Genomic DNA, 57671 nt, shown 5'->3' on the forward strand with positions numbered 1-57671 from the left:
AAATTTAGCTGTTTTGATAATTTCAGACCGATTAAGATATTTTCTTCAATCGTTTTCCAAGGAAACAAATAGTCTTGCTGAAGCATGTAGCCAATGGTATTTTTTGTAGTAAAAACCGGTTTATTCTCTAAGATTACAGTCCCTTGTGTTGGTTTGATCAAGTTGGCAATGATGGAAAGTAAAGTTGTTTTTCCACAACCACTTGGGCCAAGGAAGGAAACAAATTCTCCTTCCTCAACCTGTAGTGAAATATCAGAGAGTGCCGTGGTGGCAGAAGCTTTTGTAAAATAGGTATGATGAATATCCTGAATCATCAAGAAGCTCATAATGACGGCCTCCCTTTTCGTTTATTTTTTAATGACTTTTTCTGCAATAGCAGTATTTACAATTGTCTTATGGTCAACTTCCTTTGGAAGTACTCCCGCCTCTTTCATGATATTCTGAAGATTGTTCCATTCTTCCTTATCAAGGATTGGATCAGTTGCGTAGGATCCTTGGCTTTTATAACGTTCGACAACCGTTTTAATAATTTCAAAATCTGTATCAGGAAAATAGGATTGAACCGCTTTTGCAATCTCTTCTGCACTATGTGTAGCAACCCATTGTTGTGCCTTATAAATCGCTGCGGTAAAACTTTCAACAGTTCCTTTGTGATTTTTTATATAGCTTTGTTTTGTCATAAAAGTCGTATAAGGGACATGACCTGACTCCGTTCCAAAGGAAGCGACAATATACCCTTTTCCTTCTTTTTCAAAAATACTGGCAGTTGGTTCGAATAATTGAACGAAATCACCGGTTCCGGAAGCAAAAGCGTTCGCGATATTGGCGAAATCGATATTCTGGATTAAATTTAAATCTTTATGGGGATCTATTCCATGGTTCTTTAAAACAAATTCGCCAACCATCTGCGGCATCCCGCCTTTTCGTTGACCTAAGAAGGTGGCCCCTTTTAATTGATCCCAAGTGAAATGATCGATTTTTTTTCTGGAAACAAGAAATGTCCCATCTGTTTGTGTCAATTGGGCAAAATTGATGACCGGGTCATTCGCCCCTTGGGAATAAACATAAATGGAGGTTTCAGAACCGACCAATGCAACGTCAGCACCGCCTGAAAGCAATGCTGTCATCGTTTTGTCCCCGCCTGCGGTTGTGGTTAATTGAACATCTAAACCTTCATCCTTGAAAAACCCCTTTGCTAAGGCTACATATTCAGGGGCATAGAAGATGGAACGGGTAACTTCAGCAAGCCGAACCTTTTCCAGTTTCTTCGTTTTCGGATTGTTATTATTATTGGTATTGCAAGCGGCTAAGGAAAACATAAGAATAGCAATGAGAAGAATGGAAAAACTGAATTTTAACCATTTTTTCATGAATGATACCTCCTTAAAACAATTAAATCTGGGCTTCTTTTGCCTAGAATATCGTATGAAAGGGATAAAAATGTGTGAATGCCCAGTTACAAAAAAATTACAAAATATGGATAGGGGAGATTGATGCTGGACGAATACAACGGACAAATCGTGGAGATAAACAGGTTCCCTTCTCCAAACCCGAAGGTTGAATTAAAGGTGATCACATACATATCGAATGGACTACGGGTAAAAGGTATGCTTGCTGAACCGAAATATAAGGATAACTGTGATGGTTTTTTGTATTTGCGGGGCGGAATAAAAAACGTAGGTAAAGTCAGACCCGGAAGGATTGCTCAATTTGCTTCCGAGGGCTTCATAGTCTTTGCCCCCTATTATCGCGGAAATCAAGGGGGCGAGGGAAATGAAGATTTTGCAGGGGATGACAGGGAGGATGCTTTTGCAGCTTACCTGCTATTACAATCACTTCCGGGGGTGAGGAATATTCATGTTTTTGGATTTTCACGAGGAGGTGTGATGGCATTGTTGACAGGGATTCAATTTCCTGAGGCTGCGTCCATTGTTACATGGGGAGGTGTCAGTGATATGTCCTTAACATATATGGAACGAAAAGATTTACGCAAGATGATGAAAAGAGTGATTGGCGGTACACCGGAAAAATATCCGGATAGGTATCAAATGCGCACACCGTTATACGAACTGGAAAAGCTATCTGCACCGGTTTTAATAATTCATGGTGTAAATGATCATAATGTTTCTGTGGAACACGCCTATCGGCTTGAACGAAGACTAAAGTCACTGAATAAATCGGTGGAATCCCGGTATTTTGAAAAGTATACACACTATTTTCCTCCTGCTGTAAACAGAAAAATAGTTGAGGACCTAACTAAGTGGATGAAAAGTCAAATCAAAAGATGATAAAATAAAAGAAATAAACAAGCAGAGGAGTGTTTAAGAATGGGTATGCCCCTTGAGTTAAATACAATGATTGTGACAAAGGGAAGAGAAAAAAGAGTTGAAGAAAATCTGTTCCTTCTTGAAAAAGAGGGATATAGACTTTATCCGATTGAGATTCCTATTGATGTAAGAAAAACGATGGACAGTGATTCGAATGGAACAGCATTAATCAAAAAAGTGGAGTGGCAAAAGAACAGCACGACCCTGACATATCAATTAATTTCATTGAATTCAACCAATTAAGCAGGGCCCTTATGCCTCTGCGTTATTAGAAAAACCCCCATCATTGTCATTGATGGGGGTTTTAAGTCATTAAAACTCTACTTAGGCAATTGGACCGCCTTTTTCTTCAATATCCGCTGAAACGTTTGTGAACTTTTTAAAGTTTTCACGGAATTTTTCGGCAAGCTCTTTGGCTTTCTTTTCATATGTTTCAGCATCTGCCCAGGTTTTAATCGGCTGAAGCACTTCATCAGGAACACCGGCAATGTGCAGCGGGATATTTAAACCGAAAATATCGTCTCTTACTGTTTCAACATTGTTGAGTTCCCCTTCAAGTGCGGCTTGGACCATTGCTCTTGTAAAGGAGAGCTTCATGCGGTTACCGACACCATATTCTCCCCCGGTCCATCCTGTATTAACGAGGAAGACATTGGCATTATGTTCGAGAATTTTTTCACCAAGCATTTCCGCATACCGTGTCGCAGGCAAAGGTAAGAACGGAGCACCAAAGCAGGTTGAGAAGGTTGCCTGTGGTGAAGTAATTCCACGTTCTGTCCCGGCAAGCTTGGATGTATAACCACTTAAGAAGTGATACATCGCTTGTTCCTTGGTTAATTTAGCAATTGGCGGCAACACTCCGAATGCGTCAGCTGTTAAAAAGACGATTGTGTTTGGATGGCCCGCAATACTTGGCAGCACAATATTATCAATTGCATCAATTGGGTAAGCTGCACGAGTATTTTCTGTTAATGTGCCATCATCATAATCAGCAATTCTTGATTCTTGATTAATAGTTACATTTTCTAAAACTGTACCGAAGCGAATTGCGTCAAAAATTTGCGGCTCTTTCTCACGGGAAAGATTAATGCATTTTGCATAGCATCCGCCTTCAATGTTAAAAACGCCGTTTGACGACCAACCGTGCTCGTCATCGCCAATTAGCCGGCGATTAGGATCGGCAGATAATGTTGTTTTTCCTGTACCTGAAAGACCAAAGAACAGGGCTACATCACCTTCTTGACCTACATTGGCAGAACAGTGCATCGATAAAATATTATTTTCAGGTAACAAATAATTCATCACGGAAAAAATTGATTTTTTCATTTCACCAGCATATTCTGTGCCGCCAATTAACACAGTCCTGCGTTCAAAGGAAATAATAATAAACGTTTCTGAGTTGGTGCCGTCTACAGCAGGATTTGCTTTAAAGTTTGGAGCGGAAATAACAGTGAATCCAGCGTTATGTGCCAATAATTCGTCTTCGTTTGGGCGAATAAACAATTGATGGACGAATAAATTATGCCATGCGAACTCATTAATCACCTGAATTGGCAATTGTGATTTTTTATCGGCGCCTGCAAAGCCTTTAAAAACAAAAATTTCGTTTTTCTGTTTTAAATAGTCTACTACCTTATTATAGAGGTTGTTGAATGCTTCTTCTGATATCGGCTGATTTGCTCCCCAGGCAATTTTATCTTTTGTGGAATCTTCCGCCACAATAAATTTGTCTTGAGGAGATCTTCCTGTGTATTTACCTGTGGCTACACGAATGGCTCCTGTAGAGGTTAATGTGCCTTCATTGCGACTTAAAATTTTTTCAACTAATTGCGGTACAGATAATTGCACTTGAACATGATTTTCTTTTAATAATTCATTTAATTCATTCGGAGTGTGAACAGAATTCATCTGAGGGAACCTTCCTTTACCATTTTTTTAAATGTGATAACACTTCGAAAATAGTATAACACATTTAATTTAATAGTCTATACTAATTAATGAAATTAGATTGTATTTTATACTATATTCGTAAAAGGGATGAATAGTTAATAAAAATAATTATTTTAAAAAAATGTTCAATAATGAAATTTCCTTTAATGTTTTTTTTTCGGCATCACTAAAAATTAATCTTTTTTAAAGGCTATTTTCGCATAGATTGTTGTTTTTCGTATAAGTTTATCAACCCGTATAATTAGAAGCTTCGTGGCATCTTTTCGTAAGAACATTTGTGAAAATTGCCTAGAAACTTAGTAAATGAACTTTATTAAGTTTCAAAAGCAACAAAGTTTACGAAAAGAGCCTTTTTAAAAGAAGGATAAAATTGTATTTCGAAAACGGTGTTATATCCCATTTTTCCTTAAATTTTATAAAAAAATTCATTGACATTGTTCGATAATGTGCGGTATGATTATTCATTGAACGGATACTCTCTTATCCCGAGCTGGTGGAGGGACAGGCCCTATGAAACCCAGCAACCTGCTACATGAGAAAATGACCTCTTTTCAGGTCTTTTTCCTAGCGAAGGTGCTAATCTGACGCAAGGCTTTGACCTTGAACGATAAGAGTGAAAGGCCCGGAACAACCTTTCCTCACAATGGTAAGGTTTTTTGTTTTGTATAAGTCCTTTTATGATAAGAGTTAGGAATAAGGTTTTAGTTTATTCCCTTCTAATAAAAATCCTTTGTTTATTTCATACTATAAAGGGAATGAGTTCCGTATCAAAGTACGAGGTTCAAGAAGTATTCCTGTAACCTTTTAAAACCTCGATAATCTCATAATATAGGAGGAATTCAGTTGTCAACAAAACGTCGTTTGTTCACTTCTGAATCAGTAACTGAAGGTCATCCTGATAAAATCTGTGACCAAATTTCTGATTCCATTTTAGACGCAATTTTAGCGAAGGATGCTAATGCTCGTGTTGCCGCAGAAACTTCAGTAACTACAGGACTTGTTCTTGTAGCGGGTGAAATCACTACTTCTACTTACGTGGATATTCCAAAAATTGTTCGTGAAACGATTAAAAGTATCGGTTACAATCGTGCTAAATATGGCTTTGACTCCGAGACGTGTGCCGTTTTAACATCTATTGATGAACAGTCTCCGGATATTGCCATGGGTGTTGATCAGGCACTTGAAGCCCGTGAAGGTCAAATGTCTGATGAACAAATCGAAGCAATTGGGGCAGGAGACCAAGGTTTAATGTTTGGTTTCGCTTGTAATGAAACAAAAGAGCTAATGCCTTTACCAATTTCCTTAGCACACAAGCTTGCTCGCCGTTTAACAGAGGTTCGCAAAGAAGAGATTCTTCCTTATCTCCGTCCGGATGGAAAAACGCAAGTAACAGTTGAATATGATGAAAACGACAAACCTGTTCGTATTGATACGATTGTTATTTCAACCCAGCATCATCCTGAAATCACATTAGAGCAAATTCAACGTAATTTAAAAGAATATGTTATCAATCCGGTTGTTCCACAGGAACTAATCGATGAAAACACAAAATATTTTATTAATCCAACAGGTCGATTTGTAATTGGTGGACCTCAAGGGGATGCAGGCTTAACAGGCCGTAAAATCATCGTTGATACGTACGGTGGTTATGCACGTCATGGCGGAGGTGCGTTCTCCGGTAAGGATCCAACGAAAGTTGACCGTTCTGCAGCCTATGCAGCACGTTATGTAGCTAAAAATATTGTAGCAGCAGGGCTTGCTGAGAAATGTGAAGTACAGCTTGCATATGCAATCGGGGTAGCACGTCCGGTTTCTATTTCTGTTGATACTTTCGGTACAGGCAAAGTTAGCGAAGATGTTTTGGTTGATCTAGTAAGTGAAAACTTTGACCTTCGCCCGGCAGGAATCATTAATATGTTGAACCTTCGCCGTCCAATTTATAAACAAACAGCAGCGTACGGACACTTTGGACGTACAGATGTTGATCTGCCTTGGGAACGTACTGATAAAGCAAATCAATTGCGTGAACAAGCAGAAAATCGCTAAATAAAACTCGCGACTGACAATATAATTAGTAGTATATTTAAAGAGTGAAATCGCAAAGATTTCACTCTTTTATTTTTGTTGATTACCAGTTGAAGAATATTTCCCTAACTATTGACAAACAAACTACATGTAACTATAATGAATACATGTAATCGTTATAGTTACATTTAGTTAACGCCGTTACATTAATATGAATTATATAGGAGGACTCTAAATGAAAATTGGAATTATTGGTGCCAGTGGTAAGGCAGGAAAGCTTATTCTAAAAGAAGCGATAGAAAGAGGGCATAAAGTTACAGCAATTGTTAGAGATTCATCAAAGGTTCAAAATGAACATGTTGCAGTTCTGGAAAAAAACGTTTTTGACTTAAAATCAGAGGATTTAAAAAGTTTTGATGTAGTCGTAAATGCATTTAATGCACGTGGGCAAGAACACCAGCATGTAGAGGCTGGTAAAGTATTAATTGAAGCACTTAAAGGTGCTCCACAGACAAGATTAGTCGTTGTTGGCGGAGCAGGAAGTTTATTTGTAGATGAGGAAAAAACAGTACGGCTATTAGAAACTCCGGATTTTCCTGCTGTCTATTTTCCTACTGCGTCAAACATGATGAAAAACCTTGAAGAACTACAAAACACAAGCGGAATTCAATGGACGTATATTAGCCCTGCAGCATTCTTTAATCCGGAAGGTAAACGAACAGGTAGTTACCAAAAAGGAAAAGACCAATTAATCTTAAATTCAAAAGGTGAAAGCTATATCAGCTACGCCGATTATGCAATCGCCTTTTTAGATGAAATTGAAAATCCACAACATAAAAACGAACGTTTTTCTGTCGTTGGCGAAGCAGAGTAAAAAAAGTATCTTAATGTATTTGAATAGCTTACCAGTAGATCATTTACTATTTGGGAGTATTGGTTCACTCGATGAAGAAGCATATAAAGGTATGTTAAAGAAAGTTGAAGATACAATTAATTCCCATTTCTGATAAACGTAAACAAGTATTAGAAAAGACTACTCCTAATCGAGTAGTCTTTTTTTAGAATGGTTCTTATGTCACTGTCAGGGGGCATGTTAGTAGAAGTAGAATTAAGTGATTTTAACTAAAGCTATATTTCGTTATTCCATTTTTTATTTTAGCGGTTATAGGACAGATTACTCTTGAAAGTTATTGTTGTTTAAGCCAACCTATATAAGTGAATACTGAATGGTACCTGAATTTTCCTAACCTTCACAGTGCCATTTTTGTGAAAATAGTGGTAGTATTAGAGAGTATGTTTTTTTAAGAACATCCTGTTTAGGATATTTAGAATGGAGTAGGTGACGTACATAATGTGTGGCTTTATTGGTTGTGTACACGACAAAACACAAAACTATAGTGATGACCAAAAACAACAATTTAAAAATATGAACGATATTATTACCCATCGCGGTCCTGATGATGATGGTTTTTATTATGATGACCATATTCAATTTGGTTTCAGACGCTTAAGTATCATTGATATTGAGAGCGGCCATCAACCGCTAACCTATGAAAATGAGCGCTACTGGATTATTTTTAACGGTGAAGTTTATAACTATGTAGAGCTTCGTGAAGAACTTCTCAAAGAAGGATTAACGTTTGCAACAAGCTCTGATACAGAGGTCATCATTGCCCTCTACAGTCATTTAAAAGAAAAAGCCGTGGAAAAACTTCGCGGGATGTTTGCGTTTGTTATTTGGGATAAACAAGAACAAACCCTTTATGGTGCACGGGATCCATTTGGGATTAAACCATTTTTCTTTGTAGAAGAAGGCGAAAAGACTTTCTTCGCTTCTGAGAAGAAAAGTATCCTACTTGCCCTTGAAAACGATTCTTTAAATTATGATTCCCTGCAGCATTATTTAACCTATCAATTTGTTCCTGAACCAAACACGCTGTCAGAAGGAATTAAAAAATTAGAACCCGGTCATTATTTTACGAAGAAAATCGGCTCTCCGATGAAAATTAAACGCTATTGGAAGGCTCATTTTCAACCTGTCCACAATTCAGAATCTGATTATATTAAAGAAATTAAAGATGTGTTAATTGACTCTGTTAAAATGCATATGCGAAGTGATGTGCCAGTTGGATCATTTCTCTCCGGCGGTATTGATTCCTCCATCATTGCTTCCATTGCCAAAGAGTTTCATCCGTCCATCAAAACGTTTTCTGTCGGCTTTGAACACAATGGTTTTAGCGAAATTGATGTTGCCAAAGAAACAGCTGAGAAGCTTGGTGTTGAAAACATTAGCTATGTGATTTCACCTCAGGAATATATGAATGAGCTTCCAAAAATCATGTGGCATATGGATGACCCGCTTGCAGACCCTGCTTGTGTACCACTATATTTCGTTGCCCGCGAGGCCAGGAAGCATGTAACAGTTGTCCTATCAGGTGAAGGCGCTGATGAACTGTTTGGCGGCTATAATATTTACCGTGAGCCTCAATCATTGGATGTATTTAATAAAATCCCTCGTGTTGGAAAGGTTCTCTTAAAAGGGATTGCTAATATGATGCCGGAGGGTGCAAAAGGTAAGAGCTTCATTGAGCGCGGTGTTACCCCAATGGAAGAACGCTACATCGGTAATGCGAAAATGTTTACGGAAGAAGAAAAACGGGAGCTGTTAACAGTTTACCGTGAGGGATTAAATTATACTGATATTACAAAGCCGCTTTATCAAGAATCCAGAGGCTACGATCCTGTCGATCGGATGCAATACATTGATATCCATACATGGATGCGCGGTGATATTTTACTCAAGGCAGATAAAATGACGATGGCACATTCGTTAGAGCTGCGGGTTCCTTTCCTTGATAAAGAAGTATTTGCAACAGCATCTAAAATACCGACAAGCTTAAAAACAGCTAATGGTACAACTAAGTATATTTTGCGAAAAGCAGCCGAAGGAATTGTTCCTGACCATGTACTTAACCGCAAAAAGCTTGGGTTCCCGGTCCCGATCCGTCATTGGTTAAAGGATGAAATGAATGAATGGGCGAAAACGATAATCCGTGAAAGCAACACGGATCATTTAATCAATAAAACGTACGTATTAAGATTACTTGAGGACCATTGTCAAGGCAAAGCAGACAACAGCAGGAAAATTTGGACTGTTTTGATGTTCATGATTTGGCACCAAGTATATGTTGAAGAAAAGTATTCCTTTGCTCAGAAAAGGGTACTTGAGACTGTTAATAACTAATGATAATAAAAACGAGGCTGACTTATTTCATAGTCAGCCTCGTTTTTATTGGGATTGAATTGACTTATAATACTGAGCTTTTTCTGCATATTCCCGAACGATTCTTTCCATATCCTTAATATCCTCAGAATTTAATTCTCTAATAACTTTAGCGGGTCTGCCAAATGCTAAGGTATTAGGAGGAATTTTCTTTCCTTGCGGAACAAGGCTTCCGGCACCAATGAAAGCTCCTTCACCGATTTCAGCGTTGTCAAGGACAATGGAGCCCATCCCAATTAACGCCTTTTTCCTAATAATACAGCTATGAAGAATCACTTGATGACCAACCGTTACCTCGTCCTCTAAAATGAGCGGGTTATTGGGGCTCTGGTGTAAAATGGAGTTGTCCTGGATATTCACTTTTTTTCCAATAATGGTGGGAGCTACATCTCCTCTAATGACCGAGTTGAACCAGACACTCGACTCATCACCAATTTCAACATCACCGGTAATGGTTACAAAATCTGCTATATAGGCAGATTCAGCTATTAATGGGTATTTGTCATTAAATGGATAAATCATTATTTTCTCTCCTTTTTTGGGATGATAGAGGAATCGTTCTTACTGAAATGGGGTAAATCATTAAAAATCAGTAAGAAAACTTTTCCTTTCTATGGTAAAGTACTTTCATCGGTACATGCAAATATTTAGCAGCCTGACACCGGTTAATTCTTGCCGTTATACGTTCAAAGTGTAATAATGTTAAAATAAAAAAATACGGAGCTAAGTTTTAGGAGGAAAAGAATAATGTGGAAGTGGGAAGCGGAAGGGGAAGCGAAAGCAGTCATTGTGATGGTACATGGGGCGATGGAACACCACAGACGGTATGGCTGGCTCATTGAAATGTGGCGAACATCCGGTTTTCATGTGATAATGGCTGATCTTCCCGGACAAGGTATGACAACAAGATCCCGCAGGGGCCATATAGATTCCTTTGATGAATACATATTTGAAGTAAAAGACTGGGTACAGGCAGCCTATCGTTATGATTTACCTGTTTTTCTGCTTGGACACAGTATGGGAGGCTTAATCTCGATTCGCCTTCTTCAGGAGGAAAGGTTAAATATCGCAGGTGTCATTCTTTCTTCACCATGCCTTGGGCTTATAAAATCTCCTTCCAAATTTTTAAATATCTTATCATTTGGGTTAAACATGGTTATTCCATCTTTAAGGATGAATTCCGGTTTAACCGTTCAAATGGCGACAAGAAACAAAGATGTTTGTGAAGCAGATTCGAACGATACCTTATATGTAACAAAGGTGTCGATTAGATGGTATCGTGAACTAGTTGCTGCAATAAAACAGGCCTTCATTAATATTGGAAAAATCCAAGATGTCCCAATGCTTGTTATGCAAGGCGGGGATGACAAAATTGTCAATAAAGTATTGGTAAAGGATTGGTTTAATCAGGTACCTCTCTCGGAAAAAAGATTTAAAGAATGGCAAAAATGCTACCATGAAATATTTAATGAACCTGAACGTGATGAGGTATTTGAATATGCCAAGGATTTTGTCAACAGCCAATTAAAATCAATAGGTTATATTATTTAAAGGGGTGAAGGGATGACGTTTTCCATGATGCCAATTAGCCTGATGTCTCAGGTATACCGCAAAATTATTCCTGCCGTCCATCAAGAACTGGGTTACTGGAAAAGCCGCGCGGAAAAAATTCCGAACCCGGAGCTACGAAATCAGGCTCTTGCCAGTATTGAGCATAAAACGTTCCATTGTGAAGGAGGGGCAATTCTCGCTTTAATGGCAGAGGAGCATTACCAAAAAGCGGTAAAGTTTATTGTAGCCTATCAGACTATCAGTGACTACTTAGATAATCTTTGTGACCGAAGTACTTCCCTTGACCCTAATGATTTTGCAGCACTCCATGAATCGATGGCTGAGGCATTAACATTGGAGGCAAGTGATAAGAACTATTACCGGCTTCGTGCAGATCAAGAAGATGGCAGCTATTTACATGATCTTTCAGAAACATGCCGCTCTATTTTACGGGAATTGAAGCATTATGATTTAATCAAGGATTATCTCCTTGAGCTTTGCGACTATTATTGTGCCTTGCAAATTCACAAACATGTTGCCCATGAAGAGCGTGTGCCACGGTTGGAAAAATGGTTTCATGTTTATCAAAATAAACTGCCTGAGATGGAATGGTATGAGTTTTCAGCATGCTCCGGATCTACATTGGGAATTTTTTGTTTAATTTCTTATGCGATGCGAGGGGATTTTAAGGCACGCGATGCTGAAAATATTCGCAAGGGATATTTTCCTTATATTCAAGGTTTGCATATCTTATTGGATTATTTCATCGACCAGGAGGAAGATTTGGCTGGCGGTGATTTGAATTTTTGTTTTTTTTACGAAAATCAAGAAAAGCTTTTTAATCGCTTAAAGCACTTTGTTAAGGAAGCAGACCGCCATACGGAGTTTCTTCCGCATAAAAAATTTCATCAGCTCATTAATCGGGGCTTATTAGGGATTTACTTATCGGATAGTAAAGTTCGAAAGCAGAAAAATGTTCGCAAGCTTGCAAAAGGGATTATTAAGACTGGCGGAATTATTAGTTATTTCTTTTATATAAATGGCGTAGCTTACCGTTCATTTCAAAAATTCGTGCCATCATTTGTGACGAGGCTGATTTTAAAATAAAAAAATAAACAAAAAACCAGGCTGTTATCAGTCTGGTTTTACCTTTTTTCAATTGCGACAATAAAAGGCGGATTATTTTTTTGATTAATAAATTGATACTGTAAAACATGTGCAGCTTTTTGATCTATTTGTTGGCAATAGTCGAGCAGGATATCCCGTTCGATAGTACCTTCATCGTGACCATGATAAATGACAATGATGATAATTCCTTCAGGCGACATAATTTCTAAGAGCTGTTCAATCGCTGAAATTGTGGTTTCAGGTCTTGTCACAATTGTTTTATCACTGCCGGGCAGGTAGCCCAAATTAAAAATTGCGCCGGTTACATTTCCATGATGAATGGAAGGGATTTTTTCCAAAAGATTTTCATGACCTTCATGAAAAAGTGTCACCCGCTCTGACAAACTGTGTTGATTTAAGCGTTCCCCGGTTGCGACAATCGCATCTTCTTGAACATCAAATCCCAATACTTTACCATTCTCACCAACAAGTTCAGCTAAAAATAAAGTATCATGACCGTTCCCTACTGTTGCATCAACCACGATATCGCCATTTTTAACCGTTTGCCCGAGCAATTTTTTTGCAAAGGGAAGAATTCGCTCCAATTTCATGTTTTTACTTCCCTTCCTGAGAAAATTTACCCTGCCAGCTGTCTCTACGCTTGAGTTCCGCATCAATGGCATTTAATACTTCCCATTTGTTTACACTCCACATCGGACCTACCATTAGGTCAATCGGTCCATCACCGGTAATTCGATGAACAATCATTTCCGGCGGTAAAATTTCCAATTGGTCACATACTAAGTTTACATAGTTCTCTTTTGAAAGGAAATCAAGCATTCCTTTTTCATATTGCTTCACCATTGGTGTGCCCTTTAAAAGATGCAGCAAGTGAATTTTAATTCCTTGTACATCCAATTTCGCTACTTCACGTGCTGTTTCCATCATCATCTCGTTTGATTCAAGCGGCAGGCCATTAATAATATGGGAGCAAATGCGGATTCCATGTTTTCTCAGTTTATTCACGCCGTCAATGTAGCATTGAAAATCATGAGCCCGATTGATTAGTAAGGCTGTACGTTCATGGACAGTCTGTAAACCAAGTTCCACCCATAAATAGGTTCGCTCGTTTAGTTCCGCTAAATATTCAACGACATCATCGGGCAAACAATCCGGACGTGTGGCAATCGACAGCCCAACTACCCCTTCCTGATCGAGGACCTTCTCAAATTTTTCACGGAGAACCTCAACAGGGGCATGTGTATTCGTGTAAGCCTGAAAATAGGCCATGTATTTGCCGTCTTTCCATTTTGTATGCATCTTTTCCTTTATTTCACGAAATTGTGTTTCCAGGGTTTCAGTCCGGTCACCGGCAAAATCCCCTGAACCCGCAGCACTGCAAAAGGTGCAGCCGCCGTGAGCGACGGTACCATCACGGTTCGGGCAGTCAAAGCCGCCATCGAGTGCCACTTTAAAAACCTTATGGCCAAATTGCCGGCGTAGGTGGTAATTCCAGGTGTGATAACGTTTATCGTCGGAAGCATATGGAAAAGGTTTGGTCTGAAGCATGTCAGAAACCTCCTTTTTTTGAAAAGAATTTTATTCACATAAATTCCATTTTAACATGAAGTCATAGGCATATCCAATTGTACAAATTGGCAGCATTTATCAATCTTCCGATGTAATAGGAAAAAGAATGGAGAACACAATAAGAAATGAAGCAGTATGCTTCAAAGAAGGTTATTCTTGGTGCCACACATTTAAGGGGGTTCTTAGATGGCTACTCGTGAATCAATGGAAAGTCTAATGCAAAAATGTGAGGATACTCTTCGATTTGCTCAAAATCAATATAAAGAAAGCAGCCTTCAGCAGCATTATAACAATGATGATTATCAAAAAGCCCTGCAGCAGCTCGAAGAAACGTATCAAGATATTTGTACGATGGCTCATAGTGCAAATTCACAGCAGCGGGAACAGCTTCATAGAATGAGGCTGCAGCTGCAGCAGATTCAAAATACGATGATTTTACAAGGGTATTAAGAGGAGGAGAGCAGTTGAAAAAGCGTTCTAAACAACAAAACCCCGAACAAAAAACACGAAATGGCAGTAACAATCAAGATATAGAACTAGGGCAGGATTACGATTTAGTGAAGCAATCTAAAAAGAATTATGAAAAAACAGGCGGTCAGCCAGTTAAATCGAAATTTCATCAGGAAAATGGACAATCATCCTAATAAAGCAATCAAGTTTCCCTCAACGGTTCTAGTTGAGGGTTATTTTTTTTCCGAGTCATGCTTTAAAAATCTCTGATTAATGTTTTTGCGGAAATATGATAGGTATTTGCGGGAAAAGGCGAAACTTCTGCGGAATAACCACTGTAACTCGCGGAATTATCCCTAATACCCGCGGAATCATTTTTTATTAAGGTCTTTTCGTAAACTTTGTTGCTTTTGAAACTTAATAAAGTTCATTTACTAAGTTTCTAGGCAATTTTCGCAAATGTTCTTACGAAAAGATGCCACGAAGCTTCTAATTATACGGGTTGATAAACTTATACGAAGAACAACAATCTATGCGAAAATAGCCTTTATTAAACCTTCTCTAACGAAAAAGGATTGCGCCTAATCTGAAAACAGTCTAAAATTACTTGGGGAATCGAAATAATTTTAGATTAAGGAGCGTTTTTCATGCCACGTGCCTTATGGCTTTTGATTGTTGGGATGGCAGTGAATGTAACAGGCTCTTCTTTTTTATGGCCTTTGAATTCAATCTATATTCACGAACATCTAGGAAAATCACTATCGGTTGCCGGGGTTGTTTTAATGTTAAACTCCGGGGCAAGCGTTATTGGTAATTTATATGGAGGAAGATTATTTGATAAATTAGGAGGGTACAAATCTGTACTTCTAGGTATCGGCATTACCTTTTTAGCCCTCGTTGGATTATCTGTCCGGCATGACTGGCCGGAATATATCGTTTTTTTAACAATTATTGGTTTTGGAGCAGGAATCGTTTTTCCATCCATGTATGCCATGGCAGGGTCCGTTTGGAAGGAAGGCGGCCGTAAAGCTTTTAATGCTATGTATGTGGCTCAAAACCTGGGCGTTGCAGTTGGAGCCGCGCTCGGGGGAATTGTGGCTGATTACTCATTTCAATTAATTTTCCTTGCCAATACATTTATGTATTTCATCTTTTTACTGATTGCTATTTTTGGCTATAGAGGAATCACTTCAGATTCGGCTAAACAGGCTAATGATCAAAAAGATAAAACCCAAGTAAAAGGAAGAAAAAATCTTCAAGCATTATTGATTCTTTGCTCAGGCTATTTATTATGCTGGGTTGCCTATGTCCAATGGCCAACGACGATTGCTTCCTACACACAGCAAATTCATATATCATTAGCTCAATATAGCTTATTATGGACAATAAACGGAGCCTTAATTGTTCTGGGTCAGCCCTTATTAACGGTTATTTTGAAACATCTTGCAGCCTCGCTAAAGCTACAAATGCTAATCGGTATCGCTATTTTTATTATTTCTTTTATTGTAGCAGGGAAAGCAAACGCCTTTGCAGGTTTTCTAGTTGCTATGATCATTTTAACCATTGGTGAAATGTTTATCTGGCCGGCTGTGCCAACGGTAGCTTTCAGTTTAGCGCCAAAGGGACGGGAAGGTTTTTATCAGGGAATTGTCAATAGTACGGCAACAGGGGGAAGAATGCTCGGTCCATTGCTGGGGGGCATGCTGGCGGACTTATATAGTATGTCCACATTGTTTTTGGTACTGATAGCTTTATTCCTCATTTCAATTGTATCAACGTTATTCTATGATCGTGGTTTAAAAACGAAAAAGCATTTTACAGCAAAAGTAATGTAGACGGTTCTGATTAGGACCGTTTTTTTTATTAGTTTAAAAATAATTCATCCGGTTCATACTGTTTTTAGGCGTTCGTTTGCTTGCAACATGTTAGAAAATTTAATACAATAACCGTATACTTTTATATTGAAAAAACAGTGATGAGGAATAGTAGTGGTTAATATCCGTATTTAGAGAGTTGACGGCTGGTGGGAGTCAACCGGGTACATCATGAACTCGCCTAAGAGTTGCAAGCGTGAATAATAGTAATGTTTGCCGTTTTCCGCGTTAAGGATGAATGAAGCGAGTGTTGACAACACTAATGTGGGTGGTACCGCGGGAAGATACATACAATCCTCTCGTCCCGTTTTTGGGATGAGAGGTTTTTTTATTTTAAGATTTATTAGAAAAATAATTTTATGACTTAGAAGACTGTCTAGCTCCAGCGCCTAGGGGATCGAGATCATAAGCCCATCCGTCAAGAAGGTTAAAGAACAACCTTCTCGCCGGCTCGTCTTATGCTTGTCGCCCCTGGGCAAGGTGCTTCCGCTTTTCTGGTTAGGAGGAAAACTTATGAGTTTCGATCATCAAGAAATCGAAAAGAAGTGGCAAAAGAAATGGGAAACAGAAAAAACATTTAAAACAAACGAAGAATTTGGCAAAAGAAAATTCTACGCTTTAGATATGTTTCCATATCCATCGGGTGCGGGATTACATGTTGGACACCCTGAAGGCTATACGGCAACTGATATCCTTTCCCGCTTAAAACGGATGCAGGGATACAATGTTCTTCATCCAATGGGCTGGGACGCTTTTGGTTTACCGGCGGAGCAATATGCATTGGATACCGGAAATGACCCTGCAGATTTCACTAAGCAAAATATTGATACGTTCCGCAGACAAATTAAATCTCTTGGCTTCTCTTATGATTGGGACCGGGAAGTAAATACCACCGACCCTGAATATTACAAATGGACGCAGTGGATTTTCTTAAAACTATTTGAAAAAGGTCTTGCCTATATAGATGAAGTAGCGGTTAACTGGTGCCCGGCACTTGGAACCGTTTTGGCAAACGAAGAAGTCATTGATGGAAAAAGTGAACGCGGCGGCCACCCGGTGGAACGCCGTCCAATGAAGCAATGGATGTTAAAAATTACTGCCTACGGGGATCGTTTGCTTGAAGATCTTGAGGAGCTTGATTGGCCGGAAAGTCTGAAAGAAATGCAGCGCAATTGGATCGGCCGTTCTGAAGGTGCTGAAGTTACTTTTAACATTGACGGTCACGAAGAAACCTTCACCGTATTTACTACACGCCCTGATACATTATTTGGCGCTACCTATGCGGTGCTTGCTCCGGAGCATTCATTTGTAAATAAAATTACGACTCCTGAACAGCGTGCTGCAGTTGATGCTTATTTAGAGAAGGTAAAGAGCAAGAGCGATCTTGAGCGAACTGACCTAGCGAAGGAAAAAACCGGAGTATTTACCGGTGCATATGCGATCAATCCTGCAAATGGCGAGAAAATGCCAATCTGGATTGCCGATTATGTATTGGTAAGCTACGGAACGGGTGCGATCATGGCTGTACCTGCACACGATGAGCGTGACTATGAATTTGCTAAACAGTTTGATTTACCGATTAAGCAGGTTGTTGCCGGGGGAGATATTGAAGAAGAGGCCTACACAGGCGATGGTGACCATATTAATTCCGATTTCTTAAATGGTTTGGATAAGCTTGAGGCCATTCAAAAAATGATTTCATGGCTTGAAGAAAAAGGTATTGGTACAAAAAAAGTAACGTTTCGTTTACGTGATTGGCTGTTTAGCCGCCAGCGTTACTGGGGAGAGCCGATTCCGGTTATCCATTGGGAAGATGGTACAATGACTGCTGTACCGGAAGAGCAGCTTCCATTAACATTACCGAAAACGAAAGAAATCAGACCATCCGGAACGGGTGAATCACCTCTTGCTGTGATAGAGGATTGGGTAAATGTGGTTGACCCGCAGACAGGTAAAAAGGGCCGCCGTGAAACCAATACAATGCCGCAATGGGCAGGCAGCTGCTGGTATTATTTACGTTATATTGACCCGAAAAATGATCAGGCACTTGCTGCTGAGGAAAAATTAAAGCATTGGCTTCCCGTTGACACTTATATTGGCGGGGCAGAACATGCGGTGCTGCACTTACTTTACGCTCGCTTCTGGCATAAATTCTTGTATGATATCGGAGTTGTGCCGACAAAAGAACCATTCCAAAAACTATTTAACCAAGGAATGATCTTAGGGGAAAACAATGAAAAAATGAGTAAATCAAAAGGGAATGTTGTCAATCCTGATGATATTGTAGCCAGTCATGGTGCCGATACTTTGCGCTTGTATGAAATGTTTATGGGACCGCTTGATGCCTCGATTGCCTGGTCAACGAATGGTCTTGATGGCTCACGCCGTTTCTTAGATCGGGTTTGGCGCTTAATGGTAGAAGAGGATGGAGAGGTAAATCCGAAAATCCAGCCAAATGAAGAAGCTGTTAATTTGGAAAAAATTTATCATCAAACAGTGAAAAAAGTAACCGAGGATTACGAAGGCTTGAGATTCAATACGGCCATTTCACAAATGATGGTATTTATAAATGAAGCCTATAAGTCAACCGTTCTACCAAAGGATTATATGGAAGGCTTCGTAAAATTACTGTCACCTGTTTGTCCTCATATCTCCGAGGAGCTATGGGTAAAGTTAGGACATAGTGAAACAATTTCCTACGAAGCTTGGCCTGCATATGATGAAGCAAAGCTCGTGGATGAAGAAATTGAAATTGTCATTCAAGTGAATGGTAAAGTTAAAACAAAGCTAATGGTCCCAACTGACGCCAGCAAGGAATCGTTAGAAGAAATTGCCATGGATGACGATAGGGTAAAAGAACAAATTGAAGGAAAAACCATTCGTAAAGTCATCACGGTGCCAGGTAAATTAGTAAATATTGTAGCAAATTAAAACGAAGAAAGAGGCTGAGATGCCTCTTTCTTTTAAGGGGATGTTAAGGATGGAAGAATTACAAATCATTACACCGGAAGAATTGCAAAAAAAGCTTGAGAATGGGGAAAAGCTTGAGCTCGTAGATGTCAGGGAAGATGAAGAAGTGGCAGCGGGTATAATTCCCGGGGCAAAGCATATTCGCATGGGTGATATCCCGATGAACCTTGACTATTTTGATAAAGATAAAGAATATATTTTTATTTGCCGCTCCAGCCACCGCAGTGGAAATGTATGCTACTATCTTCAAGAACAAGGCTATAAAGTCCGTAATATGATTGGCGGCATGCTGGCATGGACCGGTGAGACGAAATAAAGAAAAAACCAATTCCAAAATTTGGAATTGGTTTTTTTATTCACAATAATTAATGAGCTTTTTCCGATCTTTTAAAAGCAATCCACCCATAATCATTAATGGAACAATGTTGACGACTGCCAGTACTGTTCCTTGGAAGTCGGAACCAATGAATAAACCGTGTAATGTAACTAAGGCATAAAGAATTGGATTCAATGCATGTAATTTCCGCCATTTTTGATAACCGATTTTTTTGCGGGCTTTTGAGGTAACAATGGTCATAAGTAAAAAATACAGCGAGATGATCCCCATGGCCATTGGCAAGGGTTTATAGGTCGTATTAAATGGAATTAGTACCTCAGCCCATTTAAAAGAGATATATGAATCAATCAGCAAAAAACCGAGATGCCCGCATACCATAAAAAACGCCCAATTTGAAAGTGTTTCATGAAAATGAAGGGTAATCGTAACTTTTTGTTTGCGCATTTTTTGGACCTGTGAGTAAAGCCCAATAATGACAGATAAATATAATAAAAGATAGGCTACCGTACCTGTTGCCCGAATCATATACCATTCAAACATCTCCATCTTATGCTCCCCCTTTCCAAATTTGCCCGGATTTATATATTAAAACAGAGCGATTTCCATTATTATTTACCCACTTTTGTCCCTTTTCTTCCCCTAATAAAAGAACTGTTTTCGCCAATACGTCCGCTTCTAATGCGGTCGGTGCTGTAACGGTTGCAGAAACGATGGTGCTTTCAGTTGGTTCTCCTGTTTGCGGGTCAATCAGGTGATGCATCCATTTTTCGTTAACTTGCCATCTTCTTTTCAGGATGTCGACGTAGCAACGGCACCTGTTGCTACTTGGATGGAAGAAATCATTAAACTTTGGTCAAATGGACTTTCAATCCCAATGTTTAATAGACGCGGTAATTCTCCAAAAATACGAATATCTCCGCCAACATTGATAAAACCATAGCCTGTTTTCTCTAAAACTTCTGCAGCCCGATCAATAACCCATCCTTTCGCAATGCCGCCGAGATCAATTTTTGAAAAGAGAGTAACGGCTTGTTTGTGCTCATTTAAATAAAATGGATCGGAGGTTGTTGCAATAGGTGATGAAAGGGTTGATGCTGCTACTTTCTGCCCTCTAATAAATTCAATAGATTTGGAATAACCGCAATTTTCAATCGCGGATAAAATTCCCGGATTAAAGAGTCTGTCGGTTTCATGATAAAAACGTTCCGCTTCTTTCATTATTGAAAATAATTCACCGGAGACAGTGATTTCTTTATCGATTTGTTGGTTTAAAAGGGTGAGCTCACTATCTTCCCGGAACCTGCTGCATTTGTTTTCAGTCTGTTCAAAAAGCTTATAAATAGGCATCAGATCATTTGCGAACATTTCATGACTAATCGATATTTGTACCAAGGTACTCATGGAATTGAAACGATAGTTATACATCAGGTTCCACCTGTTGTTGTATCAAAGCCGCCCCGCTGCCGTGAATGGCCGCTGAATGAATCCTGATTTTGCGAGAATGAACCATTATTGAACGAACTATTACCATTATCCATGGAATTACCATTGCTACCGGAAGAGACATCGCTATTAGTAGAATTATCATCAAATAAGCTCTGATTTGAGTCATTTGTGTTTGATTGTTGTTGATTTGTATTATTACTGGAAGAGAAGTTCTGTCTAGCTGATTGAGTGTTAGTTTGATCCCCGGTTGAAAGTCCGAGATAGGAAACCATTCCTGCAACCAAGGCTAAACTGCCAAAGCTAACTCCCCAAGAAATTCGTTGTTTTTTATCCAATTGAAGGACTCCTTTCATTTTTACTGCTTACCTTCTAAACGCAGTTTACAAGTTAATTCTTAATATAAACTTAAAATATACTAGGGGTTTATTTTTAAAATTCAGATAATGGGGTAATAATGATAGAAAAAAGGAAAGGGAGAGGAAATTGATACAGGTAAAGCTGTTTGATCGGGAACACGAGAAGGATTTAGAAAAAGAAATGAATCACTTTTTAAAGGGTTTGGATGAAAAGAAATTGTTGGATATTAAATATAATGTGGCTGCTATGCCGGAGGAAGAAGAGGAGGAACAAATTTATTGTTTTTCTGCCATGATCATTTATCGGGCCTGACAATTGTCAGGCCTGAATAACGTTTTCCCGGGCAAAATGGGCAGCGTTTGTTCCTGCCAGCCTGCCTGTTACAAGTGCCGAGGTGATATTATATCCGCCTGTATACCCATGAACATCAAGGATTTCACCACAGAAGTATAAGCCATTCATTAATTTCGAACCCATTGTTTGCGGTTCCACTTCTTTGACAGAAATCCCTCCGCCTGTCACAAAAGCTTTTTCAAGTGGAAGTGTGCCATTCACTTTAATGGTAAATTGCTTGCAGCTTTTTGAAAAACTGCGGATCTTTTCATTGGAAATCGTGCCTCCCTGTTCGGATGGATCAATCTCATTTTGTTCTAATAGAAATAGTAGATACCGTTCAGGGAGAATTCCTTTTAGCGTATTCTTTATACTTTTTTTCGGCTCATTTTTCACAAGCTTAACAATTTCTTGAAAGAGTTCTTCCTCTTTTTTATCAGGTAAAGCATCAAGACTCATCGTTACTTCTTTTAAATTCCATTTCTTCATCGCTTTGATAACAAACTGACTGCAACGGAGTACGGCGGGGCCGCTGATTCCGAAATGGGTAAAAATCATATCCATACGGTGTGTTATGATGGGCTTCCCCTTTGGATTCAGGACGCTTAAATCAATATCTCTTAACGAAAGGCCTTGGAGCGTTTTATTTTGAATAAAAGGTTCCTTAGATGTTATCGGCACCTCGGTTGGAAAAAGTTCTGTTACTGTATGCCCGGCTTTTTCCGCCCAGGAGTAACCATCGCCCGTCGACCCGGTATGTGGAACAGATTTACCGCCCACCGCAATAACAATGGATTTTGCTTTGATTTTTGAACCATCCTTTAATAATACGGCGGCTGCCTGCCCGTTTTCATAAGCAACATCATCTACAGGGCAATTCTTGAATACCCGTACATGTAATTGTTCCAGTTTATTCAACAGCGCATCCACTACTGATTGCGCTCTATTTGAAACCGGGAACATCCGGCCATGATCTTCTTCCTTTAGTTCGATACCTAATTTTTCAAAGAATCGAATAATATCTTCATTACTAAAGATTGAAAAAGCACTGTATAGAAACTTACCGTTTCCCGGCAAATGCTTGATAATTTCTTCAATCGGAAGCCTATTTGTGACGTTACAGCGGCCGCCGCCGGAAATGGCCAGCTTTCTGCCAAGCTTGTCACCTTTATCGATTAATAGTACTTTCGCACCCTTTTCCCCTGCAGCAATGGCGGCCATTAACCCGGAAGGGCCTCCGCCAATAACAATGACATCGAATTCCATATTCCACCAACTTTATTTATTTTCATTTTTTTACGGATAAACTATAGTATAAACATTACCAGTCTTACCGAAAAGAAAAAGATAAGTCAATGATTTTTAATAAATTTAACAGGATTGTTAGTAGCGTCATAGAGAAAAGAGTTGTACACTACAATAGTGTGCAAAAAGAGTCGAATATTACATTGTGATGAAATGCACTTATTTTTCTTAAATAGGAAGGGATTTTATGGGGTCTAAGCTTTTAAGGGGAACGTTTATATTAACCGTAGGTACGATACTTTCCAAGGTTCTCGGCTTAATTTATGTTATTCCGTTCTATCAAATTGTAGGAAAACAAGGGACGGCACTATATAATTTTGGCTATGTTCCCTATACCATATTTATCAGTATCGCAACGGCAGGCGTACCGTTAGCTGTCTCGAAATTTATTTCAAAGTATAATGCTTTGGAAGAATATGCGGTCGGAAGGAAATTATTTAAATCCGGATTAGTCATCATGTTGACAACGGGAGTTGCAGCCTTCCTAATTATGTACTTTATAGCACCGATGTTGGCTGAAATGAGTATAAGCGGAAAAAAACAATCGATAAGTGTGGATGATGTAACAACGGTCATCCGTGCCGTTAGCTGGGCTTTAATCGTCGTTCCGTTTATGAGCTTAATTAGGGGATACTTTCAAGGGCATCAGTCAATGGGCCCATCAGCTGTTTCCCAAGTCGTTGAACAAATTGTTAGGGTTGCTTTTACACTTATCGGCGCATATGTTGTCTTAAAGTTTATGAGTGGAAGTATGGTCTCGGCAGTTAGTGTGGCAACTTTTGCAGCGTTTATTGGAGCAATTGGCAGTTTATTTATTTTGTTTTGGTATTGGTACAAAAGAAAACCATATTTGAATGAGCTTCTTGAACAGGATAAAGGCACGCTAAATATCTCACTAAGGGAAATCTATAAAGAGATTTTTATTTACGCCGCTCCGTTTGTATTTGTTGGGATTGCGAATCCTTTATTCCAATCAATCGACCAATTTACTTTTAGCAAGGCAATGGCTGAGATTGGGAAATCGGGACCCTACGCAACAGCCGCTTTTTCGATGTTGAATTTTGAGTCCCATAAGATTGTCATAATCCCAGTCTCCCTGGCAACAGCTTTTTCCTTAACGCTTGTGCCGAGTATTACGCAGGCATTTGTAAATCAAGATCAAAAAAGTATGAATCACCAGATAAATCAGACCTTTCAGGTTATGTTATTTTTAACCCTGCCTGCGGCAATCGGGCTTTCTTTATTGGCTGAGCCTGTTTATACCGTGTTTTATGAGCATGAAGCCCTTGGTACGCAAGTGTTAGCTGCATATGCACCTGTCGCAATCTTATTTTCCCTTTATTCGGTTACAGCTGCTATACTGCAGGGAATCAATGAACAGCGCTACACGATTTTAAGTTTGCTGGTGGGCCTTTTAATAAAATTAGCCCTCAATATTCCGCTCATTAAAATGATGGATACGAGGGGGGCCGTTCTTGCTACAGCACTAGGTTATACTGCATCGATTGTCATTAATTTGATCGTGATTAAAATTTACTCCCGCTATCAATTTCGTCTCGTTTGGCGCAGAAGCTTACTGATTTTTATTTTTGCAGGCTTAATGTGGCTGGGCACGGAGATTGTATATAAATTTTTGGCGATATTCTTATCTCCTGCATCAAGGATGCAATCGTTAATCCTTATCTTACTAAGTGCAGGAGCGGGGGCTGCTATTTATTTTTACTTAGGGCTGAAATCAGGACTTGCAGACAGGTTATTCGGTCATCGAATCGTGCGCATCAAACAAAAATTGAGATTGCCTGTTTGAATTTGTAAAATGATATCTTCTTAACTTGAAGGAGTATAATAAAATGAGAATTGATAAAATGCTTGCCAATCTTGGGTTTGGAAGCCGAAAGGAAGTTAAACAGCTTCTGAAAAGCGGTTCTGTGAAAGTGAATGATGTGGTTGTGAAGGATGCAAAACAACATGTCGACCCTAACAAAGAAACCGTCACCTTAAATGGAGAAGTTATTGAATATAAAGAATTTATCTACCTAATGATGAACAAGCCTCAAGGAGTACTTTCAGCCACTGAAGATACTGCCTGCGAAACGGTCATTGACCTATTGGAGCTTGAAGATCAGGTGTATGAACCGTTTCCTGTCGGGAGATTGGATAAGGATACGGAAGGGCTGCTGCTGATCACAAATGACGGTCAGCTGGCCCATCGATTACTTTCACCAAAAAAGCATGTACCGAAAACCTATTTTGCTGTTATTGACCGTGAAGTGACGGAGGAAGACGTGAAGGCATTTGCCCAAGGAGTTACACTGGATGACGGCTATGAAACAAAACCCGGCGAATTAAAAATCTTAAAATCCGGGATTCGTTCTGATATCGAGCTAACCATTACAGAAGGTAAATTTCATCAAGTGAAAAGAATGTTCGAAGCCGTCGGAAAAAGCGTGGTTTACCTGCAGCGAATATCGATGGGACCATTAGCCTTGGATGAGACGCTGGAGCTTGGTGAATATCGTGAATTAACTGAGGAAGAAGTAGAGTTATTGCGGGATTATCAAGTAAAATAAGCAAAAAGAAGCCTGACTTTAGGAAAGTCAGGTTTCTTTTTTATTAAGCTCCTAAAAATGCTTTAAGCATCCAGTTATGCTTGCTCAGTTTGCCGATTAATTCCAAGAACATATCACTGCTTACTTCATCATTACTTTGTTCAGCTGCTTCCATACCGGCTTTTAATTCATCAATAAGTTGAGAATAGTCCTTAACAATATCTTGTACCATTTCTTCTGCTGTTAAAACTTCAGTTGTTTCTTTAATCGTTGCAATCTGAAGATAATCTTTTAACGTTGAAATTGGTTTGCCGCCGATTATTAATAACTGTTCCGCTAATTCATCAATAGTGGTTGCTGCTTCATTGTATAACTCTTCAAATTTAGCGTGTAAGGTAAAGAATTGAGGGCCTTTCACATACCAATGAAACTGATGTAATTTTGTATATAAGACATTCCAGTTTGCGATTTGTTGATTAAATACTTGTTCTAATGTCATGTATGATTCCTCCTCTTTTCTATCTGAATTAATTATAACATATATTATTTAAAAGTAAATATTAAATAATAATTATTATAAATAAAATGAAATCCTTTTACTCACATCAATTACTTTCTCCAAAAAAATAAAAAACAGTCTAAATTCACAGGGGGGATTTAGACTGCCTTTCTAGGTAATATCATACAAGGTTATAACAAATTCTGTAGCTCTTCAGTCATATTCTCTACTAAATCCGGTCTGCCGTGAAACTGGGCAGGGGTATTTTGAAAAAGTTCAATCAGCCACTTTCCGTCTTTTTTAACAGCAACGAGAGTATGATGAGAATTCACATTAGGGTTAATTTCTGACTTCCCGGGTGGTACCATTCCGGCTATTGCTCGTAAAACAGCCCCCTCAGATCCCAAGGAGCGAACCGCGGTCACTTTTACTACATATGGGGCAGTTGGATGATGGGCAAAGATTTGCTGAAGATTGGAAAACATCTCTTCACGTCCTATGTACTGGCTTCCATCAAATCCGATCATTTCTCCCTCTTCAACAAATGGTTCCGTCATTGCATCGGCGCTGCGATTATTCCAGCCTTCTATAAACCGTTGATAAAGTTCTCTTATTTGAGTCTCATCAGATTTGAAATTTGTGTACATTTAGTGAAACCTCTCCTTAGAAAAATCTTTATTTTAATAAGTTTAAAATAGCACTAATTACAAGCAACACACAAGAATATTTAATAACCATGCATATCAATGGGTATCCTAAAAAATATTTAAGCGCGAGATAACTGTAATTAGGGGGAGCAGTCATGAAGCTAACACATGAGCAGCATATCGAATTACATGGCTTTAATAACCTGACGAAATCACTGAGTTTTAATATGTATGATGTTTGTTTCACTAGAAATAGGGAAGAGCGTGAAGCATATCTCAAGTATATTGATGAGCAATACAGTGCAGACAGATTAACCAAAATCTTAAAACATGTATCGGATATTATTGGAGCGCATGTATTAAATATCGCGAGTCAGGATTTTGAGCCGCAAGGGGCGAGCGTGACTCTTTTGGTTTCCGAAGGTCCGGTGGAAAATGCGCCATCAGAATCTTTCGAGGAATCACCGGGTCCTCTTCCGGAATCGGTTGTCATGCAATTAGATAAAAGCCATATCACTGTTCATACATATCCTGAATTCCATCCCAATGAAGGAATCAGTACCTTTAGAGCAGATATTGATGTATCAACATGCGGAGAAATTTCTCCGCTGAAGGCACTTCATTATTTAATCCGCTCGTTTGAGACAGATGTAATGACCATCGATTACAGGGTCCGTGGTTTTACAAGGGATAAATACGGTCATAAGCTATTTATTGATCACGAAATCAGCTCAATTCAAAATTACATTCCTGAGGATGTAGGAGAATTATTTGACATGATTGATGTGAATGTCTATCAAGAAAATATTTTTCACACAAAATGCAAACTCCGGGAATTTGATTTAAATAACTATTTATTTGGCTATACAAAAGAAAAATTAGATCCCGATGAATTAATTGAAATAACGGAGCGGTTAAAAATCGAAATGGATGAAATCTTTTATGGGAAAAACATTGTTCAATAGCGATCAAGAAAAAGAGCCCAAGGAAATTTGAGCTCTTTTTGTGTGTGAAAATTATTCGTTTACAAAGTAGATTTCCCCTACCGTTTTCTCCATCTAAGCAATATCCCAATGTAAAATTTCAGCAGGTTCAGAAACGTACCTCATGGATTTTTTAACTCGAAAATATTGCAAATATTTTTAATTTTCATATAATATAGAAAGAATTAAAAAAAACGTATTGGAGGGTGATGGGGATGAATAAAAGAACACCGTATCAAATCACTCCTCCGTTCACTTATTTTTTTTAGGATCAAAGCAATTTGCTTTGGTCCTTTTATTTTGAAAGGGGAATAAGATGAAAAAATATAAACGTATTTTAATAAAGCTTAGTGGAGGCGCATTGGCTGACCAGGAAGGAAATAGTTTTGGTGTGGACAATTTGGAGCATATTACGGATGAAATTATCTCATTAGTTGATTTGGGTATTGAGGCTTCGGTTGTAATCGGCGGCGGAAATATTTTTCGCGGAAACCTGGCGGAACAATGGGGAATAGACAGGGTAGAGGCAGATAATATCGGTACACTTGGAACGATTATAAATAGTTTGATGCTGCGAGGTGTATTAAAAGCTAAATTAGACAAGGAAGTTAGAGTCATGACTTCTGTTCCTGCTCCGACCGTTGCAGAACCTTATATCCGGCTAAGAGCAATCCACCATCTGGAAAAAGGGTATATCGTCATTTTTGGCGGTGGGAATGGCCAGCCGTTTGTCACAACGGATTATCCAAGTGTGCAAAGAGCGATTGAAGTGAATTGTGATGCCCTTTTTGTAGCGAAACAAGGGGTAGATGGTGTCTTTACATCTGATCCAAGAACGAATCGGAACGCAAAAATGTATAAAAATTTGCATTATAACGACGTCGTACAAAATAATATTAAAGTGATGGACCAATCAGCCTTATTACTTGCCCGGGACTATGAATTACCGGTACATGTTTTTAACTTTAATCATGTTGGGGCTATGAAGGCGATTTGTTCAGGAGAACGAATTGGGACGTTAATTAATAATGGTGCAACAGAATTGCTTATATAAGCTATGAAATAATTATTCAGCATTGGAAATAATAAAAGTCAGCTAAGCATTGCTGACTTTTTTAGTTTGACATGAAACCAAATGGTGTTATATAGTGTTATTATGAAACCAAATGGTTTCGTATATTTGAATTTAAAGAATCGAGGAGATATTCTAATGGGAAATGAAACACAGCAATTATTAGACATTAAACATACAGTAGTCGTTAATGCACCAATTACAAAAGCTTGGAATGCAGTTGCAACAGCAGAAGGGCTTTCTACCTGGTTCATGCCAAATGACTTACAGCCAATTGAAGGGCATGAGTTTCATTTAAATGCAGGGCAGTTCGGCATGTCTCCTTGTAAAGTAACCAAAGTAGATCCTCCTAACAGCCTTTCTTTTAACTGGGGAAAAGATTGGACGCTTACTTTTGAGTTAACAGAGCTTGAAGATAAAACAGAAATTACCTTGATCCATTCCGGCTGGGATGCGGACAAGGTTACCGAATTCGGTGCACCGCATACAGTGGTACGGGGTAATATGGACCAAGGATGGGCAGGTCTTGTCATAAAGTTAAAGGGATATGTTGAGGCGTAAATGGCATTATCCGCAAAGCATGATGTATTTCAAGCAATTGCTGACCCCACAAGACGTAAATTATTGAAACTTTTAAGCAATCAGGAGCTCCCTGTTACTGTTATTAGTGAGAACTTTCCGATTAGCCGGACCGCGGTTTCTAAGCACCTTCATGTGTTAGCAGATGCAGGATTGGTAAAAGAAAGGAAAGTCGGCCGAGAAACACGATACAGGCTCGAGCCGGAGCCGTTGCTGGAATTAAAAGATTGGCTGCAATTTTTTGAACTATTCTGGGAAAATAAGATGGCGGCTCTTAAACTTTTTGTTGAGTCCGATACAGTAGAGGGTTCCAATCCTCAACATCCCCTGGGAATAGTTGATCAAAAGAATACCAAATAAAAAAGCAAAAGGGAGGTTGGTTGCCTCCCTTTTGCTTTTTAAAGGATAAAGAATTCCCCTAATGAATTTTTTTTGGTTGAAGGAAACTTTTTTAGAATGGTCGAATATTATATTATTAAAATTGGGGGATGATTAAGATGAGTACGACACCTAGGATACAAAGAAAGATATTAAAATATTCAGTACTGTTTAAAATGCTTGGAATCATAAGTGACCAAGAGTTTAAGTCGATTACAAGTTATGATTATGTACATCACCATCGCTAAAACATTCAGAAATCAAAAAAAATAAGCAAGCGAAAAATCGCATGCTAATTTTTTTTGATTTTAATAAATGACAGAATGGACAGTATGATTAATGTTATCAGACATACGGACGTGCCAATTAAATTGTTAGAATTCACCATAAAACCAATAAAGATTAATGTTAGTGACACAATGGCAAAAATCGTTGTATAAGGGAACCATTTAACCTGGAAAGCCGGTATGTCCTTGTACTTTGGACGGAGCTTTAATTGTGCTGAACAAATGCTAAGCCATATGATCATAACAGTGAAACCCGGAATTGACATTAAGTAGCTAATGACTTGATTTGGAGTTAAATAGGCTAAAAAAACGCCTATCAATATACAAACGCTCGTAATAAGAATTCCGTTAAGAGGAATACCTCTTTTGGAGATAGCTTGCAGTCCTTTAGGGGCTACTCCGCTTTGAGCCATTGAAAATAGAGTTCTGGAAGTAGCGTATATACCTGAATTTGCGGCTGATAGAACAGCAGTTAAAAGAACAAAGTTCATGATATGTGCGGCAATAGGAATTCCAGTTAGGCTGAAAACCTGTACAAAAGGGCTGTTTTCTGAAGTCACTTTGTTCCAGGGCATAATTCCGCAAATAATAAGAATTGGGAAAATGTAAAAAATGATAACACGCCAGACGGCACCTTTGATGATTTTGGGCAAAACTTTCTCGGAATTTTTCGTTTCTGTAACAGCCACACCAATTAATTCAGCACCGCCATATGAAAACATAACAACTAAGAATGCGCTTAAAGTGCCACTTAATCCATGTGGGAAAAAACCGCCATGGGATGTGAAATTAGAAAAGGGGTTTTGGGTGGAACTTGGAATGATTCCGGCTAAAATTAAAATACCTAATAAAATGAATGCAATTAAAGCGAGTATTTTTATTCCTGCAAACCAAAATTCAAGCTCCCCATAATATTTTACTTGAAATAAATTTATTCCTACGATCAAAGATGCGCATAGAAAACTTAAAAGCCATAAAGGTACTGAAGGGAACCAGTATTGTAAAAAACTCCCTGATGCCAATAATTCAACAATGGTGACGATAATCCAGTTGATCCAATAGAGCCACCCCACAATAAATGATATTCGAAATCCAAATGCTTTATTGACAAGATGTTGGACATTTAAATTAGGAAATGCAATTGCCATCTCCCCTAATGCGGCCATTACGATAAATAACAATAGTCCGCCAACTAAATAGGTAAACACTACACTCGGTCCTGCAATATTCAATGTATCTGAACTTCCTTTAAAAATTCCTGTCCCGATCATCCCTGCCAATGCAATAAACTGGACATGTCTAGGCAAAAGTCCTTTTTTTAATTCTTGATGATTTTTTTCCATTTTGTTCCTACCTTTTTCTGTAAATTTATGTAAAAACACTTTTTCACTTAAACGCTTTTAAGCACTAAAGTATTATACTAATATATCATATTCTATGAAGTTGTCAAACTATCATTTAATTGTTTAAAGTGCTTCTGTGAGCGTTCAAAATTTTCAAATCAAAAAAGCACGCAATGTTTGCGTGCTTTTAAAAGCGGTTATTTCTAGGTTATTCACTATTAAATGTTTTTCAACGTTAAGATGTCATTTTTACTTTCTTTTCTGTAGTTGTCCATTTTCCGCGGCTTGGGCTTATTACCAAGTCATTATAGGCTAAGACATTTAAATCTCGTTGTATGGTGCGAGGAGTGATACCAAATTCCTCTACAAGTTCCTGCGTTGTCACAGTGCCGTTATTGCGAATAAACATGTAGATACATTTGATGCGGTTTAACATCCGGTTAGTTGAAGGTTTCAAAAAACCACTCCCTATCCTTTTTCTAAACCTATGGCTTAATCCCTCTACCGACAGCCTCTTTGAAGAATATTCTTCAATAATATGTAGTTTTCTTTTCCGCGCAGACAACTCCTTCTCATGTAGTTTTGTGGAAACTAAGAAGTCATACATCTAATTTTATTGTACCCACAATTTCTGAAAATTTCCACCATTATGCTGAAATTTACAAAATTTTCATCAAGAAATTACAAAGATAGTTCGGATTTCCTCCCTTCTGAATCGTCACCTATTATAGGTTATGGGAAATAACGTTAGGATTATGATAAGTTTTTTGAATTTTTCGTAAAATTTTTTTGTGCCTGTTTTTATGGATGAAAATTTCATCGTTTTTTTTAGAAAAATGGCAAGAAATTTGCAATAATAATATTGTCTTAAAAAATTAAGTATTAATACCACATTAGGAGGCCGATAAATTGACTACTATTAATTGGATGAGTGAAGTAGAAAAAAGAAAAGATTCACTTATTAAAGACACTCAGGAATTATTACATATCAAAAGCATTTTAGACGAAGAACATGTAACACCTGATGCACCGCTGGGAAAGGGAGTAAAAGAAGCTTTAGACTTTATGCTTAATCTTGGTCAGAAAGATGGATTCATTCCCAAAAATGTCGGGAATTTAGCAGGACATCTTGAATTCGGTGAAGGCAAGGAACTGCTTGGAATCCTGTGTCATGTTGATGTGGTTCCGGAGGGAGATGGGTGGTCAAGTGACCCATATGCAGCTGAAATTCGTGAAGGTAAAATTTTCGCACGTGGAGCGCTCGATGATAAGGGACCGACAATGGCAGCCTATTATGCAATGAAAATTGTTAAAGAGCTGGAATTACCAATAAAGAAACGAGTGCGAATGATTATTGGTACCGATGAAGAAAGTAATTGGCGTTGCGTTAAACATTATTTTGAACATGAAGAAATGCCGACTTTGGGATTTGCACCGGATGCAGATTTTCCAATCATCAATGCTGAAAAAGGGATTGCTGACTTTGATATGGTACAGAAAAAATTGGTGCAGGATGAAATCAATGCAAACGTGGATGTGATCAGCTTTGTTTCCGGTCAGAGATATAACATGGTCCCTGACTATGCCAAAGCTACACTCATCATAAAGGATAATCAATTGGACACTATCCAGGAGTTTAAAGATTTTGTGAATCATTTTGAGCTGGAAAATAGTTATCATGTTGAAAATGGAGAATTGATTTTAGAGGTAAAGGGAGTCTCTGCACATGGTATGGAACCGAAAAACGGGAAGAATGCAGGATTGTATTTAGCATTATTTCTTTCTAAGCTAAATCTAGATGAAAACGCCCTGCATTATTTCCAATTCGTTACCCGTTATTTCTTTAACGATTCCAGAGGGGTAAACCTTGGAGTAGTCTATTCGGATGCTATTTCCGGAGAATTAACCATAAATGCCGGCATCCTTTCTTATTCAAAAGAGGCAGGAGGCAGGATCGGGATGACCTGTAGATACCCGGTAACAAACAAAATGGAAGCAACGAAAGAAAAATTAGATGACCTTTTGATAAAGGAAGGGTTTGTGATAGAAAACTTTTCTGACTCTAAACCGCATCATGTGGACGAAAAGGAATTTCTCATTCAAACACTGAAGAAAGTTTATGAGGAACAGACGGGAGAAAAAGCAGAATTACTTTCCATTGGTGGAGGGACATATTCCCGTTCTCTTAAATCAGGAGTTGCTTTTGGGCCGTTATTTCCGGGAAGACCGGATATCGCCCATCAAAAGGATGAATATATGTTTATTGAAGACTTAGTTAGAGCAACGGCAATTTACGCCCAAGCTATTTATGAATTGGCTCAAGGTGAATAAGTTAACAGAGGAGAATTGGGAGAAATGAAATTTGCTATTTTAAATGGGGACCTCATTGACCGTTCGGAAGCAAAAGTTGATATTGAAGATCGCGGATACCAATTTGGCGATGGAGTTTATGAAGTTATCCGGGTCTATAATGGGAAGATGTTTACGCTTAAGGAGCATTTAAATCGGTTTGTCAGAAGTTCTGACAGATTGGGTATAGCTATTCCATATACAGCTGAACATTTAACGGAAATGCTTAAAGGGCTGATTGTAAAAAATAATCTTCAAACAGGAATCATTTATATGCAAATTACAAGGGGATCCGCACCGCGGAATCATGCTTTTCCAACAGGAAATGTCATTCCTACTCTAGTAGCTTATACAAAAGAATTGAACCGGCCTGTTGGGAATTTGAAGTCCGGTGTAACAACAATTCTTACTGAAGATATCCGTTGGCTCCGCTGTGATATAAAAAGTTTAAATTTGCTCGGTAATTTATTAGCAAAACAAAAAGCGAGTGAAAAAGGATGCTTTGAAGCTATTCAACATCGCGGTAATGAAGTAACAGAAGGAAGTTCGTCCAATATTTTTATCGTGAAAAATGGTGTCATTATCACGCATGAGTCTAATCATTTCATTTTAAAAGGAATTTCAAAAGATGTTATTTTACAGATTTGTTCCGAAAAAGGTCTCCCTGTCGAAGAGCGGACATTCAGTTTAGCAGAGCTTGAACAGGCGGATGAAGTATTCCTTTCCAGTACGACGGCTGAGGTAATGCCGATTGTTGAAATTAATGGAAACAAAATAAACGGTGGTGCAGTTGGTCCCCTCACAAGAAAACTGCAGGAATTGTTTGATCAGGAAATAGAAAAACAATGCGGAAACCTTGTTGATAAGATCGTTTTTTAATGGAAACAGACGTGCTGGGCGGCACGTCTGTTTTTCTTAAAATGATAAGAAAGTATATTTTAACAAAGATTACTGTCTAGCTCCAGTGCCCGGCGACTAGTGTACTTCGCTAAACGGGCGCTTCCGCTTTTCTTATTCAAACTGGAACAGGTCACTTGAAAGATATCTTTCTCCTGTATCACAAGCAATGCAAACGACTACTTCGGCGGGCGATAACCGTTTGGCTACTTCTATAGCGGCAAAGCAGGCTCCACCCGATGATGGACCGACGAGGATGCCCTCTTCACTTGCTAACCTTCTGGTAATTTCATAGGCCTCTTCATCCTTTATTTGATGAATTTCATCGTATACATCTTGATTCAGTATTTCAGGAATAAACCCGGGACTTGTCCCTACAAGCTTGTGCTTGCCAGGCTTTCCGCCTGATAAAACAGGTGAACCTTTTGGTTCTACTACATGGACGGTTAAATTTTTATAATGTTCTTTCAGCGTTTCACCTGTACCGGTAATGGTTCCTCCTGTACCGGCTGTTGCAACAAAAGCAGAAAGCGGCTTTCCGATTTCCTGCATTGCTTCGATAATTTCAAGTGCTGTCGAATAACGGTGGGCATCAGGGTTTGCTTTGTTTTCAAACTGCATTGGGATAAAGCTATTGGGAATTTCTTTGGCTAATTCCTGTGCTTTTTTTATCGCTCCGGGCATTTTTTCATCCCCGGGAGTAAGCACAACCTCTGCACCATATGCTTTTAATATATTAATTCTCTCCGGTGTCATTGTATCAGGCATTATGATCACTGATTTATAGCCGCGTACAGCAGCATTCATGGCAATTCCGATTCCGGTGTTTCCACTGGTCGGCTCAATGATAGTTGAACCTTCCTTAAGGTAGCCGGCTTTTTCCGCTTCGATAATCATGTTAAAAGCTGCCCGATCTTTTACACTTTTGCTTGGGTTAAAAAACTCCAGCTTTAAGTAAACAGAGGCTCCTCCTTTAGGAGCTAATCGATTGAGTTTAATTAATGGTGTTTCCCCAATCAATTCGGCAATATTGTTTACAACCTTCATTGTTTGCCTTCCTTTCATGGATTAAATTTTTTTCTCCTCTTTATTATCATAAATAAAATCCTTAATGAAGTAAAAAATATCGGATAACTGTTCACGGCAAATTAGATACAAATTGGGTAAAATAGCTTAAAATTAAGTAAAGGAATGAAAAGCCATGGAACATCAAACACATTTTTTCTTTGCTGTTAAAATCCCTGAAGAAACAAAATTAATCATGAAGGACCATTGTGAAAAATTGAAGGTTGCCTTTCCTTTTAGCCGATGGGTACACTATCAGGATTTGCATATAACTTTGGCTTTCTTGGGCTTTGCTCCACCAGAAAAACTAAGTGACGCTGAAAAAAACGTAAAAGAGGCCTTAACTCATTCAGAGTCTCTAAAGCTGCAAATTAATAAGCTTGGAATTTTTGGGAAAACAGATTCGCCACGTATTTTTTGGGCGGATACATTGGAAAATGCACAGCTGCAGCAAGTGAGAAAAAAGGTGTTTTCGGCATGTGAGAAGGCAGGATTCCAGCTTGAAACCAGGCCGTTTCGACCGCATATTACCCTTGCAAGAAAGTGGGTAGGTGAAGATCCTTTTGAAACGCAGCTCCTTGCTTTGTGGCAGGAAATTCAGCCGGAACCTCTGGCTTTTGAAGCAACTGAGGTAGTTCTATACCAAACACATCTTAATAAATTGCCAAAATACGAAGTGAAAACAGTATTTCCTTTAATTTAACGAAAAAAGAATTTTCAGGTTAAAGGTTGGTTGTATGGAACAAATCTACTTTATTATTAATCCTAAAGCGGGAAACGGAAACTGTTTAAAAATATGGAAAAGGCTCGAGCCAAAACTGAAGAATAAAAATATCTCTTATATGGCTTTTTTTACTGAGTATCCCGGTCATGCTAAAAGTATTGCCGTCACAATTGCAGCGCGGGACCTTGAAAAAAAATACTAATTGCTGTCGGCGGTGACGGAACTATGCATGAAGTGATGAATGGAATGGTAAAATATAAAAATATCATTCTTGGATTTATACCAGGCGGCTCAGGTAACGATTTTTCCCGGGGATTTCAAATTCCTTTTGACCCGGAAATGGCATTAAAGGTAATCCTCCGGCTTATGAAAAAAGACGTATCATTAATTGATATCGGGAAAATTACGATGCAAGATCAAACAAACTATTACTTTATAAACAATATGGGCGCCGGATTTGATGCTTTAATATCAAATGAAGTGAATCAATCCCCAATGAAAGCCTTATTTAATAATCTTTCATTGGGACGGTTGATTTATCTCTATTTTCTTTTGAAAAAACTATTTACTTATAAATGCACAACAATTGATTTATCAATTGACGGGAAAAAGCATATATTTGAACATACATGGTTTGTTACCGTTTCTAATCAACCTTACTACGGCGGGGGCATGAAAATTGCACCCGGGTCAGAGCCGGATGATGGGATTTTCGATATAACAGTAGTTCATCAGCTTACAAGGTTGAAGCTCTTATTTGTCTTTATTAGTGTTTTTTGGGGTAAGCATATCCATTTCAAAGAAGTTAAAACCATAAAAGGAAGCTTTGTTTCAATACAATCTAACTCTCCTTTATATGTACATGCAGATGGAGAGTTTATCGGATGTACTCCAATAACTATATATCTTCAATCCAAGGCAGTAAAAGTGTTAACGAGAAGACGAAGTAAGGAAGAAGCTAGTCTGAAAGAGAGGGACTCGAATGATTTCAACTGAACGAAATTTCTTTGCCTATTTGGATGAGATGAACATCATTACGATTCTTCTTCCGCTTTCCTATCATCAGGGATTGTCATCTTCTTTCTCGATCACAAGTGATTGTCAGACATTTCCTTTGAAAATCATGGGGAAGAGTCAAATCGAAAGCAATAATAAATATACATGTCAGCTAGCAGAGGAAATTTCTTTTGGTAAACCATATTGGATCATTGATGAGCATGGCGGAAAAACAGATCTTCAAATAGGGGCAGTGATCCGAACAGATGCTTTTGATGAAAAATTTTATTATGACGGGGATGATCTTGGTGTTCGGTATGAAAACAATCAAACCCTCATTAAGCTTTGGGCCCCGACAGCTACTCAAGTTAAGTTAAAATTACGTCCGCCAGCTACCTTCTTTTCTGAAATTGTAAAGATGAAACGGGAGGAAAAGGGAATTTGGTCAGCTGTTGTTACCAAGGATTTAGATAACTATCAATATACTTACCTTGTTCTTGTGAATCAGGAGTGGCGTGAGGCGGTAGATCCCTATGCAACGGCTGTAACGGCCAATGGTGAGTTGGGAGTTATTGTGAGACTTGATAAAACCAATAGGCCGAAACCTGCTTTTCCGGCATTGGAAAACCCTGTTGATGCTATTATTTATGAAACACATATTAGGGACTTTACGATTCATCAAAATAGCGGAGTAAAAAATAAGGGGCTATATTTAGGGGCGGGAGAGTTAAATACACTGGGTCGGGATGGTGAGGCCACAGGATTATCGTACCTAAAGGAGTTAGGCATCACCCATATTGAATTTCTCCCTTTTAATGATTTTGCAGGTGTGGATGAATTGGAACGAAGTAAGGATTATAACTGGGGCTATAACCCACTCCATTTTAATGCTCCCGATGGCAGTTATTCTACTAATCCTTCTAACCCCTATTCCAGAATTAAAGAATTAAAGCAATTAATTGATAATATCCATAGTGCAGGACTCAGAGTAATTATGGACGTGGTCTTTAATCATGTCTATATTCGGGAAGAATCCTCTTTTGAAAAAATAGTTCCAGGTTATTACTTCCGCCATAATGAGTTTGGTTTGCCATCGAACGGGACGGGTGTGGGCAATGATATTGCATCTGAAAGGAAAATGGTCAGAAAATTCATCGTTGATTCCATCAGCTTTTGGATAAAAGAATATCATATCGATGGATTTCGTTTTGATTTAATGGGGATCTTGGATGTTAAGACAATGTCTGAGGTGAGAGAGGCTTGTGAAAGTCTGCAAAAGGGTACACTGCTTATTGGTGAGGGATGGAATCTTAACACCCCGCTGCCTATTGAGCAAAAGGCGATTATTCGTAATCAGTCGAAGATGCCTACAATAGCCCAATTTAATGATAAATTTAGGGATACGATTAAAGGCAGTACCTTTAATATATTTGAAAAAGGATATGCCTTAGGAAATGCGCATTACTATGAGGCTGCCTGCGAGATGCTGTCCGGCAGTATCGGTTTTAAAAGACCGGAAAATGGTCTATTTAATGAGCCATACCAATCCGTTAATTATATCGAATGCCATGATAACCATACGATGTGGGATAAACTCATCTCATGTCATCATGATGCGGACGATTTCTTGCGAATGAGCTATCACCGTCTGGCCACAGGAATCGTTATATTGTCACAAGGAATCCCCTTTCTTCACAGCGGTCAAGAGTTCTTTCGAACAAAACAAGGGGATGGAAACAGCTATCGGTCACCGGATTTTATTAATCAACTTGATTGGGATCGAAAATGTCGTTACGAAGAAAATATAAATTACATCAAAGGGCTAATTGCGATACGGAAAGCGTTATCCTGTTTTCGGATGAGGTCTGCAGCGGAAATCCGTACCAATATGCAGCTTTTATCCAACAGTGAGTCCATTTTAGGTTTTTTATATCAGAATAAAGATAGTGATTTCAATGAAGTAGTGGTTTTGATTAACCCTTTTCCGGAGAAGCATACGATTTCAATTCCAGAGGGAAAATGGATGATTCTCGCGGACCATCTTCATTCTGGAAATTATTCCAAAAGGGTTGTGGCCGGAGGGAAAGTCACGATAGAACCAGTTTGTCTTAATGTTTTAGCAAAAAAATAGTTTCTTCAGATGTACTTGACTAAAAAAGCATATAGGAGATAAAATTTATAAAGATGGCTATTGTGCAATGGTTTCAATAGCTTTTTTTATTTTTTTAAAATAAAAGCTGTTGAAATGATTGCGATATATAAAACCTTCCAGCAGCTAGAGACTACCTCTGTAAATTGATGGGAGACTAAAAGCCCATTAGAACGGCATAAATTGAAGGTGAACAATTTTGGAACATATATTAGGACAAGAATGGGAAATTGTCCCTGCGGGAGGCGCAACCGGGGAAGCCTTTTATGCAAGGTATGAAGATCAAAGGCTTTTTTTAAAGCGCAATTCTTCTCCATTCCTAGCAGTATTATCAGCAGAAGGCATCGTCCCAAAGCTTGTTTGGACGAAACGATTGGAAAATGGAGACGTAATAACTGCACAACAATGGCTTACCGGCAGAGAGCTTAAACCGTCTGAGATGAATCAGGAGCTTGTCGCAAAGCTTCTTAAGAAAATTCATTGCTCAGAGCCAATGCTCGGAATGTTAAGTCGGCTAGAAAAATCACCATTACATCCTAACACTATTTTTCAAACTGTAGAAGATGAATTGGATGATGAAGTTCTTTCGTTACCGGAAGTCCAAAAAACAATCAACTTTTTGAAAAAAGAAGCGGTAAATGTTTTTTCTGAAGAAATGGTCGTTTGCCATGGTGATGTCAATCATAACAACTGGCTGCTTGCTGAAGACAACCAGTTGTATTTAATTGATTGGGACGGAGCAATGATTGCAGACCCGGCGATAGATTTAGGATTACTTCTTTACTGGTACATTCCTGAGGAAAACTGGGAAGCTTGGCTTGCCATGTATGGAAAAAAATTGACCGACCATTTAAGATTAAGAATGAAGTGGTATGTGGCACTGCAAACTTTATCGTCGATTCAATGGCATAAAAACAAAAATCGCCTGCAGGAAATGGATAAATGGATTGAGTTCTTAAATGGAATTTAACCTTTAAGAAAACTGGTCAATATTGCTGACCCAATCTGATAAGTTTTCCTGGTTGGAAAGTATGTGCTGATCTAAATCGGCAGTTCCGGCACCATGCTGGCTATATTCATATACCTCCTGCAAAATATTTTTGACATTTTGATCAACCTGTGCATTTACCATAAGGGATTTTACTAAGCGTTCCAATTGTTCACATTCTGCTACCGATCCGCAACAATCAGTTTGATGATTGTTTAATATATCTTTAAGTAATGTAACTTGGTCCTGATGACTTAATGGCATGAAAGCACACCCTCTCAAGTGAATATAAAAAAGAATTCACAGTTAGGTTGTGAATTCTTTTTTTGTTTATTCATTTTTTAAAATTGTATTTTTAACATTAATGGCTTGCAAGTGTTTAGTTAGAATGTTATGTTTTGAACGATATTATTTTTTTAGGAGTGTCAAAATGCGACTTAGGAATAAACCTTATGCGAAGGATAAAATAGAGCAGCATCCCCAATATATAGTAGCGAACCCTGAACAGTATAAAGGCAAATGGAGTGAAGTATTTAATACCGATCAGCCTCTTCATATTGAAGTTGGTACAGGAAAAGGCCGTTTCGTTACTGAAATGGCAAAAGCCAATCCGCATATAAATTATATGGGTATTGAGCTATACGATAGCGTCATCGTCGCAGCACTGGATCGGTTAATTGAGGTTGATTTGCCTAATTTAAAGCTGTTAAATGTAAATGCGGGTGATTTAGAAAAATACTTTGAGAAAAATGATGTGGACAGGGTTTATTTAAATTTTTCTGACCCATGGCCAAAGGTTCGGCATGAAAAAAGGCGTTTAACCTATAAGGATTTTCTAAAACTTTATGAAAATATTTTGGTTGATGGCGGCGAAATTCACTTTAAAACGGATAACCAAGGCTTATTTGAATATTCTTTAATGAGCTTTTCTGAGTATGGATTATTATTGAAATATGTTAGCCTTGATCTTCATAAAAGTGATTACCAAGGAAACATCATGACAGAATATGAACAGAAATTTTCTGAAATGGGCAACCGTATCTACCGGTGCGAAGTAAAATATCAAAATTAATTCCTTGGGCAGTTCATTACTTGAGCTGTCCTTTTTTATTTTTAATAATTTTTTACCAATGATAAAATAAAGATAAGGGGTGAGGAAGTACATGGAAACGTTGCAAATAGGAAATGTTTCACTGACCTGGTTGTCCGGAGGAGTGACAAACTTGGATGGAGGCGCCATGTTTGGTGTTGTTCCGAAAGGTCTATGGTCCAAAAAGTATCCGCATAATGAAAAGAACCAAATTGAATTACCTACAGACCCAATTTTAATTCAAATGGATGGGAAAACTTTTTTGGTTGAATCCGGAATCGGGAAAGGGAAATTGACTGAAAAACAATTAAGAAACTATGGCGTTACGAAGGAATCAGAATTAGAAGCATCTCTGGAGAAACTTGGGCTAAATCCGGAAAAAATTGATTATGTACTGATGACACATCTTCATTTTGATCATGCTTGTGGGTTAACCCGTCTTGAAGGAGGAAAATATGTTTCAACCTTCCCGAATGCCCAAATAATTACTTCTCAAATTGAATGGGATGAAATGAGAAACCCAAATATCCGTTCAAAAAATACATACTGGAAAGAAAATTGGGAAGCGATTGAAAATCAGGTTGTCATTTTTGCGGAATCATGGAACATGGGGCCAATTAGTATGTTTCATACCGGCGGACATAGTGATGGCCATTCGATTATAATTATCGAAGACGGCGGAGAGATGGCCATTCACATGGCAGATCTTATGCCGACTCATGCTCATCAAAATAGTTTATGGGTCATGGCGTATGATGATTACCCAATGGACTCCATTGCGGCAAAAGAAAAATGGGTTCCGAATGCATTAAAGAGTAACGCTTGGTTTACATTTTATCATGATGCTTTTTATCGGGCTGTAAAATGGGGAGAAGACGGCCAAATAGTGGAAAGTATAAAAAGACTGGGACAATCATAACTATTAAAAGAGAGCCGCAGCAATAGAAAAACGGCTCTCCTTTAGGGTTATGATGAAGCAAGTTTATTATTTAACCGTCGCAAATCTAACAGTGTTCCTGTAGAGGCATCTGCAATAAATTCATATTGTTCATTTTCACCATTGTTGGTTTTGGAAATGCCACCCTTATAAACATTATAACGAATTTGTTGTTTTTCAAACGGTTCGGCTTCCATATGGATCCACGAACCGCTAATAGGACCATTTTGTTTAAGCTGTTTTTTTACATGCTCCAAAACTTTTTCCGGTGATACAACCGATTTAGTTGAAATGATTTCCTTAACGGCATAACCGCCGATTACACCAACTGTTGCACCAAGGATAAATGATTTCCAGTTCATCATAGACCTCCAAAATATTTATTTGGAAAGAAGAGTAATCACCTGAATCTCTTTTTAGTATATCGTATTTGAAGAGGGGAAGATATGATTACATGATCCAATGAATTGTTGGTAAGAGGCTCGAAATATCGGTAAAATTAATTTATACATAAAGCTTTTAGAAAACTAACCAAAGGAGCCTGAAAATGAACGAGCAAACCATAAAGCTTTTCCAAACCTTAACGGAGCTCCCCGGAGCTCCCGGGAATGAGCATTTAGTAAGAAAATTCATGCGGGAACAATTGTCTCAATATACTGACGAAATTGTCCAGGATAAACTGGGCAGTATTTTTGGTGTAAGAAAAGGTACAGAGAATGGACCAACAGTCATGGTGGCAGGACATATGGATGAAGTAGGTTTTATGGTTACAGCCATCACAGATAATGGAATGCTTCGTTTTCAACCGCTTGGAGGGTGGTGGAGCCAAGTTCTTTTAGCACAGCGTGTCCAAATTATGACTAAAAATGGTCCTGTTATTGGTGTTGTGGGCAGCATCCCGCCACATCTTCTTGATGAAGCAAAGCGAAGCAAGCCAATGGAAATTTCAAATATGCTTATTGATATTGGCGCAGATAACCGCAAGGATGCAGAGCGGATTGGAGTTAAGCCCGGTCAAGCTATTTTACCGATTTGCCCATTTACTCCGATGGCCAATGAAAAGAAAATTTTGGCGAAAGCATGGGATAATCGCTACGGCTGCGGTTTAGCGATCGAGCTGATGCAAGAATTAAAAGATGATACATTGCCAAACATCCTTTATTCGGGTGCTACTGTTCAAGAAGAAGTGGGATTACGCGGTGCCCAAACTGCTGCCAATATGATTAAACCCGATATCTTTTTTGCCCTTGATGCCAGCCCTGCAAATGATATGTCAGGAAGTAAAACTGAATTTGGCCAACTGGGTAAAGGAGCTTTATTGCGTATTCTTGATAAATCGATGGTAACCCATCGCGGAATGAAAGAATTTGTTCTTGATACAGCTGAATCTCATAAAATTCCCTATCAATACTTTGTATCACAGGGAGGAACAGATGCAGGACGCGTTCACCTTTCAAATGAAGGTGTTCCCAGTGCCGTAATCGGTATTTGTTCACGTTATATTCATACTCATGCATCTATTGTTCATATTGATGATTATGCTGCTGCAAAAGAATTAGTAGTCAAGCTTGTTAAAGCATGCGATAAATCAACTGTAGATTCAATCAAAGCAAATTGCTAAATAAAATATTTTCTTTGGAGGCATTAGAAGATGCCTCTTTTATCTGTTCAAAGAAGGAGATTAAAAAATAAAATGAAAATAATCATAGGATCAAAAAATCCGGCAAAAATTAACGCTGTGAGGAATGTCCTGCCCGAAAGGAACATTGAGTTCATTTCCTTAGATATTCCTTCAGGGGTTAACCTGCAGCCGTTTTCAGACGAAGAAACGATTAATGGAGCTGTGAATCGTGCTGTGGGAGCTTTAAGACATGGGGATGGTGATATTGGAATCGGGCTCGAAGGCGGGGTGCAAGAAACGAAACTAGGAATGTTGATTTGTAACTGGGGTGCTCTTGCCTCAAATGATTTTGAGCCGATTATTGCCGGGGGAGCTAGATTTCTTCTTCCCGAGGAAGTCGCAATAAGATTAAGAGCAGGAGAAGAGCTTGGTCCTGTAATGGATGATTATGCCAAACTGCAAAATGTCCGGAAACACGAAGGTGCTGTCGGCATTTTTACAAATGGCCTGATTAACCGGGTAGATATGTTCACCCATCTTATGAACATCCTGATCGGCCAATATCAATATAAAAAAAATCTCTTAAAAATCAGCGAAAACGAATAGTTTGCAAAGTGAAGCTAAATTGTTGAGGAAAATTGCTTATTCTGTTAAAAGTATAAAATAAGAGGGATTTCTATCCTTCGTATCCCGATTGCATTTTACCGAATTTGGGAACGATAAAGGGGCTCCACATAATATATGTTGCAAATAATTGGACTGCAAAGCAGTACGATTGATATGATTTTAGTGGAAGTGATATAATCCAACCTACAGAATCAATTTAAACGGGGGTATGGAAATTGAAAAATTTAGAATCCATGGAGCAATTTGAGCATCTACGAGATCAAGGGAAAACAATCTTTATGTTTTCAGCTGGCTGGTGTCCGGATTGTCGAATTATTGAGCCGGTTCTTCCTGAAATAGAAGCCAAATTTAAAGAGTACACATTCATCCATGTAGATCGGGATCAATTTATCGATTTATGCCAACAATTAGATGTGTATGGCATACCTAGCTTTATCGGGTTTGAAAATGGAAAAGAACTGGGCCGTTTTGTAAGTAAGGATCGAAAAACTCAAGAAGAAATCGAAGGATTTATTTCAGGGTTGAAATAATTCAGCAATTTATTCCTCCATCTCCTTTTGAGATGGAGGTTTTTAATGTAATATAGAATATACAGCTCCTAAAGTGGAGGGGATTTAAGATGAAAATGACTAGCAATCAAATGAAAAAGGAATTAGAATCACGGCTGGCAAGAGTTGACCGTGCCATTTCTTATGATCGTGAGAAGGATGTTTTTAGAATTGAAAATAAATCTACCGGTAAAGGGATTTCAATTTCATTGTCAGGTCTTGTAGCCAAATGGCATATTGAAAAAGAAAAAGCCATCGATGAGGTCGTTTATTATGTGGAAGAAGGGCTTAATGCCATGGAGGATCCAATCCGGTTAAGCGATCATGAGAAAAATGTCTTTCCCGTTATTCGCTCTGCTTCTTTTCCTACTGAGGCAGAAGAAGGGATTCCATTTTTAATTGATGAGCATACAGCTGAAACAAAAATCTACTATGCTGTGGATATGGGGAAAACCTATCGCTTAATCGATTCACGCGTGTTGGAAAAGGAAGGTTGGGAAGCAAGCAGAATAAGGGAAATTGCTCTATTTAATGTAAGATCACTTTCCACGCCATTAAAGGAAGATCAAGTGAGGGGTAATTTGTTTTATTTTCTAAACACTAATGATGGATATGATGCCAGCCGTATTTTAAATAAAGGCTTTTTGAATGAGATGAAGAAGCGAATAACCGGTACCATGGTTATTGCGGTTCCGCATCAAGATGTTTTGATCATTGCGGATATCCGAAATAACACAGGCTATGATGTTTTAGCACAAATGGCGATGAGTTTTTTTGCAAATGGTCGTGTTCCGATTACAGCATTGTCTTTTATTTACGAACATGGGGAATTGGAGCCGATTTTTATTTTAGGGAAAAACAAGTAGTGAGAATGGAAGGATCACGTTAAATAGTGGTCTTTTTTCATTGTAAATTTGAATTTATTACCAACTCCTCTGTATTTCGACTTATTCTGAGATTTTATGTCGAAATTTTAGCAATTACTGATAAAATAGAATGATAGATGAAAGTAGAAAGAGTGATGGTTTTGAGCTGGATCCACAACTTTTTGCATTTTTTTATAAAAGAAGTTGAAGTGGAAGTTGATATTGAGGAAGAACTAGTTGAAAAAAGTATACATAAAGAAAAAAAAGAGATTCTTCCGCATCATGGTGTGAATGAAGGCGTTAAAGATATAGATGCCAGGATTTCTTATCATTATCCAAAAGGAAATGTCCTTTATTCTTTTCCTGAAGAAATAATAAAACCTAAAGAAGAACCAATTCGGAAAAGAAAGGAACGGCTCCCGGAAAGAAATAAGACAGAACCAATGGAAGTTCCATCAGTCAAAAAAGAAATGATTAAAACGGGAAATGAACAATCTCTGCGAATGCGAAGACCATTTCACCCAACAGAAATCCCTTCACCTGTTTTTGGATTTAACAGACCGAACAATGCCGCTAATATGAGTGATTTAGTCGAGCATGAACTTTCCCATTTTTTAAGCAAAGATTTTGAAACACAGATAGAACCTTTACCTATAGAGGATGAATTAATTACTGAAACTGAAGTTATAAAACCGCTATTTCAAAATTCTGATGTTTCAATTCGTGAATCGATTGAAATTAAGCCAAGTCAGTGTGTTAAGGAAGAAGAAGAAGTGTTGGCCGTTGAAAAGGAAGCCTCTTCAATTGAGTTAGGCAGCCTTCAAAATTCACATGAGACTATTCCTAATCAACTTGAAAAGGAAGTTATTTCAGATTTAAAAGAGGATGCTGTTATTGAACACCCTGAAGTGAAAAAACCTAGGCGATCCCATTTGCCATTTAATGTGATGATGTTAAAGCAGGATAAACAAAAATGGGAAGAAAATAAGAAGAGAAGGGTCGAACAGCAGAGACCAAACATACCAATAAGCACAATGCAAATTGAAAAGGCAGTAGAAAGCAAACCGATTGTCGCGGAGCTAAAAGAAGAAACACAGACAGCTTCTGAGTCAAGTATATATGAGCTCCCGATTTCAGGTTTGTTAAATCCCCCTGTATCAGAAGAAAAGGATACGGAATGGATTCAATTCCAACAAGAGCTTTTAAACCAAACATTACAAAATTTCAATGTTGGGGCTAGTGTTGTAAATGTTACACAAGGTCCTTCAGTTACCCGTTTTGAGGTTCAACCTGAGCCGGGGGTAAAAGTAAACAAAGTAACGAATTTAAGCGATGATATTAAGTTAAGCCTTGCTGCAAGAGATATTAGAATTGAAGCCCCTATCCCGGGGAAGCATACAATTGGAATTGAAGTGCCTAATCAAAAATCAAGACCGGTCTTAATCAATGAGATTATTCAAAGCAATGTTTTTCGCGAATCATCTTCACCGCTAACAGCTGTTCTGGGACTTGACATTTCCGGTAAACCGATCGTTACTGACTTAAAAAAGATGCCGCATGGATTAATTGCCGGTGCAACCGGTTCAGGAAAAAGTGTTTGTATTAACTCGATTTTAATTAGTCTATTATATAAAGCAAGCCCTGAAGATTTGAAGCTTTTACTAATTGACCCAAAGATGGTAGAGTTAGCGCCATATAATCGAATCCCGCATCTTGTCAGTCCTGTAATAACGGATGTAAAAGCAGCGACTGCTGCATTGAAATGGGCAGTTGATGAAATGGAAAGACGTTATGAATTATTTGCCCATACAGGGGTTCGCGATATAAATCGCTTTAATGAACTGGCAATAAATCATAAACGGTATTCTGATAAGCTTCCGTTTATTGTGATAATTATTGATGAATTAGCGGACTTAATGATGATGTCACCTGCAGATGTTGAAGAAGCTATTTGCAGAATTGCCCAAAAAGCAAGAGCATGTGGAATTCATCTCATTGTTGCGACTCAAAGGCCATCTGTTGATGTCATTACAGGATTAATTAAAGCAAATATACCGACGCGAATTGCTTTCTCCGTTTCATCTCAAGTCGATTCCCGAACGATTATCGATATTAGCGGTGCGGAAAAATTACTTGGACGAGGCGATATGCTCTTTTTAGAAAATGGTTCATCTAAGCCCGTTCGTCTCCAAGGCACGTTCGTATCAGATGAAGAAATTGATATCGTTGTTGCCCATGTAAGAGAGCAGCGGGAGCCTGATTACTTATTCGAACAGGAAGAGCTTTTAAAAAAGGCACAAGTAACGGAAGAAGAAGATGAATTATTTTATGAAGCCTGTGAGTTTATCATCGACCAAGGCGGTGCTTCAACATCCAGTTTACAAAGGCGATTTAAAATTGGATATAACCGTGCCGCACGATTAATGGATGTGCTGGAGACTCAAGGGTACATATCCAGTGCAAAGGGGAGCAGACCCCGCGAGGTCTTAATTACTGAGGCGGACTTAGAATCCTTGCAAGATGCAAATTCAATTAGTTAATCAATGGTATTCTTTGCGACAGTGGACAAATAATATATGGTTTAGTAGTACTTAAATAGTTTTTATGAAAAAACAGTGGTATAATAATGAAATGTTATTTTAAGAATTTGTTTCACTGTTATTGATAATTACCAAATACAGTAAGATGTCATATACTGTTTTACAGATAGACGTTGGTTGGAGGTTCTTTACATGACTATTTACCATTTTGTAGGTATAAAGGGGTCAGGAATGAGTGCATTGGCGCAAGTTCTGCATGATATGAAGTTCGAGGTGCAAGGCTCCGATGTCGAAAAGCGCTTTTTTACTCAACAAGCCCTTGAACAATCAGGAATAAAGATCCTTCCCTTTCGAAAGGAAAATATTAAGCCGGGAATGACCATTATTGCGGGAAATGCTTTTCCTGATACTCATGAAGAAATTCAAGAGGCGATGAAGCTAGGGCTTCCTATTGTACGTTACCATCGATTTTTGGGCGATTTTATGCAAAACTTTACAAGCGTTGCGGTAACAGGTGCACATGGAAAAACCTCTACTACAGGCTTGCTTGCCCATGTAATGGAGGGGGCAAAACCCACATCCTTTCTGATTGGTGACGGTACCGGTAAGGGTGAAGAAGGTGCTGAATATTTTGTTTTCGAGGCCTGTGAATATAGAAGGCATTTTTTGTCCTATTTTCCTGACTATGCAATTATGACAAATATTGATTTTGACCATCCTGATTATTTCGCCAATATTGATGATGTTTTTTCAGCATTTCAAGAGATGGCGATTCAGGTGAAGAAAGGGATATTTGCTTACGGAGATGATGAGCAGCTTCAAAAAATTCAAGCAAAGGTTCCGGTCTTGTTTTACGGATTTGGGGAAGAAAATGATTATCAGGCCAAAAATCTTGTGAAAACAACAAATGGAACCAGCTTTGATGTTTTTATTCGGAATACATTCTATGATACATTCTCCATCCCGACTTTTGGGGATCATAGTGTGCTTAATTCGCTCGCTGTTATCGCACTATGTCATTATGAAGAAATAGATGTCAATGTTGTGAAGGAGCAGTTAAATACGTTCCGGGGCGTGAAAAGAAGATTCTCGGAAAAGAAAATTGGTTCACAAATTTTAATTGATGATTATGCACATCATCCAACTGAAATCAGAGCAACCATTGATGCTGCAAATCAAAAATATCCGGATAAAGAAATTGTTGCTGTATTCCAACCTCATACTTTTACGCGCACTCAAGCATTTTTGGATGATTTTGCTGCTAGCTTACGTAAAGCCGATAAAGCCTATTTGTGTGAAATTTTTGGCTCAGCTAGAGAAAACCATGGGAAGTTAACAATTAAAGATTTACAGGATAAAATTGAAGGTGCTGAAGTTCTTTCAGAAGAAAATACCTCAATGTTAAAAGAACATGAAAATAGTGTCATTATCTTCATGGGGGCAGGAGATATTCAAAAATTCCAAGATTCCTATGAAAAACAATTGACGATATAAAAACAAAGGATGCCGGGCAGATGCCGGCATCCTTTTACATTGAGAACTGTCTAGCTTCAGCCCCTAAACAAGGCGCATGAGCTTTTCTTAAAAGATAAGAAAGTATCAATTTTAGCTTTGAGAATTGTCTAGCTCCAGCGCCAAGCGACTAGTGTACTTCGCTAAACGGGCGCTTGTGCTTTTCTTATTTTAATTTTTCCGGGTTAAGTCCTTCTAATTCCGATATAACAAACAGACCGTCTTTACGAATTAACACATCATCAAAGTAGATTTCACCGCCGCCATACTCAGGGCGTTGAATATTCACCATATCCCAGTGGATATTGGAATGGTTCCCGTTAAAGGCATCATCATAGCATTGCCCGGGAGTAAAGTGGAAGCTCCCTGCTATTTTTTCATCAAATAAAATGTCCTGCATTGGATTTAAAATAAAAGGATTTACCCCAATTGCAAATTCCCCTATGTACCTTGCACCTTCATCCGTATCAAAGATTTTATTGATCCGTTCCGAATCATTTGATTCAGCTTCAACAATTTTTCCATTTTTAAATGTTAGCTTAACATTTTCAAATGTAAAGCCATGATAAGGTGATGGAGTATTATATGTAATAACTCCGTTAACGGAATCACGGACAGGTGCTGTGTAAACTTCACCATCAGGGATATTTAATCTGCCCGCACACTTAATGGCAGGAATATCCTTAATGGAGAAAGTAAGATCTGTACCAGGACTGGTGATTCGGACTTTGTCGGTACGGTTCATTAAATTCTCAAGGCTGTCCATTGCTTTATCCATTTTTCCATAGTCCAAGTTACAAACATCGAAATAAAAGTTTTCAAAGGCTTCAGTACTCATTTTAGCTAATTGTGCCATTGAGGAAGTTGGATAGCGAAGAACAACCCATTTTGTTTTTGGAACACGGATATCACGATGAACCTTTTTGCCAATCGTATTCCCATGAATTTTCATCTTATCATTAGGTACATCAGCATGCTCATTTATGTTATTACCTGCCCGCAAACCTATGTATGCATCCATTTTACTCATTACATTTGCTTCAAACTCCGCCATCATGCTAAATTGCTCTTCCGTAGCACCTAATAGTAGAGAACGGTCCACTTGATGGTCTTTAAGTAGAACAAAGGGGAAACCTCCAGCTAAATAAGCTTCTTTTACGAGAGCTGTAACAAGTTCACGCTGCAAGCCAAAGTTTTCGATTAACACCTTTTCACCTTTTTGAAGCTGTACAGAATAGTTAATTAAACCATTGGCTAGTTTCTCTATACGCGGATCTTTCATTTTTCGTAACGCCTCCAACTAAAAATAATAAAGATACACTTCTATTGTACCCGAATGAAGGTGGAATGTTGAAAAATAAACACCGGATAAAAACTAGTCCAATATTAAATTTTTGCAGGAAAACAAGACAAATTTATTGAAGTAATATAAGATAAATAGCGAGGTTTAGATCCATTATGGATGGGTAATACATAATGATAGATTAAGCGGAGGTGCGGGATGCAAATTATTTTATACTTGAGCGTTGCCTTGATTGCGGTCGCGTTTTTTATCCTGGTGATTTATTTAGTGAAAACGCTTAAGTCCCTTCAAGGTACTCTCACGGGTGTTTCGAAAACATTAATGGAAGTAGAAAAACATCTTGATGATGTTACAACTGAAACCACGTTACTTTTACAAAAAACAAACGTAATTGCTGATGATTTTCAGCACAAGGCGGAAAGTTTAAATACTGTCGTTGATGCGGTAAAAGACGTGGGTACAACAGTGAGTAAATTTAATGGCACATTAAAAAACATTTCAACTTCATTTGACAAGCAAGTTGAGCAAAACAAAGAAAAAGTATCACAAATCATCCAGTGGAGTGATGTGCTGTTAGAAATAAAGGATAAGTGGAAGGCTAGAAAACAATCAAAAAATGAAAGCACTCCAAAAGAGAGGCAGAAGGTTAGGTCTAACTAGTTTTTTAAGGAGGTATAAAAAATGACCGCTAGAGAACAAGAAACAAGAGAAAATGCCCAAAACAAAAACGAGGAATCTTCGAATAGCTTTTTGCTTGGTGCATTAATTGGCGGAATGGTGGGAGCAGCAGCGGCACTGCTTTTTGCACCAAAATCAGGTAAAGAGCTTCGGAACTCCCTTAATAATCAAACAGGATCTCTTATGGAAAAAACGGTCCAATTACGCGAAAACGTGGTAAACAAGAGCAATGAAATTGTGAACAAAACCTCATCGCTTTCTCAAGGTTTTGTTCAGCAGTCAACTGATTTATTGAATAAGGCAAAAAATAAAACAAAAACAAATGAGGAATTTGAAGGAAAATCAGAAATTCAATATATTACGATTCATAATCCGGCAGAAAAAACAGCCGCTAATAAGTCAATTGATGCAGGGGAAACGCCTGATTCTGAAATCAGAAAAAAATTAGAAGAAGCAAAAAAAGCCTTTGATGCGGAAGAATATAAGGTAAAGCATTAAGGATTTCAAACAACATCAATTTATATTATTTGTGATAGAAACGGTGAAGTGTTAAAATGACTTCACCGTTTACTATTATTGGAGGTTTTGAAATGTTAGAAAAAATTGATACAGTTGAACAATTTGATGAATTATTGAAAAAAGAAGAAACATTTTTTCTATTAAAACATAGTTTAACATGCCCGGTTAGTCACGCAGCATATCAAGAATATCAAAAATATGCCAGCGAGCATCAAGATGTACCTACCTATTTTTTAGCTGTCCAAGAATCACGGCCGTTGTCAAATGAAATAGCAGAGAAATTCGAGATTAAGCACGAATCACCTCAGGCGATTTTGTTTTCAAACGGAGAACCACAGTGGAATGCCTCTCATTGGAAAATAACCAATCGTTCTTTGGTAGGGGCATTTGGTGAAAATCAATAAATCCTTATTTTAAAAGCCTTAATTGGAGTGCCAAATCCATATACCAGTTATTTTATTATTGAAAAAGGCTATATTTTTAGCACACAAAAAGTGTAATTGCATATATTGCTTTAATACTTAAAAGCGTCTAATCGCTAAAGAAAAAAGACGTGACAAAGAAATTTATTTCCGCTATAATAAAGCCTAATTATATTAAAATTATTTAAAAATTAAAAATTCATAAAAAGTTGTGTCAGTGATAACAAAGACAACTTTTTGCTGCATTCAGAATTTAAGTAATTGGCTATGTTAAACCTCATTGTCGATTTAGCACACTATGTTGATTGGAGCGAAAATCAATAGGCAAGTTTAAAAATAGCCAAGTAATTAAACACCGGGTGCTTAAGAAAGGATGGGGATGGATAATGGGCAATAATGAATTGGATCTATTAAGGACACGTGTCGATGAATTAAACCTGGAATTATTGAGGATTATTAATGAAAGAGCTGAACTTGTACAGGAGATTGGACGAGTTAAAGGACACCAAGGTGTATACCGGTACGATCCTGTTCGTGAAAGAAAAATGCTCGATAATGTTAAAGCGCAAAATGATGGTCCGTTTGACAATGCAACAATCGATCATCTATTTAAAGAGATCTTTAAAGCCGGATTAGATTTGCAAAAGGATGACCATAGCAAAGCACTGCTTGTTTCACGTAAGAAAAAAGCAGAAGATACTATTGTAACATTAAAAGGTGAAAATGTTGGGGATGGAAAGCCGCATTTCGTATTTGGTCCTTGTGCAGTTGAATCATACGAACAGGTTGCAACGGTTGCAAAAGCTATGAAAGAAAAAGGATTAAAGCTTCTTCGAGGCGGCGCATACAAACCTAGAACATCACCTTATGATTTCCAAGGCTTAGGGGTTGAAGGTTTAAAAATTCTTAAGCGCGTGGCTGATGAATATGGTATGGCCGTAATCAGTGAAATTGTTAACCCTGCCGACATTGAAATGGCTTGTGATTATATTGATGTCATTCAAATTGGTGCACGTAATATGCAAAATTTTGAATTATTAAAAGCGGCCGGTGCAGTTAATAAACCTGTTTTATTAAAAAGAGGAATTGCTGCAACAATTGAAGAATTTATTAACGCTGCTGAATACATTATGGCTCAAGGAAATGGACAAATCATTCTTTGTGAACGTGGAATTAGAACGTACGAACGGGCAACGAGAAATACACTCGATATTTCTGCTGTTCCAATTTTAAAACAAGAGACTCATTTACCTGTTTTTGTGGACGTTACACATTCCACAGGAAGAAGGGACCTGCTATTACCTGCTGCTAAGGCTGCTATAGCCATTGGTGCCGACGGAGTTATGGCTGAGGTTCATCCGGATCCTGCAGTTGCACTTTCTGATGCTCAACAGCAAATGGATCTTAAACAGTTTGACCAATTCTATAATGAATTACTTTCATCAAACTTTGTTCGTATCTAATTAAAGACACACTCACTGTAAAAAACCTTCTGCAACCATAATTGCAGAAGGTTTTTCTGTTAATTAAAGAAAATAATATGAAAATAGTTTCAAATGCAATTGCGGCTTTATTATTCTTATCGTATTATTGAATACATAAAATAAAGTTTGTTATTTTTATCACAAACAAGAAAGATGACTAGGTTAATGAATGCTGTTGTAAAATAAAGAAAATAACGTCTGTTTTAAGGAGAGTGTTGAACGTGAATATAACAATATATGATGTTGCAAGAGAGGCCAATGTTTCGATGGCAACGGTTTCACGTGTAGTGAATGGAAACCCTAATGTTAAACCGGTTACACGCAAAAAGGTTTTAGAAGTAATTGAACGATTAGGATACCGTCCAAATGCTGTAGCAAGAGGATTGGCCAGCAAAAAAACAACGACAGTCGGCGTAATTATCCCGGATATTTCAAATATCTTTTTTGCTGAGCTGGCACGTGGTATCGAAGATATTGCCACAATGTATAAGTACAATATTATATTAAGCAATTCCGACCAAAACAAAGAAAAAGAATTGCACTTATTAAATACGATGTTAGGCAAGCAAGTGGATGGGATCGTTTTTATGGGAGGCAATATAACTGCTGATCATGTTGAGGAATTTGAAAAATCTCCGGTTCCAATTGTTCTTGCCGGCTCCATTGAAGAAACGGAAAAAATTCCTTCCGTTAATATCGATTATGAAGCAGCTGTTTTTGATTCTGTTACAGAGTTTATTGAAAAAGGTCATAAAAATATTGCTTTTGTAGTGGGACCACTACATGAACCGAAAAACACGGAGAAGAAGCTAAAAGGGTACCGGAGAGCTCTTCAAGAAGCAGGAATTACGTATAACGAAGATTTGGTTTTTGAAGGAGATTATACGTATGATTCGGGTATTGAAGCCTTTGATAAATTGGTGGAACTTTCCGAAAAGCCGACAGCTATTTTAGTCGGTTCAGATGAAATGGCACTTGGAGTGGTTCACGGTGCTGAGGATAAAGGGTATCAAATACCTAAAGATTTTGAGGTAATTACTTCGGATAATACTAGGCTCTCACTCATGGTTCGTCCGCAGCTCACAACTGTTGTTCAGCCATTATATGATATTGGTGCTGTTGCAATGCGTCTGCTTACAAAATTAATGAATAAAGAAAAAGTAAGTGAACAAATTGTTGTTCTTCCACATCGCATCGAACATCGGCAATCAACTAAATAAATGAAAAAATGGGTTATCCTAATTTGGACAACCCATTTTTTTATATAGACTCACTTTTCTTCTGGCTTCGAATCGGATATAATGCTTTTTCAAGCGTTCGTAAATTTTTCTCGGTAATTTCAGCCTTTCGCGGGATCGGTTTGTATAAGTGCTCATGGTCGTCCCATTCCACAGGTAAATTTACCGGTGCTTCTTTTTGCCAGCTATCAATCCACTCTTGGGGTAAACTCCCATAACAATTTGAGTTTTCAGTCATTTCTAACCAAATTAAACCCCAAGCCCGCGGGACAACTCTCCAAATATCATAGCCTCCTCCGCCAACTGCAATCCATTTACCGTCACAGTATTGATGGGCAATCGCATGGGCCAGCTTGGGAATTTCCCGATAAATTTTCATTGTTGCTGATAAATGTGTTAACGGATCATAATAATGTGAATCAACTCCATTTTGAGTAAGGATGACATCCGGTTTAAAAAACTCGGCTACTTCTTTGATTGAGTGAGTATATACCTCCAGCCAAGATTCATCTTCCGTAAAGGCATCAACCGGGATATTAAATGAATAACCGTATCCTTTGCCCTGACCCCTCTCATTGACATTCCCTGTTCCCGGAAATAAGTATCTGCCGGTCTCATGGATAGATAAGGTACAAACACTAGGATCATCATAGAATGACCATTGCACACCGTCGCCATGATGGGCATCTGTGTCAACATATAGCACACGTGCATTGTATTTCATTTGAAGATATTTAATTGCTACTGAACTGTCATTATAAATACAAAATCCCGATGCCTTTCCCCTAAAGCCATGGTGGAGCCCTCCTCCAAGATGGAGAGCATGGGTAGCTTGTCCTGTCATAACTTGATCCACAGCTGTTAAGGTTCCTCCAACCAGTAAAGAACTGGCCTCATGCATATTTGGGAAAATAGGCGTGTCCTCGGTCCCTAATCCATAGTTTTCAGCCACTTCTTTTGAAAGCTCTCCATGCCCGCCCCTTATTACTGCATCAATGTAGCTTGGATCATGTATAAGAGAAAGTTCTTCAATGGTTGCTCTACGTGGAGTAATAATCTGATTATTATCTAATGCATGAATTTTGTTTAATAAGTCTACTGTTAGTTTAAGACGGAACTGATCGAAAGGATGATGACTGCTGAATTTATAATTCAGCAGCTCTTCTGAAAAAATAAAGGAGCAACGATCCTTCATAAAGAAATACCCGGCAGATTCGGCCATAAAACATGGTGTCCCGCTTCTTTCAAATCCTGAATCAGTTGCACAGGGTTCATCATTTGCACTCGAATTACAAGTATTTTATATCGATCATCCTTTTTGTCCGGGTAAACAAGAACACTTAAAATATTGGCTTTCCGATTTCGAATAATGGCCGAAATATCACTTAGAATTCCAGCTATGTCAGGGACCTTTATTTCAATTTGGGAACCTGGCTGGTGAGCTCCGGTTAATTCAACCATGGTTCGTAAAAGGTCAGTTTCGGTAATAATTCCAACGAGTTTTCCATCCATCGTGATGGGCAGGCAGCTAATTTTGTGTTCATAAAATAAGCCTGCTACTTCTTCTACAAAATCAAGTGGATGTCCGGAGATGACGTCCTTTTTCATAATAGAATCAATAGGTTTTTGTAAGTCCTCTAAATGTTCATTGGTATGAAAGATGGATGGAGTTACATCCCGTAAACCAACCGCTGTTACTAAACCGACTAAATGCTCTTCTGAGTTGACAATGGGTATATGACGGATTCTTTTTGCCTCCATTAAACGTAAGGCATCAGCAATTGAGTCTGTCGGTGTAAGCTTCGCAACTTTTGTTTTCATGATTTCTTCTACTATCATCAGAAAATCTCCCCTACTCAAACAATTTTTAATGTCT

The 57671-nt window shown here is 38.3% G+C and carries 61 protein-coding genes, 1 riboswitch and 1 other annotated feature (1 of these 63 cut by a window edge); of the genes, 40 read left to right on the plus strand and 21 right to left on the minus strand.

The window, feature by feature from the left end; all coding sequences use genetic code 11:
- Together AC3ANV_RS05795 and AC3ANV_RS05800 are read right to left on the minus strand one after the other, a co-directional pair.
- Positions 1-326 carry the 5' end (the start) of an ABC transporter ATP-binding protein gene (locus AC3ANV_RS05795; protein WP_488312696.1) on the minus strand. 451 nt of this gene lie to the left of the window's left edge, so the window shows 326 of its 777 coding nt (coding positions 1-326); it begins with the start codon at positions 324-326; the stop codon falls past the left edge of the window.
- 21 nt (positions 327-347) lie between these two features.
- Positions 348-1370, minus strand: a complete 1023-nt coding sequence (locus AC3ANV_RS05800) for an ABC transporter substrate-binding protein (protein ID WP_488312697.1) — start codon at positions 1368-1370, stop codon at positions 348-350.
- A 123-nt stretch (positions 1371-1493) separates the two neighbouring features.
- Between AC3ANV_RS05800 and AC3ANV_RS05805 the strand changes: the two genes are divergently transcribed.
- A complete protein-coding gene (locus AC3ANV_RS05805; RefSeq protein WP_488312698.1) occupies positions 1494-2288 on the plus strand; it encodes an alpha/beta hydrolase family protein in 795 nt (264 codons plus the stop codon).
- Between the two features lie 39 nt (positions 2289-2327).
- Positions 2328-2570: a DUF2584 domain-containing protein gene (locus AC3ANV_RS05810; RefSeq protein ID WP_488312699.1), complete on the plus strand. Its 243-nt coding sequence runs from the start codon at positions 2328-2330 to the stop codon at positions 2568-2570.
- 81 nt (positions 2571-2651) lie between these two features.
- Here AC3ANV_RS05810 and pckA read toward each other — a convergent pair whose 3' ends face one another.
- Complete coding sequence (gene pckA / locus AC3ANV_RS05815) at positions 2652-4235, minus strand: phosphoenolpyruvate carboxykinase (ATP) (RefSeq protein ID WP_488312700.1); 1584 nt, start codon at positions 4233-4235, stop codon at positions 2652-2654.
- Between the two features lie 519 nt (positions 4236-4754).
- A riboswitch (SAM riboswitch) is annotated at positions 4755-4891 on the plus strand.
- Between the two features lie 229 nt (positions 4892-5120).
- On the opposite strand from pckA, the gene metK reads away from it, so the two are divergent.
- From metK to asnB, 3 genes are all read left to right on the plus strand, one after another.
- The gene (gene metK, locus AC3ANV_RS05820; RefSeq protein ID WP_488312701.1) at positions 5121-6323 is read left to right on the plus strand and encodes a methionine adenosyltransferase; all 1203 of its coding nucleotides are present in this window, start codon (positions 5121-5123) and stop codon (positions 6321-6323) included.
- A gap of 214 nt (positions 6324-6537) precedes the next feature.
- The gene (locus tag AC3ANV_RS05825) at positions 6538-7176 is read left to right on the plus strand and encodes an NAD(P)-dependent oxidoreductase (RefSeq protein WP_488312702.1); all 639 of its coding nucleotides are present in this window, start codon (positions 6538-6540) and stop codon (positions 7174-7176) included.
- Positions 7177-7653: 477 nt separating this feature from the next.
- Positions 7654-9546 carry an asparagine synthase (glutamine-hydrolyzing) gene (asnB, locus tag AC3ANV_RS05830; RefSeq protein ID WP_488312703.1) on the plus strand — a complete coding sequence of 631 codons (1893 nt, stop codon included), beginning with the start codon at positions 7654-7656 and terminating at the stop codon, positions 9544-9546.
- A gap of 45 nt (positions 9547-9591) precedes the next feature.
- On the opposite strand, the gene AC3ANV_RS05835 is transcribed toward asnB, so the two are convergent.
- The gene (locus tag AC3ANV_RS05835; protein ID WP_488312704.1) at positions 9592-10107 is read right to left on the minus strand and encodes a gamma carbonic anhydrase; all 516 of its coding nucleotides are present in this window, start codon (positions 10105-10107) and stop codon (positions 9592-9594) included.
- A 225-nt stretch (positions 10108-10332) separates the two neighbouring features.
- On the opposite strand from AC3ANV_RS05835, the gene AC3ANV_RS05840 reads away from it, so the two are divergent.
- Together AC3ANV_RS05840 and AC3ANV_RS05845 are read left to right on the plus strand one after the other, a co-directional pair.
- Entirely contained in the window at positions 10333-11136 is an 804-nt protein-coding gene (locus AC3ANV_RS05840) for an alpha/beta hydrolase (protein ID WP_488312705.1), read from the plus strand.
- Between the two features lie 12 nt (positions 11137-11148).
- Positions 11149-12243, plus strand: a complete 1095-nt coding sequence (locus AC3ANV_RS05845; protein ID WP_488312706.1) for a tetraprenyl-beta-curcumene synthase family protein — start codon at positions 11149-11151, stop codon at positions 12241-12243.
- Positions 12244-12281: 38 nt separating this feature from the next.
- Here AC3ANV_RS05845 and mnmM read toward each other — a convergent pair whose 3' ends face one another.
- Together mnmM and mnmL are read right to left on the minus strand one after the other, a co-directional pair.
- Positions 12282-12854: a tRNA 5-(aminomethyl)-2-thiouridylate-methyltransferase MnmM gene (mnmM, locus tag AC3ANV_RS05850; RefSeq protein WP_488312707.1), complete on the minus strand. Its 573-nt coding sequence runs from the start codon at positions 12852-12854 to the stop codon at positions 12282-12284.
- A gap of 4 nt (positions 12855-12858) precedes the next feature.
- On the minus strand, positions 12859-13812 hold the full coding sequence (mnmL, locus tag AC3ANV_RS05855; protein ID WP_488312708.1) for a tRNA modification radical SAM protein MnmL/YtqA: 954 nt from the start codon (positions 13810-13812) through the stop codon (positions 12859-12861).
- Between the two features lie 207 nt (positions 13813-14019).
- Here mnmL and AC3ANV_RS05860 point away from each other — a divergent pair, with 207 nt between their 5' ends.
- The 5 genes from AC3ANV_RS05860 to AC3ANV_RS05880 all read left to right on the plus strand — a co-directional run bounded on the left by AC3ANV_RS05860 (position 14020) and on the right by AC3ANV_RS05880 (position 19443).
- A complete protein-coding gene (locus tag AC3ANV_RS05860) occupies positions 14020-14283 on the plus strand; it encodes a YtzC family protein (protein WP_488312709.1) in 264 nt (87 codons plus the stop codon).
- A 14-nt stretch (positions 14284-14297) separates the two neighbouring features.
- Positions 14298-14477 carry a glycogen biosynthesis protein GlgD gene (locus AC3ANV_RS05865; protein ID WP_488312710.1) on the plus strand — a complete coding sequence of 60 codons (180 nt, stop codon included), beginning with the start codon at positions 14298-14300 and terminating at the stop codon, positions 14475-14477.
- A 453-nt stretch (positions 14478-14930) separates the two neighbouring features.
- Positions 14931-16118 (plus strand): MDR family MFS transporter, encoded by a 1188-nt coding sequence (locus AC3ANV_RS05870; protein WP_488312711.1) that lies wholly within the window; start codon positions 14931-14933, stop codon positions 16116-16118.
- A gap of 128 nt (positions 16119-16246) precedes the next feature.
- Positions 16247-16467, plus strand: a binding site (T-box leader).
- Between the two features lie 203 nt (positions 16468-16670).
- Complete coding sequence (gene leuS / locus AC3ANV_RS05875; RefSeq protein WP_488312712.1) at positions 16671-19088, plus strand: leucine--tRNA ligase; 2418 nt, start codon at positions 16671-16673, stop codon at positions 19086-19088.
- Between the two features lie 49 nt (positions 19089-19137).
- Entirely contained in the window at positions 19138-19443 is a 306-nt protein-coding gene (locus tag AC3ANV_RS05880; protein WP_488312713.1) for a rhodanese-like domain-containing protein, read from the plus strand.
- A gap of 36 nt (positions 19444-19479) precedes the next feature.
- Here AC3ANV_RS05880 and AC3ANV_RS05885 read toward each other — a convergent pair whose 3' ends face one another.
- From AC3ANV_RS05885 to AC3ANV_RS05900, 4 genes are read right to left on the minus strand one after another with little or no spacing between them, the layout of a single operon-like run.
- On the minus strand, positions 19480-20010 hold the full coding sequence (locus AC3ANV_RS05885) for a ferric reductase-like transmembrane domain-containing protein (protein WP_488312714.1): 531 nt from the start codon (positions 20008-20010) through the stop codon (positions 19480-19482).
- Between the two features lies 1 nt (position 20011).
- A complete protein-coding gene (locus AC3ANV_RS05890) occupies positions 20012-20224 on the minus strand; it encodes an FAD:protein FMN transferase (RefSeq protein WP_488312715.1) in 213 nt (70 codons plus the stop codon).
- A gap of 29 nt (positions 20225-20253) precedes the next feature.
- Positions 20254-20889 carry an FAD:protein FMN transferase gene (locus AC3ANV_RS05895; RefSeq protein ID WP_488312716.1) on the minus strand — a complete coding sequence of 212 codons (636 nt, stop codon included), beginning with the start codon at positions 20887-20889 and terminating at the stop codon, positions 20254-20256.
- Positions 20889-21263, minus strand: coding sequence for a hypothetical protein (locus AC3ANV_RS05900; protein WP_488312717.1), 375 nt, complete (start codon positions 21261-21263; stop codon positions 20889-20891). The genes AC3ANV_RS05895 and AC3ANV_RS05900 overlap by 1 nt, the downstream gene beginning before the upstream one ends.
- A 130-nt stretch (positions 21264-21393) precedes the next feature.
- Here AC3ANV_RS05900 and AC3ANV_RS05905 point away from each other — a divergent pair, with 130 nt between their 5' ends.
- On the plus strand, positions 21394-21579 hold the full coding sequence (locus tag AC3ANV_RS05905; RefSeq protein ID WP_307403502.1) for a sporulation protein Cse60: 186 nt from the start codon (positions 21394-21396) through the stop codon (positions 21577-21579).
- A gap of 6 nt (positions 21580-21585) precedes the next feature.
- On the opposite strand, the gene AC3ANV_RS05910 is transcribed toward AC3ANV_RS05905, so the two are convergent.
- Complete coding sequence (locus AC3ANV_RS05910) at positions 21586-22866, minus strand: BaiN/RdsA family NAD(P)/FAD-dependent oxidoreductase (RefSeq protein WP_488312718.1); 1281 nt, start codon at positions 22864-22866, stop codon at positions 21586-21588.
- 226 nt (positions 22867-23092) lie between these two features.
- On the opposite strand from AC3ANV_RS05910, the gene AC3ANV_RS05915 reads away from it, so the two are divergent.
- On the plus strand, positions 23093-24712 hold the full coding sequence (locus AC3ANV_RS05915) for a putative polysaccharide biosynthesis protein (RefSeq protein WP_488312719.1): 1620 nt from the start codon (positions 23093-23095) through the stop codon (positions 24710-24712).
- A 43-nt stretch (positions 24713-24755) separates the two neighbouring features.
- Positions 24756-25475, plus strand: a complete 720-nt coding sequence (locus tag AC3ANV_RS05920) for a pseudouridine synthase (RefSeq protein ID WP_488312720.1) — start codon at positions 24756-24758, stop codon at positions 25473-25475.
- A gap of 43 nt (positions 25476-25518) precedes the next feature.
- Here the strand turns inward: AC3ANV_RS05920 and AC3ANV_RS05925 are convergent, their stop codons facing one another.
- Together AC3ANV_RS05925 and AC3ANV_RS05930 are read right to left on the minus strand one after the other, a co-directional pair.
- The gene (locus tag AC3ANV_RS05925) at positions 25519-25953 is read right to left on the minus strand and encodes a Dps family protein (RefSeq protein ID WP_488312721.1); all 435 of its coding nucleotides are present in this window, start codon (positions 25951-25953) and stop codon (positions 25519-25521) included.
- A 191-nt stretch (positions 25954-26144) separates the two neighbouring features.
- A complete protein-coding gene (locus tag AC3ANV_RS05930; RefSeq protein ID WP_488312722.1) occupies positions 26145-26600 on the minus strand; it encodes an SgcJ/EcaC family oxidoreductase in 456 nt (151 codons plus the stop codon).
- 155 nt (positions 26601-26755) lie between these two features.
- Between AC3ANV_RS05930 and speD the strand changes: the two genes are divergently transcribed.
- From speD to AC3ANV_RS05955, 5 genes are all read left to right on the plus strand, one after another.
- Complete coding sequence (gene speD, locus AC3ANV_RS05935; protein ID WP_488312723.1) at positions 26756-27565, plus strand: adenosylmethionine decarboxylase; 810 nt, start codon at positions 26756-26758, stop codon at positions 27563-27565.
- A 334-nt stretch (positions 27566-27899) separates the two neighbouring features.
- The gene (gene pyrH / locus AC3ANV_RS05940; RefSeq protein WP_488312724.1) at positions 27900-28637 is read left to right on the plus strand and encodes a UMP kinase; all 738 of its coding nucleotides are present in this window, start codon (positions 27900-27902) and stop codon (positions 28635-28637) included.
- Between the two features lie 156 nt (positions 28638-28793).
- A complete protein-coding gene (locus AC3ANV_RS05945) occupies positions 28794-29216 on the plus strand; it encodes an SRPBCC family protein (protein WP_488312725.1) in 423 nt (140 codons plus the stop codon).
- The gene (locus AC3ANV_RS05950) at positions 29217-29594 is read left to right on the plus strand and encodes an ArsR/SmtB family transcription factor (RefSeq protein ID WP_488312726.1); all 378 of its coding nucleotides are present in this window, start codon (positions 29217-29219) and stop codon (positions 29592-29594) included.
- A 137-nt stretch (positions 29595-29731) separates the two neighbouring features.
- Complete coding sequence (locus AC3ANV_RS05955) at positions 29732-29860, plus strand: hypothetical protein (protein ID WP_488312727.1); 129 nt, start codon at positions 29732-29734, stop codon at positions 29858-29860.
- A gap of 44 nt (positions 29861-29904) precedes the next feature.
- Here the strand turns inward: AC3ANV_RS05955 and AC3ANV_RS05960 are convergent, their stop codons facing one another.
- Entirely contained in the window at positions 29905-31242 is a 1338-nt protein-coding gene (locus tag AC3ANV_RS05960; RefSeq protein ID WP_488312728.1) for an amino acid permease, read from the minus strand.
- A gap of 235 nt (positions 31243-31477) precedes the next feature.
- Positions 31478-31699 (minus strand): DeoR family transcriptional regulator, encoded by a 222-nt coding sequence (locus AC3ANV_RS05965; protein ID WP_071358441.1) that lies wholly within the window; start codon positions 31697-31699, stop codon positions 31478-31480.
- Between the two features lie 452 nt (positions 31700-32151).
- Between AC3ANV_RS05965 and pepV the strand changes: the two genes are divergently transcribed.
- Together pepV and dat are read left to right on the plus strand one after the other, a co-directional pair.
- A complete protein-coding gene (gene pepV / locus AC3ANV_RS05970) occupies positions 32152-33573 on the plus strand; it encodes a dipeptidase PepV (protein ID WP_488312729.1) in 1422 nt (473 codons plus the stop codon).
- A gap of 24 nt (positions 33574-33597) precedes the next feature.
- Positions 33598-34470, plus strand: coding sequence for a D-amino-acid transaminase (dat, locus tag AC3ANV_RS05975; protein WP_488312730.1), 873 nt, complete (start codon positions 33598-33600; stop codon positions 34468-34470).
- 132 nt (positions 34471-34602) lie between these two features.
- Here the strand turns inward: dat and cysK are convergent, their stop codons facing one another.
- On the minus strand, positions 34603-35535 hold the full coding sequence (cysK, locus tag AC3ANV_RS05980) for a cysteine synthase A (RefSeq protein WP_488312731.1): 933 nt from the start codon (positions 35533-35535) through the stop codon (positions 34603-34605).
- Positions 35536-35689: 154 nt separating this feature from the next.
- Here cysK and thpR point away from each other — a divergent pair, with 154 nt between their 5' ends.
- The 5 genes from thpR (at position 35690) to AC3ANV_RS06005 (ending at position 40392) form a co-directional block, all read left to right on the plus strand.
- On the plus strand, positions 35690-36256 hold the full coding sequence (thpR, locus tag AC3ANV_RS05985; protein WP_488312732.1) for an RNA 2',3'-cyclic phosphodiesterase: 567 nt from the start codon (positions 35690-35692) through the stop codon (positions 36254-36256).
- Positions 36257-36290: 34 nt separating this feature from the next.
- Positions 36291-36479, plus strand: coding sequence for a diacylglycerol kinase family protein (locus AC3ANV_RS05990; RefSeq protein ID WP_488312733.1), 189 nt, complete (start codon positions 36291-36293; stop codon positions 36477-36479).
- Between the two features lie 23 nt (positions 36480-36502).
- Complete coding sequence (locus AC3ANV_RS05995; protein WP_488312734.1) at positions 36503-37273, plus strand: diacylglycerol/lipid kinase family protein; 771 nt, start codon at positions 36503-36505, stop codon at positions 37271-37273.
- Positions 37260-39404: a type I pullulanase gene (pulA, locus tag AC3ANV_RS06000; RefSeq protein WP_488312735.1), complete on the plus strand. Its 2145-nt coding sequence runs from the start codon at positions 37260-37262 to the stop codon at positions 39402-39404. Before AC3ANV_RS05995 ends, pulA begins: the two co-directional genes overlap by 14 nt.
- A 217-nt stretch (positions 39405-39621) precedes the next feature.
- Positions 39622-40392, plus strand: coding sequence for a phosphotransferase (locus AC3ANV_RS06005; RefSeq protein ID WP_488312736.1), 771 nt, complete (start codon positions 39622-39624; stop codon positions 40390-40392).
- A gap of 3 nt (positions 40393-40395) precedes the next feature.
- Here the strand turns inward: AC3ANV_RS06005 and AC3ANV_RS06010 are convergent, their stop codons facing one another.
- Positions 40396-40674 (minus strand): YtzH-like family protein, encoded by a 279-nt coding sequence (locus tag AC3ANV_RS06010; protein ID WP_488312737.1) that lies wholly within the window; start codon positions 40672-40674, stop codon positions 40396-40398.
- 166 nt (positions 40675-40840) lie between these two features.
- Between AC3ANV_RS06010 and trmB the strand changes: the two genes are divergently transcribed.
- A complete protein-coding gene (gene trmB / locus AC3ANV_RS06015) occupies positions 40841-41482 on the plus strand; it encodes a tRNA (guanosine(46)-N7)-methyltransferase TrmB (protein ID WP_488312738.1) in 642 nt (213 codons plus the stop codon).
- A 91-nt stretch (positions 41483-41573) separates the two neighbouring features.
- Positions 41574-42419 (plus strand): YtnP family quorum-quenching lactonase, encoded by an 846-nt coding sequence (locus AC3ANV_RS06020; protein WP_488312739.1) that lies wholly within the window; start codon positions 41574-41576, stop codon positions 42417-42419.
- A 47-nt stretch (positions 42420-42466) separates the two neighbouring features.
- Here the strand turns inward: AC3ANV_RS06020 and AC3ANV_RS06025 are convergent, their stop codons facing one another.
- Positions 42467-42799: a PepSY domain-containing protein gene (locus AC3ANV_RS06025; protein WP_488314146.1), complete on the minus strand. Its 333-nt coding sequence runs from the start codon at positions 42797-42799 to the stop codon at positions 42467-42469.
- Between the two features lie 185 nt (positions 42800-42984).
- Here AC3ANV_RS06025 and AC3ANV_RS06030 point away from each other — a divergent pair, with 185 nt between their 5' ends.
- The 6 genes from AC3ANV_RS06030 to murC all read left to right on the plus strand — a co-directional run bounded on the left by AC3ANV_RS06030 (position 42985) and on the right by murC (position 50133).
- A complete protein-coding gene (locus tag AC3ANV_RS06030) occupies positions 42985-44058 on the plus strand; it encodes a M42 family metallopeptidase (RefSeq protein ID WP_488312740.1) in 1074 nt (357 codons plus the stop codon).
- Between the two features lie 72 nt (positions 44059-44130).
- The gene (locus tag AC3ANV_RS06035; protein WP_488312741.1) at positions 44131-44664 is read left to right on the plus strand and encodes a DUF84 family protein; all 534 of its coding nucleotides are present in this window, start codon (positions 44131-44133) and stop codon (positions 44662-44664) included.
- A 236-nt stretch (positions 44665-44900) separates the two neighbouring features.
- On the plus strand, positions 44901-45215 hold the full coding sequence (locus tag AC3ANV_RS06040) for a thioredoxin family protein (protein WP_488312742.1): 315 nt from the start codon (positions 44901-44903) through the stop codon (positions 45213-45215).
- 95 nt (positions 45216-45310) lie between these two features.
- Entirely contained in the window at positions 45311-46099 is a 789-nt protein-coding gene (locus tag AC3ANV_RS06045; protein WP_488314147.1) for a DUF1444 domain-containing protein, read from the plus strand.
- Positions 46100-46260: 161 nt separating this feature from the next.
- Entirely contained in the window at positions 46261-48639 is a 2379-nt protein-coding gene (locus AC3ANV_RS06050) for a DNA translocase FtsK (RefSeq protein ID WP_488312743.1), read from the plus strand.
- Between the two features lie 192 nt (positions 48640-48831).
- On the plus strand, positions 48832-50133 hold the full coding sequence (gene murC, locus AC3ANV_RS06055) for a UDP-N-acetylmuramate--L-alanine ligase (protein ID WP_488312744.1): 1302 nt from the start codon (positions 48832-48834) through the stop codon (positions 50131-50133).
- 184 nt (positions 50134-50317) lie between these two features.
- Here the strand turns inward: murC and AC3ANV_RS06060 are convergent, their stop codons facing one another.
- A complete protein-coding gene (locus AC3ANV_RS06060; protein ID WP_488312745.1) occupies positions 50318-51433 on the minus strand; it encodes an aminopeptidase in 1116 nt (371 codons plus the stop codon).
- A 219-nt stretch (positions 51434-51652) separates the two neighbouring features.
- Between AC3ANV_RS06060 and AC3ANV_RS06065 the strand changes: the two genes are divergently transcribed.
- From AC3ANV_RS06065 to ccpA, 5 genes are all read left to right on the plus strand, one after another.
- Positions 51653-52114, plus strand: a complete 462-nt coding sequence (locus AC3ANV_RS06065; RefSeq protein WP_488312746.1) for a DUF948 domain-containing protein — start codon at positions 51653-51655, stop codon at positions 52112-52114.
- Between the two features lie 21 nt (positions 52115-52135).
- The gene (locus tag AC3ANV_RS06070) at positions 52136-52630 is read left to right on the plus strand and encodes a YtxH domain-containing protein (protein WP_488312747.1); all 495 of its coding nucleotides are present in this window, start codon (positions 52136-52138) and stop codon (positions 52628-52630) included.
- 92 nt (positions 52631-52722) lie between these two features.
- The gene (gene ytxJ / locus AC3ANV_RS06075) at positions 52723-53055 is read left to right on the plus strand and encodes a bacillithiol system redox-active protein YtxJ (RefSeq protein WP_488312748.1); all 333 of its coding nucleotides are present in this window, start codon (positions 52723-52725) and stop codon (positions 53053-53055) included.
- 404 nt (positions 53056-53459) lie between these two features.
- The gene (locus AC3ANV_RS06080) at positions 53460-54536 is read left to right on the plus strand and encodes a bifunctional 3-deoxy-7-phosphoheptulonate synthase/chorismate mutase (protein ID WP_488312749.1); all 1077 of its coding nucleotides are present in this window, start codon (positions 53460-53462) and stop codon (positions 54534-54536) included.
- Between the two features lie 242 nt (positions 54537-54778).
- Positions 54779-55777 carry a catabolite control protein A gene (ccpA, locus tag AC3ANV_RS06085; RefSeq protein WP_488312750.1) on the plus strand — a complete coding sequence of 333 codons (999 nt, stop codon included), beginning with the start codon at positions 54779-54781 and terminating at the stop codon, positions 55775-55777.
- A 40-nt stretch (positions 55778-55817) separates the two neighbouring features.
- Here the strand turns inward: ccpA and AC3ANV_RS06090 are convergent, their stop codons facing one another.
- Both AC3ANV_RS06090 and AC3ANV_RS06095 read right to left on the minus strand, forming a co-directional pair.
- A complete protein-coding gene (locus tag AC3ANV_RS06090) occupies positions 55818-56990 on the minus strand; it encodes an acetoin utilization protein AcuC (RefSeq protein WP_488312751.1) in 1173 nt (390 codons plus the stop codon).
- The gene (locus AC3ANV_RS06095) at positions 56987-57634 is read right to left on the minus strand and encodes an acetoin utilization AcuB family protein (RefSeq protein ID WP_488312752.1); all 648 of its coding nucleotides are present in this window, start codon (positions 57632-57634) and stop codon (positions 56987-56989) included. The genes AC3ANV_RS06090 and AC3ANV_RS06095 overlap by 4 nt, the downstream gene beginning before the upstream one ends.
- Positions 57635-57671 lie beyond the last annotated feature (37 nt).

Source organism: Neobacillus sp. DFD-2R, assembly GCF_057747865.1.

Coding starts and splice junctions, on each gene's coding strand:
- speD (WP_488312723.1), top strand. CDS start 26,756: ATGAAGCTAACACATGAGCAGCATATCGAATTACATGGCTTTAATAAC.
- AC3ANV_RS05845 (WP_488312706.1), top strand. CDS start 11,149: ATGACGTTTTCCATGATGCCAATTAGCCTGATGTCTCAGGTATACCGC.
- AC3ANV_RS05960 (WP_488312728.1), bottom strand. CDS start 31,242: ATGGAAAAAAATCATCAAGAATTAAAAAAAGGACTTTTGCCTAGACAT.
- AC3ANV_RS06035 (WP_488312741.1), top strand. CDS start 44,131: ATGAAAATAATCATAGGATCAAAAAATCCGGCAAAAATTAACGCTGTG.
- pulA (WP_488312735.1), top strand. CDS start 37,260: ATGATTTCAACTGAACGAAATTTCTTTGCCTATTTGGATGAGATGAAC.
- AC3ANV_RS05950 (WP_488312726.1), top strand. CDS start 29,217: ATGGCATTATCCGCAAAGCATGATGTATTTCAAGCAATTGCTGACCCC.
- leuS (WP_488312712.1), top strand. CDS start 16,671: ATGAGTTTCGATCATCAAGAAATCGAAAAGAAGTGGCAAAAGAAATGG.
- AC3ANV_RS06065 (WP_488312746.1), top strand. CDS start 51,653: ATGCAAATTATTTTATACTTGAGCGTTGCCTTGATTGCGGTCGCGTTT.
- mnmL (WP_488312708.1), bottom strand. CDS start 13,812: ATGCTTCAGACCAAACCTTTTCCATATGCTTCCGACGATAAACGTTAT.
- AC3ANV_RS05945 (WP_488312725.1), top strand. CDS start 28,794: ATGGGAAATGAAACACAGCAATTATTAGACATTAAACATACAGTAGTC.
- AC3ANV_RS05995 (WP_488312734.1), top strand. CDS start 36,503: ATGCATGAAGTGATGAATGGAATGGTAAAATATAAAAATATCATTCTT.
- trmB (WP_488312738.1), top strand. CDS start 40,841: ATGCGACTTAGGAATAAACCTTATGCGAAGGATAAAATAGAGCAGCAT.
- ytxJ (WP_488312748.1), top strand. CDS start 52,723: ATGTTAGAAAAAATTGATACAGTTGAACAATTTGATGAATTATTGAAA.
- AC3ANV_RS06025 (WP_488314146.1), bottom strand. CDS start 42,799: ATGAACTGGAAATCATTTATCCTTGGTGCAACAGTTGGTGTAATCGGC.
- AC3ANV_RS05810 (WP_488312699.1), top strand. CDS start 2,328: ATGGGTATGCCCCTTGAGTTAAATACAATGATTGTGACAAAGGGAAGA.
- AC3ANV_RS05915 (WP_488312719.1), top strand. CDS start 23,093: ATGGGGTCTAAGCTTTTAAGGGGAACGTTTATATTAACCGTAGGTACG.
- AC3ANV_RS05895 (WP_488312716.1), bottom strand. CDS start 20,889: ATGTATAACTATCGTTTCAATTCCATGAGTACCTTGGTACAAATATCG.
- mnmM (WP_488312707.1), bottom strand. CDS start 12,854: ATGAAATTGGAGCGAATTCTTCCCTTTGCAAAAAAATTGCTCGGGCAA.
- thpR (WP_488312732.1), top strand. CDS start 35,690: ATGGAACATCAAACACATTTTTTCTTTGCTGTTAAAATCCCTGAAGAA.
- AC3ANV_RS05825 (WP_488312702.1), top strand. CDS start 6,538: ATGAAAATTGGAATTATTGGTGCCAGTGGTAAGGCAGGAAAGCTTATT.
- asnB (WP_488312703.1), top strand. CDS start 7,654: ATGTGTGGCTTTATTGGTTGTGTACACGACAAAACACAAAACTATAGT.
- AC3ANV_RS06045 (WP_488314147.1), top strand. CDS start 45,311: ATGACTAGCAATCAAATGAAAAAGGAATTAGAATCACGGCTGGCAAGA.
- AC3ANV_RS06060 (WP_488312745.1), bottom strand. CDS start 51,433: ATGAAAGATCCGCGTATAGAGAAACTAGCCAATGGTTTAATTAACTAT.
- AC3ANV_RS06070 (WP_488312747.1), top strand. CDS start 52,136: ATGACCGCTAGAGAACAAGAAACAAGAGAAAATGCCCAAAACAAAAAC.
- AC3ANV_RS06095 (WP_488312752.1), bottom strand. CDS start 57,634: ATGATAGTAGAAGAAATCATGAAAACAAAAGTTGCGAAGCTTACACCG.
- AC3ANV_RS06080 (WP_488312749.1), top strand. CDS start 53,460: ATGGGCAATAATGAATTGGATCTATTAAGGACACGTGTCGATGAATTA.
- AC3ANV_RS05880 (WP_488312713.1), top strand. CDS start 19,138: ATGGAAGAATTACAAATCATTACACCGGAAGAATTGCAAAAAAAGCTT.
- pckA (WP_488312700.1), bottom strand. CDS start 4,235: ATGAATTCTGTTCACACTCCGAATGAATTAAATGAATTATTAAAAGAA.
- AC3ANV_RS05925 (WP_488312721.1), bottom strand. CDS start 25,953: ATGACATTAGAACAAGTATTTAATCAACAAATCGCAAACTGGAATGTC.
- AC3ANV_RS05800 (WP_488312697.1), bottom strand. CDS start 1,370: ATGAAAAAATGGTTAAAATTCAGTTTTTCCATTCTTCTCATTGCTATT.
- cysK (WP_488312731.1), bottom strand. CDS start 35,535: ATGAAGGTTGTAAACAATATTGCCGAATTGATTGGGGAAACACCATTA.
- murC (WP_488312744.1), top strand. CDS start 48,832: ATGACTATTTACCATTTTGTAGGTATAAAGGGGTCAGGAATGAGTGCA.
- AC3ANV_RS05910 (WP_488312718.1), bottom strand. CDS start 22,866: ATGGAATTCGATGTCATTGTTATTGGCGGAGGCCCTTCCGGGTTAATG.
- AC3ANV_RS05990 (WP_488312733.1), top strand. CDS start 36,291: ATGGAACAAATCTACTTTATTATTAATCCTAAAGCGGGAAACGGAAAC.
- dat (WP_488312730.1), top strand. CDS start 33,598: ATGAAATTTGCTATTTTAAATGGGGACCTCATTGACCGTTCGGAAGCA.
- AC3ANV_RS05860 (WP_488312709.1), top strand. CDS start 14,020: ATGGCTACTCGTGAATCAATGGAAAGTCTAATGCAAAAATGTGAGGAT.
- AC3ANV_RS06020 (WP_488312739.1), top strand. CDS start 41,574: ATGGAAACGTTGCAAATAGGAAATGTTTCACTGACCTGGTTGTCCGGA.
- AC3ANV_RS05900 (WP_488312717.1), bottom strand. CDS start 21,263: ATGAAAGGAGTCCTTCAATTGGATAAAAAACAACGAATTTCTTGGGGA.
- AC3ANV_RS05870 (WP_488312711.1), top strand. CDS start 14,931: ATGCCACGTGCCTTATGGCTTTTGATTGTTGGGATGGCAGTGAATGTA.
- AC3ANV_RS05835 (WP_488312704.1), bottom strand. CDS start 10,107: ATGATTTATCCATTTAATGACAAATACCCATTAATAGCTGAATCTGCC.
- AC3ANV_RS05930 (WP_488312722.1), bottom strand. CDS start 26,600: ATGTACACAAATTTCAAATCTGATGAGACTCAAATAAGAGAACTTTAT.
- AC3ANV_RS06010 (WP_488312737.1), bottom strand. CDS start 40,674: ATGCCATTAAGTCATCAGGACCAAGTTACATTACTTAAAGATATATTA.
- AC3ANV_RS05890 (WP_488312715.1), bottom strand. CDS start 20,224: ATGCATCACCTGATTGACCCGCAAACAGGAGAACCAACTGAAAGCACC.
- AC3ANV_RS05885 (WP_488312714.1), bottom strand. CDS start 20,010: ATGGAGATGTTTGAATGGTATATGATTCGGGCAACAGGTACGGTAGCC.
- AC3ANV_RS05805 (WP_488312698.1), top strand. CDS start 1,494: ATGCTGGACGAATACAACGGACAAATCGTGGAGATAAACAGGTTCCCT.
- AC3ANV_RS06090 (WP_488312751.1), bottom strand. CDS start 56,990: ATGAAGGATCGTTGCTCCTTTATTTTTTCAGAAGAGCTGCTGAATTAT.
- AC3ANV_RS06030 (WP_488312740.1), top strand. CDS start 42,985: ATGAACGAGCAAACCATAAAGCTTTTCCAAACCTTAACGGAGCTCCCC.
- AC3ANV_RS05920 (WP_488312720.1), top strand. CDS start 24,756: ATGAGAATTGATAAAATGCTTGCCAATCTTGGGTTTGGAAGCCGAAAG.
- AC3ANV_RS05955 (WP_488312727.1), top strand. CDS start 29,732: ATGAGTACGACACCTAGGATACAAAGAAAGATATTAAAATATTCAGTA.
- AC3ANV_RS05840 (WP_488312705.1), top strand. CDS start 10,333: ATGTGGAAGTGGGAAGCGGAAGGGGAAGCGAAAGCAGTCATTGTGATG.
- pyrH (WP_488312724.1), top strand. CDS start 27,900: ATGAAAAAATATAAACGTATTTTAATAAAGCTTAGTGGAGGCGCATTG.